We start from the raw sequence: 57,345 nt of genomic DNA, 5'->3' as shown, positions 1-57,345 counted from the left end.
GCGGGGATGCGGCGGCTCGGGGCTGAGGTCCTGGAGGGGGACAGTTTTAGCCATAACTGCCCACGAGCGATGTCCGAAATGTCGGGGCAGTTATGGCTAAAACTGTCCCCTGGTGACCCTCGTCGTCACGGTGCGCACCCGCGCGAACTCGGGTTCCGGCCGCATAGAGGGTCTTTATGGGGTGGATCGAGGATTGGTCTGGTTCTGCGGCGATCTGGGGGAATGCGGGGAAAACGTGACGTGGGTCTCGGTCTCAACCCGTGGATCGGGGTTGTGCGGTTCAGACCGGTGGATAGCATTCGCTCGCAAAGGTCTTGCGGTGTTTCGGTTTCCGCCGAGCACATCGATGTTTTCCCTGGTGCGCCACCAAAAGTGGCGGGCTCGACGCTGCCTGGAGGTTGCTCGTGGAGGAGTTCTCCCGCGAACGTTTGCCGATCCCCGATCCTCAGCCGCCTGCCGCCACCTCGCTCGACGCGCGCGATCAGAGTCCGGCCTTCCAGCCGCGGCAGCCGCTGCGCGCGCCGAAGGGGGCGCCGAACGTCGTGGTGGTGCTCATCGACGACATGGGGTTCGGGGCGCCGAGCGCGTTCGGCGGGCCCTGCCAGATGCCCACCGCCGAGCGGCTGGCCGACAACGGCCTGCGCTACAACCGCTTCCACGTCACCGCCATCTGCTCGCCGACCCGGCAGGCGCTGCTGACCGGCCGCAACCACCACTCCGTCGGCATGGGCGTGACCACCGAGATGGCCTCCGCCGCGCCCGGCTACTGCGGCATCCGCCCGCTCAGCGCTGCCACCATCGGCCAGATGCTGCAGGGCAACGGCTACAACACCGCGGCCTTCGGCAAGTGGCACCAGACCCCGGCGCGCGACGTCAGCGCGGCCGGCCCGTTCGACCGGTGGCCTACCGGCGAGGGCTTCGAGAAGTTCTATGGCTTCCTGTGCGCCGAGATGAACCACTGGTACCCGGTGCTGTTCGACGGCACGAAACCCGTTGAGCCCACCCGCAAACCCGAGGACGGCTACCACCTGTCCGAGGACCTGGTGGACAACGCCATTGACTGGGTGCGCGACCAGACCTCGCTCAAGCCCGACAACCCGTTCTTCGCCTACCTGCCCTTCGGCGCCACCCACGCGCCGTACCACGTGCCGCAGGCCTACCGCGAGAAGTACCGGGGCAAGTTCGACCACGGCTGGGACCGGCAGCGCGAGATCACCCTGGAGCGGCAGAAGGAGCTCGGCGTCGTCCCGCAGGACGCCGAACTGGCCCCGTGGTCCGAAGGCGTGCCGCACTGGGACGAGCTCTCCGCCGAGGAGCAGCGGGCCGCGGCCTCGCTGATGGAGCTCTACGCCGGGTTCGCCGAGCACACCGACGACCAGGTCGGACGCCTCGTCGACGCCCTCGACGAGCTGGGCGAGCTCGACAACACGATGTTCATCTACATCCTCGGTGACAACGGCGCCTCGGCCGAGGGCGGTCTGGGCGGCACGCTCAACGAGCACCGCTTCGCCAGCGGCATCCCCGACAGCGCCGAGTTCATCAACGCCCACGACGCCTCGCTCGGCGACGCCACCACGCACGCGCACTACCCGGTGGGCTGGGCGCTGGCGATGAACACGCCCTACCAGTGGACCAAGCAGGTCGCCTCGCACTTCGGCGGCATCCGCGACGGCATGATCGTGCACTGGCCCGCCGGCATCACCGAGCGCGGCGGGCTGCGCGACCAGTTCCACCACGTCATCGACATCGTGCCGACGATCCTGGAAGCCGCGGGACTGCCGCACCCGACCGAGGTCAACGGCGTCGCGCAGCAGCCCATCGAGGGCACCAGCATGGTCTACAGCTTCAACGACGCCGACGCGCCCGACCGGCACCGCGTGCAGTACTTCGAGATGGTCGGCAACCGCGGCATCTACCAGGACGGGTGGATGGCCGTGACCCGGCACGGCACGCCGTGGGTGATGGTCCAGGACGGCGTCCGGCGCTCCTTCGATGACGACAAGTGGGAGCTCTACAACACCAACGTCGACTGGACGCAGTCCCACGACCTCGCCGAGGAGCACCCGGAGAAGCTGCGCGAGCTGCAGCAGCTGTTCCTGGTCGAGGCCGCCAAGCACAACGTGCTGCCGCTGGACGACCGGATGACCGAGCGGGAGAACCCGCGCGAAGCCGGTCGCCTCGACCTGATGGGTGACCGCCGGTCGGTGACCTTCCACGCGGGGGCCAAGCGGCTCACCGAGGAGACCGCGCCCAACGTGAAGAACCGGTCGCACACCCTCACCGCGCTGGTCGAGGTTCCCGAGGGCGGTGCCGAAGGCGTGCTGGTCGCCCAGGGCGGTCACACCGGCGGGTGGTCGTTCTACTTCCACGACGGGAAGCCCTGCTACGCCTACAACTACTTCGGCACGGTCGTCCAGCACGTCCGGGCGCCAGAGGCGGTGACCGCGGGCGAGCACGAGGTCGGCCTGCGGTTCGACTACGACGGCGGCGGTGTCGGCAAGGGCGGCACGGCGACGTTGCGGATCGACGGCACCGAGGTCGCCTCGGGCCGGGTGGACGCGACGATCCCGTACTACTTCGCCTTCGACGAGACCTTCGACATCGGCGTGGACCGGGCCAGCCCGGTCACCGACGACTACCTGCCGGTCGACAACGCCTTCACCGGCGGGCTGCGGAGGCTGCGCGTGGACCTCGACGACGACCAGTGGTCCGATGTGGAGGCGGCGTCGGCGTTCCGCACCGCGCACGAGTAGGCCGTGCACGAGTAGGCGGGGTCCCGCCTGCCTGGTGTAATGCCGGGCAGGCGGGCCGCGCGGGGAGGTGAGGGATGGATCGGCGGGAGCTGGAGTACTTCCTGGCGATCGTCGAGCACGGCAGCTTCACCGCCGCCGCGCAGGCGATGCATGTGGCCCAGCCCTCCCTGTCGCACGCCATCCGCAACCTGGAGAAGGAGCTGGGCGGCAAGGTCTTCCACCGGCTGCCGCACGGCGTGTCGCTGACCCCGGCCGGGGACGCGCTGGTGGAGCCCGCCCGGCAGGTGATGCGCGACCTGAGTACCGCCACCGCCTCGGTCCGCGAGGTCCTGGGCCTGGCCAGCGGCCGGTTGGACGTGGTGGCGCAGACGACGCTGGCCGTCGACCCGCTCGCCGAGCTCATCGGCGACTTCCTGCGGGAGAACCCCCGGGTGGCGGTCAACGTCGCCGACCCGGAGCTGGGCACCGACGTGACCTCGGCGGTGCGGGCCGGTGAGTGCGAGCTCGGCGTGGTCGACTCCGAGCACCCGATCGGCGACCTGGAGTGCATGGTGCTGCGGGGGCGGGAGATCTTCGCGGTGCTGCCACCCGGGTCCGCACCCGGTCAGAAGCGGTTGAGCGTGCCGGAGCTGTCCACGCTGGACTGGATCGCGACGCCGCCGGGCACGGCGACGCGCGCGGTCATCGAGGACACGGTGGGAGCTCGGGGCGGTGAACCGACGTTCGCCGTGGAGACCGCGCACCAGGCGATGATCGTTCCCCTGGTGCTGGCCGGTGCGGGTGCCACGCTGCTGCCCCGGTCCATGGCCCGCGACGCCCGGGCTCGCGGTGCGGTCGTTCTCCCGCTGCGGCCCCGGGTCGTCCGCCGGGGAGTCCTGTTCTGGCGCCCGGGTCCGCTGTCCCCGGCGGCGGCGCAGTTCCTGGCGATGGCCGGGGCCATCGCCGAACTACCTCGGTGACCTGGGGAAACGAAGTTTTCATGAAAACTGTCCCCACCCGGGAACCGGGTCCTCCGGGGTGAGTCCTCCGGGGTGAGGGGGTTGGACAGTTTTCATGAAAACTGTCCCCGGTCTCCGAAGGGACGTTCCGGGGGAGGGTGAGGGGTTTTGCCTGGTGAGGGGGTTTTGGAGAGAGATCCCCACTTCGTGGGGAGGGAAGTTTTCATGAAAACTTCCCTCCCCACGAACGGGTCGGTCGTCAGTCCTGGTGGGCCTCGACGAAGGCGTAGACGTCGGCCTCGTCGACGCCCGGGAAGGTGTCGGCCGGGAGCGCGGCCAGGACGTGGGAGTGGGCCCGGGCCGACGGCCAGACCATGCCCTCCCAGCGGCTGGCGAGCTCGGCCGGCGGGCGCTGGCAGCACTCGCCGTTCGGGCAGCCCGACTTGGAGTGGTTGTTGGTGTCACGACCCCGGAACCAGCGCGACTCGGTGTAGGGCACGCCGAGGGTGATCGCGAAGTCCCGGCCGCGGCTCGGGTCGACGTGCCCGACGCACCAGTGCGTGGCGCCCGGCTTGTCGGTGTACTGGTAGTACGTCGAGTACCGGTCCGGTGAGGCGAAGACCTGCCGCCCGGCCCAGTACCGGCACATCCGCTGCCCCTCGATCGCGCCGGTCGGGTCGGTGGGGAAGACCAGCCCGTCGTTCTCGTAGGCCTTGTGGATGATGCCGGTCTCGTCGTTGCGGACGAAGTGGCAGACCAGGTCCAGGTACTGCGTGGCCAGGTTGGTGAACCGGTGCGCCGCCATCTCGTAGGACACCGAGAACACGTCGCGCAGGTCCTCCACCGCCAGGTCGCGCTCGGCCTTGGCGTCCTGCAGGAACGGCACCGCCGACTGCTCGGGCACCAGCACGGCCGCGGCGAAGTAGTTGGCCTCCACCCGCTGCCGCAGGAAGTCGGCGAAGTCGCGCGGCTGGCTGTGGCCCAGCGTCAGGTGGCCCAGCGTCTGCAGCAGGATCGTGCGCGGGCTGTGCATGCCCAGCGATTCCCTGCGCAGGAAGATCCGGCGGTTCTTCTGGTCGGTCACCGAGCGCACCGAGCGCGGCAGGTCGGTGACGAACTTCAGGCCGTAGCCCATGTGCGTGGCGATGGACTGGATGAGCCCCTCGGAGAGCGGCCCGCCGTGGTACCCGATGCGTTTGAGCAGGTCGCTGGCGGCCTTCTCGATCTCCGGGAAGTAGTTGTTGTGCTTGCGCATCATGCCGCGCAGCTCGGCGTTGGCCTTGCGGGCCTCCTCCGGCGTGGCGACCTTCTGGGTCTCGCGGCGCTTGAGCTCCTCGTAGAGGGCCAGCACGTGCTCCAGCGCCTCGGTGGGCAGCCGCTTGCCGACCTTCAGCGGCGGCAGCGACAGCCGCTGGTAGATCGGGTCGAGCTGGGCCTTCTCCACCGCGATCTCCAGCTCGGCGCGCCGGTTGGGGGCCTTCTTCGACAGCAGTTCGTCGACGGAGGTGCCCAGCGCGTCGGCCAGCGAGCGCAGCAGCGACAGCTTCGGCTCGCGGTGGCCGTTCTCCAGCAACGACAGCTGTGACGGCGCTCTCCCCACGCGGTCGCCGAGCTCCACGAGAGTCAGTCCGGCGGCTCGGCGCAAGTGCCTGAGGCGCTGACCAAACACCAGAAGGTCGTGTTCCGTAGAAAAACTACGGTCTTCTTCGCTCGCGAACTCCGTCATGGCGTTGATGCTAGCAGAAAAACTCGGAAATTTACCTCGAAAATCTGGCCCAGTTTCGCTTGCCGGGGCGCAGTATTGATTCCAGCAGGTCGCCAGCGATCCCGGAAGGGGAAAAAATCATGAGCATCCGCGAGCAGGCGAAGAAGGCCGCAGAGGAGCTGCAGCGCGAGTGGGACACCAACCCGCGCTGGAAGGGCATCGAGCGTACCTACGACGCCCAGACGGTCGTCCGTCTGCGCGGCTCGGTGCAGGAAGAGCACACCCTGGCCCGTCAGGGCTCGGAGCGGCTGTGGAAGCTGCTGCACGAGCTCGACTACGTCAACTCGCTGGGCGCGCTGACCGGTAACCAGGCGGTCCAGCAGGTCCGCGCCGGTCTCAAGGCCATCTACCTGTCCGGCTGGCAGGTCGCCGCCGACGCCAACCTGGCCGGCGAGACCTACCCGGACCAGTCGCTGTACCCGGCCAACTCGGTCCCGCAGGTCGTGCGCCGCATCAACAACGCCCTCAAGCGCGCCGACCAGATCAACTGGGCCGAGGCGCTGGACCCGGAGGGTGGCGCCGTCGAGGGTGAGGACACCCACTGGCTCGCCCCGATCGTCGCCGACGCCGAGGCCGGCTTCGGTGGCGTCCTCAACGCCTACGAGCTCATGCGCGGCATGATCGCCGCCGGCGCCGCGGGCGTGCACTGGGAGGACCAGCTGGCCTCCGAGAAGAAGTGCGGCCACCTGGGCGGCAAGGTCCTCATCCCCACCAGCCAGCACGTCAAGACGCTGAACTCCGCGCGTCTGGCCGCGGACGTCGCCGGCGTCCCGTCGCTGGTCATCGCCCGCACCGACGCCGAGGCCGCGACGCTGCTCACCAGCGACATCGACGAGCGCGACAAGCCGTTCATCACCGGTGAGCGCACCGCCGAGGGCTTTTACAAGGTCCGCAACGGCATCGAGCCCTGCATCGCCCGCGCCAAGGCCTACGCGCCGTACTCCGACCTCATCTGGATGGAGACCGGCACCCCGGACCTGGAGATGGCCCGCAAGTTCGCCGAGGCCGTCAAGTCCGAGTACCCGGACCAGATGCTGGCCTACAACTGCTCGCCGTCGTTCAACTGGAAGAAGAACCTGGACGACAGCACCATCGCCAAGTTCCAGCGCGAGCTCGGCCACATGGGCTTCAAGTTCCAGTTCATCACCCTGGCCGGCTTCCACGCCCTGAACTACAGCATGTTCGACCTGGCCAAGGGCTACGCCAGCGACGGCATGACCGCCTACGTCGAGCTGCAGGAGAAGGAGTTCGGCTCGGAGGACCGCGGCTACACCGCCACTCGCCACCAGCGCGAGGCCGGTACCGGTTACTTCGACACGATCAGCACTGCCATCAACCCGGACTCGTCGACCACCGCGCTGGCCGGTTCGACCGAGACCGCGCAGTTCCACTGATCGTGTGGTTGAAGGTGGCCGGCGCGCCTGCTGCGCCGGCCACCCCCTGAACGCACCAGCGGCCCTGTGGCGGGGTGTCGGAAAAATCGCAATGGTGCGAAAGCGGGAGGAGCCCAGGCGTCGGGTTCCTCCCGCTTTTTTCTTTATCTTGGTGGTTGCTGCTGGGGGTGCTGTCGGGGGTGGAATCTCTCGTGGTGCAGGGGGTTTCGTTTACTGACACTACTCTGTGGTCTCTTTGCTTGGCGGTGCCAGAAGCGGAACCTGAGCGGCTCTCTGGCTCCGGGATCCGAGGCTTATGTATGCCAATACACGACACGTCGGCTGTCCTCCCCAGAGAGCCGCTCAGAACCCGCGGCGGTGCCAGCGTCTGAGGTGGGGTACTGAGAAACCGGCTTCGCCGGTTGCCTGACGGGGGTTGGTCGGCCCTTGGCTTTGGGTGTTCGGGTTCCGTGAACGGTTCGGGGTTTTGTGGTTGTTCGGAGGTAGCGTTTGCGCATGATCTTTTCGGGGCGGGTGCCTGTGGTGGTGGCGCCTATGGCTGGTGGGCCCAGTACTCCTGAGCTGGTTGCTGCTGTGAGCGGGGCTGGGGGTGTGGGGTTTCTGGCCGGGGCTTTGCTGAGCCCGGACACGCTCACCGAGCAGATCGGGCGGGTTCGGGCGCTGACTTCTGAGCCTTTTGGGGTGAACCTGTTCGTGCCCAGTGAGCGTCGGGACGTTCCGCTTGACGAGTTCCGGGGACGGGTCGCCGAGGTTGCCGGGCGGTACGGGGTCGAGCCCGGTGTCGCTGACTGGGATGACGACTCCTACCCGGCGAAGGTGCGGGTGCTCGTGGAAGCGCGGGTGCCGGTGGTGTCGTTCACCTTCGGGTTGCCCGAGGCCGTCACCGTGGACGAGCTGCACTCCGCCGGGTCGACCGTCGTGATCACCGTGACCACCGCCGACGAGGCGCGGCAGGCCGCGCGAGTCGGGGCCGACGCCGTGTGCGTGCAGGGCATGGAAGCCGGTGGGCATCGCGGCGTGTTCCACGACGACCCCGCCCAGCCCGGCGGGGGACCCCTGATGGGACTGCTCGCGGCGATCCGGTCGGTGCGCGCCGCCGTCGACCTGCCGATCATCGCGGCCGGAGGACTCGTGCACGGGGCCGACGTGGCCGCCGTGCTCACCGCCGGAGCGGTCGCCGCCCAGCTCGGCACCGCGTTCCTCGTCTGCGACGAGGCCGGAACTCAGCCGGTGCAGTGGGCCGAGATGGCCGACGGGCAGCGGCAGACCGCGATCACCCGCGCCTTCAGCGGCCGCCCGGCGCGCGGACTGGTCAACCGCTTCATGACCGACAACCCCGACGCCCCGGCGGCATATCCGCAGGTCAACAACCTCACCAAGCCGATGCGCGGCGCCGCGGGCAAAGCCGGCGACGCCGAGTCGATCTCGATGTGGGCAGGCCAGAGCTACGCCCACGCCCGGCCGATGCCCGCCGCCGAGCTGGTCGCGGTGCTGCGCCGGGAAGCCCGGGAGGCGCTGCGCGGTGTGGCCGACCGGCTGTGACCTTCGCGGCCCGGAAATCCGTTGGGGCCGTTCGCCGAGGTCGGATACGTTGAGCCCATGAGCGCTGTGACGTCGGTGAACCTGGCAGTCGTGCGGACCGGGGAGTGGACCGGCCGCATCGGGAAGTCCGGCATCGACAAGCGCCCCGCCGACCACCCGGTGCGGTTCACCGAAACTGGTGTCGAGGGCGACGCCGTCTGCGACACCAAGCACCACGGCGCCTGGTACCAGGCCGCCTACGCCTTCGACACCGAAGAGCTCGCGCACTGGTCGGCCGAGCTCGGCACCGAGCTCGCGCCCGGCAACGCGGGCGAGAACCTCACGCTGACCGGCGCCGACAGCACCTCGGCGCTGGTGGGGGAGCGCTGGGCCATCGGCGACGCCGTGCTGCGGGTGACCGGACCGCGCCAGCCCTGCCGGGTCTTCGCCGGGTTCTGGGACGTTCCCGGGCTGGTCAAGCGGTTCACCGCGCACGGCCGCACCGGCGTCTACCTGGCCGTCGAGCAGCCCGGCGAGATCAGCGCGGGCGACGAGATCCGCGTGCTGTCCCGGCCCGACCACGGCGTCCAGGTCGCCGAGCTCTTCGCGCTCACCCTCCAGGGCCGCGCCGACCTCGCCGAGCACGTCGCCGGCTGCCTGCCGGACCTGCCGGAGAAGTGGCGCGCCACCGCCGCCGCCAGGATCGAGTCCGCGCGCCTCACCGCCTGACGCGCCCGGTCACCGGCAGTGATCGCGATGATCACTCGCACGCCCGGCCGGAATGCCCGTCCGGGTGTTGGCCGCGCCACGAGAACGCTGCCAGGTTGGTGCCATGGCGAGCGATTTGCAGCGGAAGAAGGTCTCCGTCGTGTTCACCGCGATGGACGTCAACGAGGACGGGTTCCTGGAGCGCGCCGACTTCGAGGCGCTGACCGACCGGTGGGAGCGGCTCCGCGGCGGTGACGGCGCGGACCTGCGCGAGATCATGATGCGCTGGTGGGAGGCGCTCAGCGCCACCGCCGACGCCGACCGCGACCGGCGGATCACCCAGGACGAGATGCTGGCCGCCGTCGCCGACCTGCAGGCGATGCTCGACCTGGTGGTGGCCACCGGCGAAGCGATGTTCGAGGCCGTCGACGAGGACGGCGACGGCCGGGTCGCCGAGCCCGAGTACGCCCGGATGATCGAGGCCTGGACCGGGCGCGGCGCCCCGAGCCGCGGCGAGTTCGGCCGCCTCGACCGCAACGGCGACGGCACCCTGTCGAAGTCCGAGTTCGTCACCCACTGGCTCGAGTTCTGGAGCGGCGACGACGAAGAAGCCCCGGGCAACCACCTCTTCGGCCTGATCTGACGCCCGGCTCCTCCGCGAGCCCGATCTCTCCCGGTTCGTGCGGCCGTTCCCTCCTCCGGTGCAGGTGGATGGGACGGCGTGAAGTGCGCAGAATCGATACTGTGACGCGGCACACCCTGTTGCGCGTGCGTTCCTTGTGGGAAAGATTGGGCTACAAACAGTTTGGCTTCCTAGTATTTGTAGGGGCCGGTTCGGCGGAGGTGCGGCGAGATGACGAGCGAGCTGGAGCACTTCATCGGGGGCAAGAGGGTGCCGGGAACCTCCGGCTCCTTCGGTGACGTGTTCGACCCCAACACGGGGCGGGTGCAGGCCAGGGTGCCGCTGGCCTCGGTCGACGAGGTCACGGCCGCGATCGACGACGCGGCCGAGGCGCAGCCGGCGTGGGCCGCGCAGAACCCGCAGAAGCGGGCTCGCGTGCTCATGAAGTTCCTGCAGCTGGTCAACGACGAGATGGAGGACCTGGCGCGACTGCTGTCCTCCGAGCACGGCAAGACCGTGCCCGACGCCAAGGGCGACATCCAGCGCGGCCTCGAGGTCGTCGAGTTCGCCATCGGCATCCCGCACCTGCTCAAGGGCGAGTTCAGCGACAGCGTCGGCACCGGCATCGACGTCTACTCGCTGCGCCAGCCGCTGGGCGTGGTCGCCGGCATCACCCCGTTCAACTTCCCGGCGATGATCCCGCTGTGGAAGGCCGCGCCCGCGATCGCCTGCGGCAACGCCTTCGTGCTCAAGCCCTCCGAGCGCGACCCCTCGGTGCCGCTGCGACTGGCCGAGCTGTTCATCGAAGCGGGCGGCCCGCCCGGCATCTTCAACGTCGTCAACGGCGACAAGACCGCCGTCGACGCGTTGCTGACCGAACCGCGCATCGAGGCCGTCGGCTTCGTCGGCTCCTCCGACATCGCCGAGTACATCTACTCCACGGCCGCCGCCCACGGGAAGCGCGCGCAGTGCTTCGGCGGCGCCAAGAACCACCTCATCGTCATGCCCGACGCCGACCTCGACCAGGCCGCCGATGCCCTCATCGGCGCCGGGTACGGCTCGGCGGGCGAGCGCTGCATGGCGATCTCGGTGGCCGTGCCGGTCGGCGAGGCCACCGCGAACGCGCTGGTGGACAAGCTCGTCGAGAAGATCGCCGGGCTCAAGGTCGGCACCAGCTTCGACGCCGACGCCGACTACGGGCCGCTGGTGACCCAGCAGGCCTGGCAGCGCGTCCACGACCTCATCGGCGCCGGTGTCGACGAGGGCGCGAAGCTCGTCGTCGACGGCCGCGACTTCGCGCTGGAGGGCCACGAGGACGGCTTCTTCATGGGCCCGACGCTGTTCGACGACGTCACCGCCGACATGCGGATCTACCGCGAGGAGATCTTCGGCCCGGTGCTGTCGGTGGTGCGCGCGGCCGACTACGAGGAAGCGCTGCGGCTGCCCAACGACAACGAGTACGGCAACGGCGTGGCGATCTTCACCCGCGACGGCGACGCCGCCCGCGAGTTCGTCAACCGGGTCAACACCGGCATGGTCGGCGTGAACGTGCCGATCCCGGTCCCGATCGCCTACCACACCTTCGGCGGCTGGAAGCGGTCCGGATTCGGCGACCTCAACCAGCACGGGCCCGACTCGATCCGCTTCTACACCAAGACCAAGACGGTCACCTCCCGCTGGCCCTCCGGACTCAAGGAAGGCGCCAGCTTCACCATCCCGACCATGCACTGATCGCGCGGGTGGGGGCCAGCCGATCCCGGTCCCCACCCCGCCGCGAGGAGGGAGCCGACGTGTCCGTCGCAGCAGTGGCCAGCTCGCCGTTCGAGCTCACCGTCGACCAGCGCGCCATCCGCGAGGCCGCGCTGGAGTTCGCCCACGACCAGCTCGCACCGCACGCCGTGGAGTGGGACCAGGACAAGCACTTCCCGGTCGAGACGCTGCGGGCAGCCGGAGAACTGGGCATCGGCGGCGTCTACGTCGACGAGGCCCACGGGGGCAGCGGCCTGACCAGGTTCGACTCGGTGCTCATCTTCGAAGCCCTGGCCAGCGGGGATCCCTCGATCGCCGCCTACATCTCGATCCACAACATGTGCGCCGGGATGATCGACCGGTTCGGCAGCGACGCCCAGCGGGCGCGCTGGCTGCCGGGGCTGTGCTCGATGGAACGCCTCGCCAGCTACTGCCTGACCGAACCCGGCGCCGGTTCCGACGCCGCCGCGCTGCAGACCCGCGCGGTCCGCGACGGCGACGACTACCTGCTCACCGGCGTCAAGCAGTTCATCTCCGGCGGCGGCAGCTCCGACGTCTACGTGGTGATGGCCCGCACCGGCGAACCCGGCCACAAGGGCATCTCCACCTTCGTCGTGGAGGCCGGGGCCGAGGGGCTGTCGTTCGGCGCCAACGAGAAGAAGATGGGCTGGAACGCCCAGCCGACCAGGCAGGTGATCTTCGACGGCGTCCGGGTGCCCGCCGACCAGCGGCTCGGCGAGGAGGGCATCGGGTTCCGCATCGCGATGGCCGGGCTCGACGGCGGACGGCTCAGCGTCGGCGCCTGCTCGCTCGGCGGCGCGCAGGCTGCTCTGGACAAGTCGCTGGGCTACGTCCGCGAGCGCAGCGCCTTCGGCGCCAAGCTCAGCGAGTTCGAGGCGTTGCAGTTCAAGCTCGCCGACATGGCCACCGAGCTGGAGGCCGCGCGGCTGCTGCTGTGGCGGGCCGCGTGGGCGCTGGACACCAAGGACCCGTCGGCCACGCGGTTGTGCGCGATGGCCAAGCGGCTGGCCACCGACGTCGGGTTCACCGTGGCCAACGAGGCGCTTCAGATCCACGGGGGATACGGATACCTTGCCGAGTACGGCCTGGAGAAGATCGTCCGCGACCTGCGGGTGCATCAGATCCTGGAAGGCACCAACGAAATCATGCGGCTGATCATCTCCCGCGGTCTGCTGGCGGCCTGACCGCCACCGCGGGGGCAGCACCTCGCACAACGATGGAGTTTCCGATGACGGAGTCCGAGATCCTGGTCGCCGAGAACGGCTCGCTCGGGCGGATCACGCTCAACCGCCCGAAGGCCCTCAACTCGCTGACCCTCGGCATGGTCCGCGAGATGACCGAGGCGGTCGAGCGGTGGCGCGACGCCGGGCACATCCGGGCGATCCTGATCGACGGCGCCGGCGAGCGCGGCCTGTGCGCCGGTGGCGACGTGCGCGCCCTGCACGACGCGGCCAAGGCCGGGGACGAGTCGCTGCCCTCGGCGTTCTGGACCGAGGAGTACCGGCTCAACTCGGCGCTGGCCAACTACCCCAAGCCGGTCGTGGGGATCATGGACGGCATCTGCATGGGCGGCGGGGTCGGCATCACCGCGCACGGCTCGCACCGGGTGGTCACCGAGCGCTCCAAGGTCGGGATGCCCGAGACCGGCATCGGCTTCATCCCCGACGTCGGCGGCACCTACCTGATGTCGCGCGCCCCCGGTGAGCTGGGCACGCACCTGGCGCTGACCGGTAGCGCGGTCGGCGGCGCGGACGCGCTGTACTGCGACCTGGCCGACCACTACGTCGACAGCGCCCGGCTTCCGGAACTCGTCGAGGCGCTGAGCAGCGGCGACGTCGACGAGGTGCTGGCCCGCTTCGCCGCCGAGGTGCCCGAGCCGCCGCTGGCCGAGCACCGCGCGTGGATCGACCAGGCCTACGCCGGTGACGACGTCGAGGCGATCCTGGCCCGGTTGACCGAGCGGCCGGAGCAGGCCGCCCAGGACGCCGCGAAGACCATCGGGACCAAGTCCCCGACGGCGCTGAAGGTGACCCTGCGGGCGCTGCGCAGCGACTACACCTCGCTGGAGCAGGCGCTCACCCAGGAGTACCGGCTGGCGATGGCGTGCGTGCGCATCGGCGACTTCGTCGAGGGCGTGCGCGCCACCCTGGTGGACAAGGACCGCAACCCGCAGTGGTCGCCCACCAGCCTGTCCGAAGTGGACGAATCGCGGGTGCAGAAGTTCTTCGAACCGGCAGCCGACGAGCCGACGATCTTCGGCTGAGCAGCGGGTGCCGGGGCCTTGGCGGTAGCTCGAGCAGAAGGGTAGTGACAATGGCTGTCATCGGATTCATCGGACTCGGTCACATGGGCGGTCCGATGTCGGCGAACCTCGTCAAGGCCGGGCACACCGTGCGCGGCTTCGACCTCGTGCCGGCCGCGCTGGCCTCCGCCGCGGACAGCGGCGTGACCACGGTGTCGTCCATCGCCGAGGCGGTGGACGGCGCGGACGCGGTCATCACCATGCTGCCCAGCGGCAAGCACCTGCTGGACGCCTACGACGAGGTGCTGCCGAACGCGGCCTCCGGCGCGCTGCTGATCGACTCCTCCACGGTGGACGTCGCCGACGCGCGCACCGCGCACGACCGGGCGCAGCAGGCCGGGTTCGGCAGCATCGACGCCCCCGTCTCCGGCGGCACGGCCGGGGCCGAGGCGGGGACGCTGACGTTCATGGTCGGCGGTTCCGAAGCCGACTTCCAGCTGGCCGAGAGCGTGCTGGAGCCGATGGCGCGCAAGGTCATCCACTGCGGCGGTCCCGGCAACGGGCAGGTCACCAAGATGTGCAACAACCTCATCCTGGGCGCCTCGATGATCGCCGTCGGCGAGGCGTTCGTGCTGGGCGAGCGGCTGGGCCTGTCGCACGAGGCGCTCTACGACGTCGCCTCGGTCTCCACCGGCCAGTGCTGGGCGCTGACCACCAACTGCCCGGTGCCCGATCTGGTGGAGACCAGCCGCGCCAACCACGACTACGAACCCGGCTTCGCCGCGGCCCTGATGCTCAAGGACCTCAACCTGGCCGTCTCGGCGGCCGAGCAGTCCGGCACCGACACGGCCCTCGGCCGCCTGGCCACCGACCTCTACCGCCGGTTCAACGAGGAGGGCGGGGGCGGTCAGGACTTCGGCGCCATCATCAAGTCCATCCGCGAACACTCCGGGAGCTGACACCGCACAGGGCTCGGCCGGGTGACGTCGTCGCCCGGCCGAGCCCTGTGCGGCGGGTGCCGCGGTCACCCGCCGGGGGTGCGCGCAGCGGTGTGGCCTCGCGCGTACGCTGCGCGTTGTGTTGGAGTCGCTGGTCGAGTGGTACGACGGTGTCGAGCTGTGGTTGGTGCAGCTCGTCTACCCGCTGCAGGTCGCCCTGGTCCTTGCAGTCCTGGTGCCGTTGTGCTGGGGGGTGGCGCGAGTCGTCGACCGCGCGGTGGACGGCATCAGTGCCCGTTTCACCCGTGCGCGTGACGCCGAACCGCCGATCGAACGCGGCGACGGGGAGATGACCGGGCGGAGGGGAAGAGCTGCGTGAGCTCGCGGAAGCGCATTACGTCGGCGTTGGTCGGGCTGGTCGCCCTGGTCGTGCTGGGGTGGTTCGGCAAGGACGTCGTCGCCGACTCGCCGACCAGCACCGAGGTGCCGGGTGCCAGCCAGTCGGGGCTGCAGGTCCAGCAGCTGTCGAAGCTCCCGCCGGAGGCGGGCAAGACCTACCAGCTCATCGTCAAGGGCGGACCGTTCCCGTACCCGGGCAAGGACGGCTCGACGTTCGGCAACCGCGAGGGTGAGCTGCCCAAGCAGAAGTCCGGGTACTACAAGGAGTACACCGTGCCGACCCCCGGATCGAAGGACCGCGGGGCGCGCAGGCTGGTCACCGGCAGCCAAGAAGAGGTGTACTACACCGGTGATCATTACGAGTCGTTCGTGGTTGTGGATACGACGGGTTGAGTGTCATGTTCGGGACGAAACGGGCCAGCAGGTTGCGGAAGGAGCAGCCGGTGAGTGACCAGCCGACCGCCGACGTCACGACGCGCGAGGCCGTCGCCGCCGCGGAGGAGCGGGGCGCGACCGCCCACGTCCTCGACGGCGTCGACCTGACCAGCAAGCGCACCACGCTCGACGGGATCGCCGCCGTCCTGGACTTCCCGGAGTGGGCGGGTCGCAACCTGGACTCGCTGTTCGACTGCCTGACCGACCTGTCCTGGCTGCCCGAGGGCGAGCACGTGCTGATCTGGTCGGGCTTCCAGGACCTGGCCGATCACGACCCGAAGGCCTTCAACGGCATCAACTCGGTGCTGCGCGACGCGGCCGAGCGCCCCATGTGCGGACGCCGCTTCACCGCGGTCCTGACCCGATCTTGATCAGCCGCTGATAATGGTGAATACCGATGGCCGGTGGAGATTCCACCGGCCATCGGTCGTTCTCGGGGTCACTTCAGGGCGTCGGGGACCCAGCTGGGCTTGCGCTTCTCGGCGAAGGCGGTGATGCCCTCCTGGCCCTCCTCGCCCGCGAAGTGCTTCGCCGAGAGCTCTAGCATCTCCGCGAAGTCCTCGGACATCGACGCCGGGCGCTGGGCGGTGAGCATGGCCTTGGTGGCGGCCAGCGCGTTCGGGCCGCCGAGGGCGAGCATGTCGGTGTAGCGCTTGACCTCCTCGTCCAGCCGCTCGGCCGGGACTGCGGAGTTGAGCAGGCCGATCTGCGCGGCGCGCGCGCCGTCGAAGGTCTCGCCGGTGAGGAACAGCTCGTGCGCCTGGCGCGCGTCGAGGCGGGGCAGGACGGTCACCGAGATCACCGCCGGGACCACGCCGATGCGGACCTCGGTGAAGGCGAACGTGGCGGTCTCGGCGGCCACCGCGATGTCGCAGGCGGCGACCAGGCCCACCCCGCCGGCGCGGGCCGGGCCCGCCAGCTTGGCCACGACCGGCGTCGGGCTGGTCCAGATCTGCTCCAGCAGCGCGGGGAACTCGTTGACGCCCTGCTGGTCGGAGTCCGCCGAGCGGGACTCCTTGAGGTCCATGCCCGCGCAGAACACCTTGCCGGTGTGGGCCAGGACGATCACGCGCACCGCGTCGTCGTCCATCGCGGCGTCCAGGTGCGCCTTGAGCTCGCGGCGGAGCTGGGCTGACAGGGCGTTGCGGTTGTGCGGCGAGTCCAGGGTGATCGTTCCGACCCCGTCGGCCACCTCGAAGTGCACGAGCTCATCCATGCCGGAGACGTTAACCAGCCCAACACCTTCGGCGCCACACCCGTTCTGCGACCTGGGGTGCGGTTTGCGGGGAGGGGCAGTGGGACAGTTTTAGCCATAATCACCCATGATCAATGTCCTTTTTGTCCGGACAATTATGGCTAAAACTGTCCCACTGCCGAGCACCTTCGGAGCCCCGGGGAGACCTCGGGGGTGTGGGGTCAGGTGGGTGGGTAGCGGGTGGTCCAGGTGGGTGGGCGGGGGCCGAATTCCTGGACCGCGTCTTGGGCGAGTTGGGCTATGACGTCGTGGAGTTCGAGTTCGGCGGTCCAGCGCTGGGGGATCGCCGCCGCGCCCGCGGTGGCGGCGGTGAGGGTGCCCGCGATGGCGGTGGTGGCGGCGCTGTTGCCGGAGTGGTTGGCCGCGATCGGGAGGGCGCGGTCGAAGTCGCCGTCGGCGACCAGGGTCGCGTGCAGGCCGATCGCGAGGGCCTCGGCGGCCGTGCCCGCCGTGCCGAGCTCGCGCTCCAGCTCCTCCGGGGTGAGCCGGCCGCCGGTCGCGAGGTCGCGGGCGGCGGTGAGGCGGCGGGTGACCTCCTCGTGCCCGGTGTGCGGGGCCAGCTCGGCGAGAACGCCGGTGACCGCGTCGGCGAGCGCCTCGCCGACCAGCAGCCGCGACACCAGGAACCCCAGCGTGCCCGCGCTCAGCAGCGCCGTCGGATGCCCGTGGGTGAGGGCGGCGCTGCGCATGCCCAGCGCGAACACCTCCGACGGGTCGTCCGACCACAGCGCCGCCGGGACCGCGCGCAGGATCGCGCTGCTGCCCGACGAGTCGCTGACCGGCTGCTCCGGCGTGCCCATCGGCTGCTGCCCCTTGGCGAAGGCGATCAGCGTGCGCATCATGGTCCGCCCCGGGTTGCGGGTCTGGAACAGCGCCCGCTGCTGCACCAGCCAGCCGTCGGGTTCCGGTGCGGCGCGCAGGAACTCGCCCGCGGCGCGCGGCCAGCTCAGGTGCTGGGTGTGCAGCCAGCGCTGGTACGCGTGCTGCAAGTGCCGGATCGGGTCGTCGGTGAGGCCGTCGCGGCGCGCGACGTTGGCGCGCAGCACGCCCTCGATCGAGAACAGCAGCAGCTGGGTGTCGCTGCCGACCCGGCCCGACGGGTGCCCGGCGGGGACGTAGTCGGTGAGCCCGTCGGCGCCGTGCCGCGCGCGGATCTCGTCCCACGGGGCGGAGGCGATCGGCATCCCCATCGCCTCGCCGATCGCGCAGCCGAGCACCGCGCCCAGGAACCGGTCCCGCGAGGCTGCCAGCCTCGGCACCCCGCTCAGCCCCGTCCGGTAGTCCGATGTGGACGGAGCGGTGGCGGCGCCTGCGGAGTCGTCGGCGGGGTAGCGGCCCTCCCAGTCGGCGGATTCGTCGGGCTCCGGCCCGAACTCGGTGATCGCGTCCCGCCCGATCCGTTCGATCGCCTCGACGATCGGCAGCCGCTCGCGCAGCTCGGCCGGGATCGCGGTGGGGCCGTGCAGCGCGCCGAGCAGCTGCCCGCACAGCATTGCCGCGCTCGCCGGGTCCCCGTCGTGCTCGGCGGCCGCGGCCACCGCCGCGCCGAAGTCGTCCTCGCAGGCCAGCGACACCCGCGCGGCCACCGCCAGCACGCCCAGCCCGCTGCGGGAGCGACCCAGGTGCGCCGCGCCCGGCCGGACGCCCGCAGGGCTGAGCAGGCCCAGCCGCAGCGCCTCGCCGAGCGCCGTGCGACCCGACTGCCATCCCGAGATGCCTTGCCGCAGCGAGGTTTCCAGGTCGTGTCCGCGCAGCAGCCACAGCGTCGCGGCGCCGAGCACGCTCGCCGGGTTGTGCCCGTGCGGATGCCCGTGGGTGAGCGCGGCCAGATCGCCGCCGAGCGCGAACACCGCGCCCGGATCGCCCGACCACAGCGCGGCCAGCGCCCCCAGGGGCACGGCCGTGGCCGAATCGGCGTGGTTGATCGGGTGCTGCCTGCTGCCCTGCGGGTGCCCGGCGACGACCTTCGCCACCGAGGTCAGCAGCGTCGGCTCGTCGCTGGCCCGATCGCGCAGGCCGGGCTCGGTCACCAGCGAACCGCTGGGCCGGGGCGCGTCGCCGCCGCAGTCCCGCCACGGCACTCCGCGCGTGTGCAGCCAGCGGCGCAGCGCCGACTGGACGGCCGCGGTCGGCTCGCCGGAACCGGTGGAGCGCAGCTGGGTGTGCGCGCGGATCAGCCCTTCCAGCGCGAACAGCAGCGCGCCGGTGCGCTGACCCACGCGGCCGAGCGCGGCGAACTCGCCGACCGCACCGCCCAGCAGCAGGCCGAGCACGCGGGCCGAGGCACCGGGCAGACCGCCGTCGCGGCCGGCGAGACCGGTGTCCGCTGACCCCGCCTCCGGCGAGAGGCGGTGCTGGAGCTCGGCTGCCCACAGCGGGCGGGACGCGGGGTGGCCGTCCCAACGGCGCCAGACCGCCAGCAACCGGCGCTCCACCGGGTCGCGCCGGCAGGCGGCCAGCAGCGCGCGTTCGTCCGAGTCCAGCCCGCGTAAGTCCACTGAGGATTACCCGGCGTGCTGCGCCGCGGGTTCGGGCGTCTCGACGGGTTCCGGCCGCTCGACGGGTTCCGGGGCCTCGACCTCGGACGTGTCCGCCTCGGCCAGCAACCGCTCCAGGAGCTCTCTCAGCTCCAGCTGTTCGAGCCACTCCGGCGGGAGCTCGCCTGCTCCGCGCGCGGTGCCCATCAGGGCGCCGCAGATCGCCGCGGTCGCCGCGCTGTTGCCCGCGTGGGTGGCCGCCAGCGACACCGCGTCGGACACCGAGTTCGGGTGCGACAGCGCCGCCGCCACCGCGATGGCCAGCGCCTCCGGCGCGTGCCAGCCCAGTCCCAGCGACTCCAGCACCGTCGGCGACACCGGGCCGCTGGTGGCGATCTCCACCGCCGCCCGCAGACCGCGAGCGGTGTTCTCGGCGCCCTCCATCCGGTCCAGCTCGGCGAGCACGGCCTGCGCGGAGTCGATCAGCGTCCGGCCGCCGTCGAGCCCGCTGACCAAGCCCGCCAGCGCCGCCGCGGGCAGGTAGCCGTCCGGGTGGCCGTGGGTGAGCACGCCGATGCGGGCGCCGAGCTCGACGGCCTCGGCCGGGTCGGCGGACTGGAAGCCGACGACCGCGCCGCGCGCCGCGGCGGCGGCGTTGCGGGCGTCGTTGGGCGGGTTTCCGGGAGTGGGGTTCTCGGCGCGGTCGCCCCAGCGGGCCATCGCGGTCAGCGTCGCCTCGTCCGGGAACCGCTGCGCGCACAGCACGTCGGACTCGGCGAGCTTGCCGCGGCCGTCCGGGGTGGGCCGGCCGCCCTGGGTGCGCACCCAGTCCCGCAGCGAAGCCCGCACCAGCGACGGCTTGTCCGGGTTCTCGCCGGTCAGCCCGGACAGCACGAACGCGGTCTGCTGCGCGTAGACCGTGCCGGTGCCGCGGCGGCCGAACAGCTCCGCGTACTCCCGCACGCCGTCGGGGTTCTCGCGCAGCGTGGTGAGCAGGTCGCTGAACATCCACGGCGCGCCGAGCGCGTCGCCGACGGCGGTGCCCAGCACGCATCCGGTGATCCGCTCGTGGCGGCTGGGCCGGACCTGCTCCTCCTCGGCGAGCTCGGTCTCGTCGTCGGGGGTCTCCTCCTCGGCGGCGGCCTCGCCGACGAGCTGCGCGGCGCGCTCCTCGCCGAAGGCCTCCGCCAGCAGCTTGTGCAGGCCCTGGCTGAGCTCGGAGTTGGCGCCGCCCTCGTCGTTGTCGCGAAACTTCCGCCACGCCAGCAGCAACCGCAGTTCCTCGTCGGAGAGCCCGTCGTCGTCGGAGTCCTTCTCGGCGGCGGGCTCCTGGGGCGCTTCCGCAGCGGGCGCTTCCGCAGCGGGTGCTTCGGCGACCGCCGCTTCCTCGACGGCGGGTGCCTCGGCCGGGACCTCCTCGGCGACCACCGGTTCCGGGGTCTCCTCGGCCGCGTCCTCCGGCCGCTCCTCGGGAACCGGGTAGCGCGCCGCCCACAGCTTCCCGGACGACGGCTTCGGGCCGAACTCCAGATCGGCGTCGGCGGCCAGGAACTCCAGGGTCTCCCGCAGCTCCAGCTTCTCCTGCCAGTGCGGCGGGATCGCGGTCGCGGTGTGGGCGGCGCCCATGATGCCGCCGCAGATGGCCGCGGTGGAGTCGCTGGCGCCGGAGTGGTTGGCGGCCAGCACCAGCGCGTCCGGGAACGACTCCGGGTGGGTCAGCGCCGCGCACACCGCGATCGCCAGCACCTGGGCTCCCGAGTGCGCAGTGCCGAAGGCCGCCTCGATCTGCTCCGGCGTCGGCGTGCCGGTGGCGGCGAGCTCGACGGCCTTGCGCAGCGCGGTGATCGTCTCCTCGTGACCGTCCCACTCGGACAGCGCGATGAGCGCGCGATCCACCGCCTGCGGCAGCGAGCGGTTGGCCAGCAGCTGGTGCACCAGCAGCGCGAGCGCGCCCGCGGGCAGGTAGGCGCTGGCGTGGCCGTGGGTGAGCAGCGCGGTCCGCACGCCGGTGCGGAAGGCCTCGCCCGGGTCGTCGGACCACAGCGCGGCCGGGGCCGAGCGGGTCACCGCGCCCCAGTCGGCGGCGTCGTTCGGCGGCTTGTCCAGCGAGCCCTGCTCGTGACCGCCGGCGAATCCGCGCAGAGCCTGCATGGTCGTCATGCCGCGGACCCGGCGGTCGAACAGCTCGCGCTGGTCGATCAGCCAGCCGTCGGGCTGCTCGCCGCTGCCGCCGGCCTCGGCCCACTCGATGCCCTGGGTGTGCAGCCAGCGCTGGTAGGCCTGCTGCACGTGCACGGCCGGATCGGCCGAGCCGTGCAGCCTGCGGGCGGTGGAGGCGCGGATGAGGCCCTCGGTGGTGAAGGCGGTCAGCTGCGTCTCGTCGCTGATCGACCCGGCGGGCCGGTGGCCGTCGACGTAGTCGATGAGCCCGGAATCGCCGTACTTGGCGCGGATCTCGGCCAGCGAGTCGGCCTCGATCGGGAAGCCGAGCGCGTCGCCGGCGGCGGTGCCCAGCAACATCCCCAGGATGCGCTGGGTGCGCAGGTCCTCCGGCGAGGTCGGCGGGGCGGGCGCGGCCGATTCCGGCGGCGACACCACGGAGGCGACCTCCGGCGCGGCCACGACCGGCTCGGGCGACTCCTGCGGGGCCGCCTCGGCGGTCTCGGCCTCCGGGGTCTGGCTCGGGGTCTCGTCGCCGGACGTGTCGGCAGCGTCGGGGGCGGGTGCCTCCGCGCGCGGCAGGGAGGCGGCGAAGTCCAGGTCGGAGACGTCTCCGGCGGCCGGGTAGCGCTTGGCCCACGCGTCGCCGGTGGGCGGGGTGCCGCGGAACTCCAGCAGACCGTCCTTGGCCAGGGATTCCACGACCTCGCGCTGCCGCAGGTCGCGCAGCCACACGCCGGGCAGCGCGGCGGCGCCGTGCCGGGCGCCGACGATGTTGCCGCAGATCGCGGCGGTCGAGTCGCTGTCGCCGGAGTGGTTGATCGCGATCATCAGCGCGTCGGCGATGGTGTCGGTGCTCAGCGCCGCGCACACCGCGATGGCCAGCGCCTCGTGCCCGGACCAGCCGCTGCCGAGGACGTCCTTGACCTGCTCCGGCGTGGGCTTGCCCTTCGCGGCGAGGTCGACGGCGGCCTGCAGCGCGCGCTCGGTGTCCTCGTGGCTGCGGTAGGACGTGAGCAGCTCGCGCGCCTGCGCCAGCGCGGACTCCAGGGATTCCTCCCGCAGCAGCCGGTGCACCAGCACCGCCAGCACACCGGCGGGCAGGTAGGCGTTGGGCTGGGAGTGGGTCAGCGCGGCGGTGGCGGCGGCGAGCTCGAAGACCGAGCGCGCGTCGTCCGACCACAGCGCGACCGGGGCGGCGCGGACCACGCCGCCGCAGTCGTCGGAGTCGTTGATGGGCCGCTCGAACGTGCCGGGCGCCCCGACCGAGGCGAACTCGCGGAGCGCGCTGATGGAGCTGCTGTTGGGGGAGCGGACCGCGAACAGGTCGGACTGCTCGACCAGCCAGCCGTTGGCCTTGGGGTGCTTGGCGGCGAACGGGCCGGCCGAGCGCATCCACGCGTAGCCCTGGGTGTGCAGCCACCGCTGGTAGGCCAGCTGCACCGCGGGCAGCGGACCGGCGGAGTCGCCGCTGCGGGCCAGGCTGTGCGCGCGGATCAGGCCTTCCAGCGTGAACAGGGTCAGCTGGGTGTCGTCGGTGAACTCGCCGGGGTGCTCGGCGTTGCGGTCGTACTCGGTGACCCCGTCGTCGCCGAAGCGGCTGCGGATCTGGTCGATCGGGTAGAACTCGACCGGCGCGCCCAGCGCGTCGCCGATCGCCCCGGCCAGCATCGATCCCAGGAACCGGCGGCCGAACTCGGTCTCGGCCGGGTCGGCGGGAGCGGCGGAGCCGGCAGGCGTGGTGGGAACGGCGGGGGTGGCGGGGCCGACCGGCACGGCCGGGGCCGGGGTCGGCGGCGCCGGGGGCACGGCGGCCCCGGCGGGTGGCGACATCGGCGTGCCGGCGGGCGGGGAGACCGGAGGCCCCGGGGGCACCGGCGCGCCCGGCGCGACCGGGGTGCCGGCGGGTGGGGACATCGGCACGCCGGCGGGTTTCGGCGGCACCGAGGCGGCGATCCGGACCAGGTCCTCGCCGGGCATCCGGGCCTTGACCGGGCTCGTCGGGTTGATCTGCAGGTCGACCCCGGCGAGCGGGTTCGCGGCCAGCTGCCTGCCGGTCATGCGCTGCCAGGTCGTCCAGTTCGGCGGCAGGAAGCCGTCGGAGGTGAACACCTGGAGCTGGCGGCGCCCCGACTCGTGCTCCATCGTGAACAGCCCGCTGCCCTGCGGCTGGGCGAACAGGATCAGTTCGGAGTCGAGCATCGCGGCCAGCAGCGCCTGGCCCTGGGCGTACCCGGTGGTGGTCAGCTGCAGTGCGCGCTCGACGTCGTTGGTCGGCGCGGGAAGGCGCAGCGCGACCGGGGACGGGCGGTAGTTCGGGTTGGGGGAGAAGTCGTCGGTGATCTCACCCTGCTCGTCGACGCGGTAGCCGCCGATGAACCCCCACGGCGGCACCTCCGCGTTCGGGTCGGTGAAGATCGGGTCGACCACGTACAGCCAGGTGTTGGGCTGCTTCTTGGCCTGTTCCCGCATAGCCGGTGTGATGACCGGTCGACTCGGCTGCTGCGTGTTCATCTCGCCCTGTTGTCCCTGACTCCCTGTCCAGCCTTGCATTGATCGCCCCCACAGCGACGGTCACTCGAACGCGCGGGCCTGACGGGTGAACGATGCACGGTGAGCTGCCGGTACCCCGTCCAGACGCCGTCCTGCACTCTCTCATGACCTCATGGGATGAATCGTAGTCTTTGAGAGAACAACTCTGCGTGAAAACTCAGCGGCGCGGGGTCCGGTGGATCACACGGCGGCTGGGGCGGGAAGGGTTCACCTGGCGGGACCGGAGCGCTCAATCGGACAGCGCGGCGGCCATCAGGCAGCCCAGGCACGGCATGCCCGCGGGCCCTTCCAGCGCCTCGGCCTGGCCGGGCGCGATGCTGAAACCGCAGTAGGCGCGCAAGGTTTCGGGAAGCGGGCCGCCGCTGGGCACGGGGAAGAAGTGGCAGGACTTGTCCTGCTCGCTGCGCGCGAACTCAGGGCGGACCCGCGCGATCAGGTGCGGGATCGAGCTCATCGGGCACTGACCCCCTGCGCGCGCAACCCTGGCATCAACGGCACAGATCACATCATGCCGATCGCGTTGTGAGCGCGAACCCACTTGGCGACTTCTCGCCAATGCGTTGCGCGCGAGACGAATCGTGCTCCCGCTCAGGTCAGAGCGGGTACGGGAGCCTCGACCGAGGCCAGGTCGTAGCGGTGCAGCACCAGATCGGCGACACCCGCGTCGTCGGCCATCGGCGCGGCGAGCAGCGGCGCGCCGGCGTGCGCCGAGGCGAGCTCGACGATGCGGTCCGGCAGCAGTCCCGGCGCCAGGAACCAGGAACCGACGGCGAACCGGCGCGCACCCCTGGCGCGCAGCAGCTCGATCGCCGCCGGAACGTCCGGTGCGGCGGCGGCCGCGAACGTCGCCACCGTGCCCGCCCACGAGGTGCGGGACTGCCAGCGGGCGGCCACGTCGGCCACGAGCCGGTTGGCCGGGGCGTGCGAGGAACCCGCTCCCGCCAGGAGCACGCCCAGCTCCGGGTCGTCCGGATCGGCGCCGGTGGCCAGCAGGCGCCGCCACGCGGCGGCGTCCAGGCGCGGGTCCGGGCCGAGCACGTCACCGATGCGCACCCGCAGGTCCGGGTGGCGCTGCTGCGCCTCGGCCACGGCCGCGGGCACGTCGACGCGCGCGTGGAAGGCGTGGCCGAGCAGCAGCGGCACGACCACGGCCTCCCGGTGCCCGTCGGCGCGCACGGCGTCGAGGACGTCGCCCAGCAGCGGCTGGGAGAGGTCCAGGAACGCCGCGCGCACGTCCAGCTCCGGCCGCAGCGCGCGCACCACGCCCAGCAGCCGGTGGACCGTCTCGGCGGAGCGAGGGTCCCGGCTGCCGTGCGCGACGGCGACCAGCGGCGCGGAGGTCATCGCGACGCTTCGGCGAACGGAGCCAGCGGAACGCCGATCAGACCGGCGGCCAGCGTGGTGCCGTCGGCGGGGTCGATCACCAGGAACGACCCGTTGCGGCGGCTGGCGGAGTAGTCGTCGACCGGCAGCTGCTCCGCGGTGCGCAGCTGCACCCGGCCGATCTCGTTGAGCTGCAGCGAATCCGGCGCGGCCACGCTGGTCAGCTGCTGCTCGTCGAAGCGCGCCGACAGCTCGGTCACCATCGCCTGCACCGTGCGCGCACCGTGCTTGACCAGCACCTTCTGGCCCGGGTTCAGGGCCTTCTCGGCCAGCCAGCAGACCGTGGCGTCGAGCTCGTCGGTCAGCGCCGGCGCGGTGTCGGCCGCGGCGATGAGGTCACCGCGCGAGATGTCGACGTCGTCGTCCAGCAGCAGCGTCACCGAGTGACCGGCCGCGGCTTCCGCGCGCTCGCCGTCGGCGGTGTCCACCTTGGACACCTTGGTGCGCACCCCGGCGGGCAGCACGACGACGTCGTCACCGGCCCGCACCACACCGGCGGCGACCTGACCGGCGTAGCCGCGGTAGTCGGGGTGCTCGGCGGTGCGCGGGCGGATCACGTACTGCACCGGCATCCGGAACGGCGCGTCGTGCGGGTCCGGCGCGACCGGCACGCTCTCCAGGTGCTCCAGCAGCGACGGGCCGGAGTACCACGGCGTGTTCTCCGAGCGCTCCACCACGTTGTCGCCCAGCAGCGCCGACACCGGGATGGTCACCACGGCGTCGTCGGCGTAGCCCAGCGCCTTGGCGTGCGCGGCGAACTCCTCGGCGATGCGGGTGAAGGTCGCCTCGTCGAAGTCCACCATGTCGATCTTGTTGACCGCGAGCACCAGCTGCGGCACGCCCAGCAGCGCCAGCACCGCCGCGTGCCGCCGGGTCTGCTCGACGACGCCGTTGCGCGCGTCGACCAGCAGCACCGCCAGCTGCGCGGTGGAGGCGCCGGTCACGGTGTTGCGGGTGTACTGCACGTGGCCGGGGGTGTCGGCGAGCACGAAGGTGCGCTTCGGCGTGGCGAAGTAGCGGTAGGCGACGTCGATGGTGATGCCCTGCTCGCGCTCCGCGCGCAGGCCGTCGACCAGCAGCGACAGGTCCGGCGTGGCCAGGCCGCGGTCCGCGCTGGCGCGGTGCACCGCGTCCAGCTGGTCGGCCAGCACCGACTTGGTGTCGTGCAGCAGCCGACCCACCAGCGTGGACTTGCCGTCGTCGACGGAGCCCGCGGTGGCCAGGCGCAGCAGGTCGGTGTGCACCGGCAGCGTCACCTCGGTGCCGCTGTCCGGAGCGGTGCGGGTCGTGGTCTCGGTCATTGTCTGCGAACCCATTCCTGGTGGCGTGGAGGGGAAAACGGTGCGGGACGGATCAGAAGTAGCCTTCGCGCTTGCGGTCTTCCATCGCCGCTTCTGAGATCCGGTCGTCCGCGCGGGTGGCGCCGCGCTCGGTGAGGCGGCTGGCGGCGACCTCGGCGATGACGTCGTCGACCGTGTAGGCCTCGGACTCGACCGCACCGGTGCAGGAGCCGTCGCCGACCGTGCGGTAGCGCACCGTCTTGGACTCCGGCACCTCGCCCTCGCGGGGACCGCCCCACGGGCCGGAGGTCAGCCACATGCCGTCGCGCTGGTAGACCTCGCGCTTGTGCGCGTAGTAGATCTCCGGCAGCTCGATCTTCTCCCGCTGGATGTAGCGCCAGATGTCGAGCTCGGTCCAGTTCGACAGTGGGAACACGCGCACGTGCTCACCCGGGCGGTGCCTGCCGTTGTAGAGGTTCCACAGCTCGGGGCGCTGCCGGCGCGGGTCCCACTGGCCGAAGGCGTTGCGCAGGCTGAAGATGCGCTCCTTGGCGCGGGCGCGCTCCTCGTCCCGGCGGCCACCGCCGAAGACCGCGTCGAACTTGTTGTCGCTGATGGCGTCCAGCAGCGGCTGGGTCTGCAGCGGGTTGCGGGTGCCGTCGGCGCGCTCGGCGAGCCGGCCGTCGTCGAGGTAGTCCTGCACCTTGGCCACGACCAGGCGCAGCTGGTGCTTCTCGACGAGGTCGTCCCGGAAGTCCAGCACCTCCGGGAAGTTGTGCCCGGTGTCGACGTGCAGCAGCGAGAACGGCACCGGGGCGGGCCAGAACGCCTTGATCGCCAGGTGCACCAGCACCGTGGAGTCCTTGCCCCCGGAGAACAGGATCACCGGCCGGTCGAACTCACCGGCCACCTCGCGGAAGATGTGGATCGCCTCGGACTCCAGCGCGGCCAGGTTGTCCACCTGCGGCGGCGCGGACACCTCGGTGTCTGCTGTGGTCATTTCCCCTCCGTCGTCTCCCGGACACCCGCACCCGGGGTCGCAAAGTCGTTCTCGTGCGGCTGAGAGCTCAGCCGTGCAAACCGCATTCGGTCTTGGAGCTGCCCGCCCAGCGCCCGCTGCGCGGGTCCGCGCCGGGCAGCGGCTTGGCGGTGCAGGGCTGGCACCCGATGGACGGGTACCCCGCCGGGACGAGCGGGTTGACCAGCACGCCGTTGTCGTCGATGTAGCGCTGCATGTCCTCGTCGGACCAGGCCGCCAGCGGGTTGACCTTCACCAGCCCGTTGCGGTCGTCCCAGGTCAGCACCGGGGTGTTGGCCCGCGTCGGGGCCTCCACCCGACGCACACCGGTCACCCAGGCCTCGTAGCGGGCCAGCGTGTTGCGCAGCGGCACGACCTTGCGCAGGAAGCAGCAGCGCTGCGCGTCGCGCTCGTAGAGCCGGGGGCCCTCGGACGCGTCCTGCTCGGCGACGGTCTGCTCCGGCAGCGCGTTGACCATCTTCACGTCGTAGACCTGCTCGACCGCGTCGCGCGTGCCGATGGTCTCGGCGAAGTGGTAGCCGGTCTCCAGGAACAGGATCTCCACGCCGGGCATGGCCTTGGCGGCCAGGTCGACCAGCACCGCGTCCTGCATGTTGGAGGCCACGATCAGCCTGCCGACGCCGAAGTTCTCGGCGGCCCAGCGCAAGGCCTCCTCGGCGGTCGCCTCGGCCAGTTCCGGCGCGGCCGACTCGACCAGGGCCTTGAGCTCCTCGTCGCTGCGCCGCGATCCGATGTTCGTGGTGGTGGTTTCGGCGGTCATCAGTCTCCGTTCCCTCCCAGCGCCAGTCCGACCATCCGGACGGTGAACACCCGCAGGCAAGCGTGGCACTTCCAGGCCCCGGCGGGTTCTTCCTCCGGGGTGAGGTCCTCGTCACCGCAGTACGGGCAGTACTGCGGCACCGCCCGCTCGCTCACTTGAGGTCGTCTTCCTCGGCGCGCGCCACCCACTGGGCGAACCGCTCGCCGTCCTCGCGCTGGTCCAGGTAGTTGCGGACCAGCCGCTCCACGTACGGGCCGACCTCGGCGGAGGTGACCTTGTGGCCGCGGATCTTGCGCCCGAACCCGGCGTCGACGGTCAGCCCGCCGCCCAGGTGCACCTGGAAGCCCTCGACCTGGTTGCCGTCGCCGTCCGGGACCATCTGGCCCTTCAGGCCGATGTCGGCGACCTGGGTGCGGGCGCAGGCGTTCGGGCAGCCGTTGAGGTTGATCGTCACCGGGTCGGTGACCCCGGCCTGCACGTCGGCGAGCCGCTGCTCCAGGTCGGCGACCAGGTCGATGGCGCGCTGCTTGGTCTCGACGATCGCGAGCTTGCAGAACTCGATGCCGGTGCAGGCCATCACGCCGCGCCGCCACGGCGACGGGTCGGCGTGCAGGCCCAGCTTCGCCAGGTCCGCGGTCAGGCTGTCCACATCGGACTTCGCGACGTCGAGGACCAGCAGGTTCTGCTCGACGGTGGTGCGCACCCGCTTCGAGCCGACCCGCTCGGCGGCCTTGGCGACCTCCATCAGCGTCGAACCGCTGACCCGGCCGGCCGCGGACTTCACGCCCACGTAGTAGTTGCCGTCGACCTGCTCGTGCACGCCCAGGTGGTCGCGGTGGCCCGAGGGGGCCTCCGGCGCCGGGCCGTCGATCAGCTTGCGGCCGAGGTACTCGTCCTCCAGCACCTGGCGGAACTTCTCGGCGCCCCAGTCGGCGATGAGGAACTTGATGCGCGCGCGGTGCCGCAGCCGGCGGTAGCCGTAGTCGCGGAAGATCTGCACGACCCCGTGCCAGACGTCGGCGACCTCCTCCTGCGGGACCCAGGCGCCCAGCCGCACCGCCAGCTTCGGGTTGGTCGACAGACCGCCGCCGACCCACAGGTCGTAGCCCGGGCCGTGCTCCGGGTGCACCACGCCGACCAGCGAGATGTCGTTGATCTCCGGAACCGTGTCCCAGCGCGGCGAACCGGAGATGGCGCTCTTGAACTTGCGCGGCAGGTTCGACAGCGACTTGTCGCCGATGAAGCGCTCGGTGATCTCGGCGATCGCCGGGGTGCCGTCGATGATCTCGTCGGCGGCGATGCCGGCCACCGGCGAACCCAGCACCACGCGTGGGCAGTCGCCGCACGCCTCGGTGGTCGACAGGCCGACGCTCTCCAGCTTCTGCCAGATCGTCGGCACGTCCTCGACCCGCACCCAGTGCAGCTGGACGTTCTGCCGGTCGGTGATGTCGGCGGTGTCGCGCGCGTAGGTCTGCGAGACCTCGCCGATCACCCGCAGCTGCTCGGTGGTCAGCGCACCGCCGTCGATGCGCACCCGCATCATGAAGTAGCGGTCGTCGAGCTCCTCGGGCTCGATCGTGCCGGTCCGCGCACCCGGGATGCCCGGCGCGCGCTGCGTGTACAGGCCCCACCAGCGGAAGCGGCCCCGCAGGTCACCCGGGTCGATGGAGTCGAAACCCCGGTGGGCGTAGATGTTCTCGATCCGCTGACGCACGTTGAGCGGATTGTCGTCCTTCTTGGAGCGCTCGTTGGCGTTGAGCGGTTCGCGGTAACCGAGCGCCCACTGGCCCTCGCCGCGACCCTTGCGCTTGCGGGCTGGACGAGCAGGCGATTCCGTCGGGGGAACCATGTCCGCGACCTCCGGGACTTTCAGGCGCGAAACCCCCGCGTGGCAGCAGCACCGTCGGCGTGACGGCTCTCACTCCTCGGAGGCCCGGCGCCGACTGAACAAGATGAAAAAGACGGCGGGGGATCAGGCCGTGCCGAGGCACAGCGCGCTGGCCACCCGCCGCAGGTCAACGTACCGGCGGGCGACCAGGAGAAGCTTCAGCACAGTCGCACCCACGTCGCGCAGCCTGCCACGCGAGAACCGGCGGATCCAACCCGATCCGCATGGTGGGACAGTGGGGGTGTGCCTGCTCAACCCCCCACCGGAGAACCCGCTCCGGCCGACGGGAGCCTGCCCGGATCGGCCCTGACCGGGCTGGGTTCGCGCCCCTTCGGCGTCTACGTCCACGTGCCCTTCTGCGCCACCCGCTGCGGGTACTGCGACTTCAACACCTACACCGCCGATGAGCTGGGCTCTTCGGCGAGCTTCGGCAGCTGGCTGGACGGTCTGCGGGCCGAGCTGGAACTGGCCGCGAAGGTCCTCTCCGCAGGTCCCGCGCCCGCCGCCGACACGGTCTTCGTCGGCGGCGGAACGCCCTCGCTGCTCGGGGCCGAGCGGCTGGGCGCGGTCGTCGATGCGATTCGCGACACACTGGGCCTGGCGGCCGGGGCCGAGGTCACCACCGAGTCCAACCCGGAGTCCACCTCCCCGGAGTTCTTCGAACGGATTCGAAACTCCGGTTTCACGCGCGTGTCCCTCGGCATGCAATCGGCCGCCGAGCACGTCCTGAAGGTCCTCGAGCGCACCCACACGCCGGGGCGCGCCGTGGCCGCCGCCCGTGAGGCCCGCGCGGCCGGGTTCGAGCACGTCAACCTCGACCTCATCTACGGCACACCCGGGGAACGCGAGCAGGACCTGAAATCCTCCCTCGACGCCGTGCTGGAGGCGGGCGTGGACCACGTCTCCGCGTACTCGCTGATCGTCGAGGACGGCACCGCGATGGCCCGCAAGGTCCGCCGCGGCGAGCTGCCGATGCCCGACGAGGACGTCCTCGCCGACCGCTACGAGCTCATCGACGCCAAGCTCGCCGAGGCCGGTCTGCACTGGTACGAGGTCTCCAACTGGGCCCGCGACACCGACGCCGAGTGCCGGCACAACCTCGGCTACTGGCAGGGCGGCGACTGGTGGGGCGCGGGTCCCGGCGCGCACAGCCACGTCGGCGGCGTCCGCTGGTGGAACGTCAAGCACCCGGCCCGCTACACCGCCGCCCTCGCCGAGGGGAACTCCCCGGCGCAGGCCCGCGAACTGCTCACCGCCGAGGACCAGCGCATCGAGCGCGTCATGCTCGAACTCCGGGTCCGTGGCGGCCTGGCCGTCGACGCCCTCGACGACGACGGCCGCCGCGCCGCCGACCGCGCCGCCGCCGACGGCCTGCTGCAACCCGAGGCCCTCGCCGGAGGCCGCTGCGTCCTCACCGACCGCGGCCGCCTCCTCGCCGACGCCGTCATCACCGACCTCCTGAGCTGACATCGTCCGGTATCACGCGGTATCATCTGGTCATGGCGATGACACTGCGGTTGACGGACGAGGAAGCCGAGGCGCTGCGTCAGGCGGCTGAGGACGAGCACCGGTCGATGCAGGACGTCGCACGGCAGGCGATTCGCGAGTACACGGCTCGGCGTGAGGTTTCGTTCGCGGAGGCCGTCGACTTCGTGGTGCGACGCGACGCCGAGCTCATCGAGCGGTTGGGCCGGTAGGTGACCAGGTTCCCCTCGCTCGATGATCTGGTCCTGGCCGCGACTCGCGCCCTGGAGCATCAACCCGAGGTTCGGGATTGGGGTCTGCTGCAGGGCGCTCTCGCGCGTGCGCAGGCGACCGTCTTCGGCAAGGACGCGTACCCGTCGATGCACGACAAGGCCGCGGCGTTGATGCACTCGCTCGTCCGGCATCACGCGCTGGTCGATGGCAACGAGCGGCTCGGCTGGGTGGGAACGTTCGGTTTCTACTGGATCAACGGCGTTCTCCTGACCGCGCCCACCGTGGACGACGGCGAGAAGTTCGTCGTGGCCATCGCTTCCGGCGAGCTCGATGTTCCGGACATCGCGGTGACCTTGCGCGCCTGGACCACTCCTCGTCTGGCGCAGTAGCCGATCGGCGCTCCTGAGCTGAGAGCTGCGGCTCTCGGAACTGGAGGACGAACACCGTAAACTCGAAGGGGGTGCCCGGGGCGCCAAGCTCCGGGTGCGCGGATTCGCGCGGTTCCGTCCGCTCGCGAAATCCGCTGGGCAGGCTGTTGAGGAGGTGGCGCGGGTTGAACGCCGATGAACGCCGGTTCGAGGTCTTGCGGGCAATCGTGGCCGACTTCGTGTCGTCCAAGGAACCCGTTGGTTCCAAGGCGTTGGTCGACCGCCACAACCTCGGTGTGTCCAGCGCCACGGTGCGCAACGACATGGCCGCGCTGGAAGAAGAGGGCTTCATCGTCCAGCCGCACACCAGCGCCGGTCGCATCCCCACCGACAAGGGCTACCGGTTGTTCGTCGACCGGCTGCACGAGGTCAAGCCGCTGACCGGCCCCGAACGCCGGGCCATCCGCAACTTCCTGGACGGCGCGCTCGACCTCGACGACGTGATGCGCCGCAGCGTGCGGCTGCTCGCGCAGCTCACCCAGCAGGTCGCGGTCGTGCAGTACCCCACCCTGACCCGGTCCACCGTCCGGCACGTCGAGGTGGTCACCATCACCCCGGCGCGGCTGATGCTGGTGCTCATCACCAACACCGGCCGCGTCGACCAGCGCATGGTCGACCTCGGCGACGTGATCACCGACGACGACGTGGCCCGGCTGCGCACCGTGCTCAACTCGGCGATGGCCGAGAAGCGGCTCGCCGACGCCTCGGCCGCCGTGGCCGAACTGCCCGACCAGGCCCCGCCCGAACTGCGCGACGCGCTGGTCCGGGTGTGCAGCGTGCTCATCGAGTCGCTGGTGGAACACCCGGAGGAGCGGATGGTGCTGGGCGGCACCCCGAACCTCACCCGCAACGTCGCCGACTTCCCGAACTCGCTGCGCCAGGTGCTCGAAGCCCTGGAGGAGCAGGTGGTGGTGCTGAAGCTGCTCGCCGCCGCCCGCGATTCCAGTACGGTGCGGGTCAGCATCGGGGCCGAGAACGAGGCCCTGGAGATGCAGACGACCTCGGTGATCTCCACCGGATACGGTTCGGACGGCATGGTCCTGGGCGGCCTGGGCGTCGTCGGCCCGACCCGCATGGACTACCCGGGAACGATGGCGGCGGTCCGTGCCGTGGCCGCGTACGTGGGTGACATCCTGGAAGGCCGGTGAGGTGGCACCGGCCGTGAACGGCGTCCACTCGACTTGAATCCAGCAGAGGAAGTACGGAGAAGGTGGCCAGGGACTACTACGCGACCCTCGGGGTTCCCCAGGACGCGACACCGGAGCAGATCAAGCGGGCGTACCGCAAGCTCGCCCGGGAACTGCACCCCGACGTCAACCCGGACGATGCGGCGCAGGAGCGCTTCGCGGAGGTGACCACCGCCTACGAGGTGCTCTCCGACCCGAAGAAGCGCCAGGTCGTCGACCTCGGCGGGGACCCGCTGGGCAACGGCGGAGGCGCCGGTGGCGGCATGGGCGGCGACCCGTTCGCCGGCTTCGGCGGCCTCGGCGACATCATGGACGCCTTCTTCGGCGGCGGGGGAGGCGGCGGAGGCCGCGGCCCGCGCAGCCGCGTCCAGCCGGGCTCCGACGCGCTGCTGCGCCTGGAGCTGACGCTGGAGGAGTGCGCCAGCGGCGTGAACCGCGACATCACCGTGGACACCGCGGTGCTCTGCGACGTCTGCGACGGCGGCGGCTCGAAGGCCGGCAGCGCGCCCTCGACCTGCGACACCTGCGGTGGTCGCGGCGAGGTGCAGTCGGTGCAGCGGTCCTTCCTGGGCCAGGTCATGACCTCCCGCCCCTGCCCGGTCTGCCGCGGCTTCGGCGAGGTCATCACCGACCCCTGCCAGCAGTGCTCCGGCGACGGCCGGGTCCGCGCGCGGCGCACCATCACCGTCAAGATCCCGGCCGGTGTCGGCGACGGCATGCGCGTCCGGCTCGCCGGCGAGGGCGAGGTTGGTCCGGGCGGCGGCCCGGCGGGCGACCTGTTCGTCGAGGTCGAGGAGCAGCCGCACGAGCGGTTCACCCGCGACGGCGCCGACCTGCACTGCAACGTCGAGCTGCCGATGACGGCGGCCGCGCTGGGCACGGTGCTGCTGCTGGAGACGTTGGACGGCTCGCGCGAGGAGGTCGTGGTCGAGCCCGGCACGCAGCCCGGCACCGAGCACGTGATCACCGGGCGCGGTCTGCCGAAGCTGCGCTCCAACGGCAAGGTCAGCGGGCACGGCGACCTGCACATCCACCTCGACGTCGTGGTGCCGACCAACCTCGACGACACCCAGGTGGAGATGCTGCGCGACCTGGCCAAGCTGCGCGGCGAGGAGCAGCCCGAGCCGACCGTGACCGCCAACGGCAACGGCAGGCAGGGCCTGTTCTCCCGGTTCCGCTCCTTCGGGCACCGCTGATCCCGTGTCGCTGCCGGTCTTCACCGTGGAACGGCTGCCCGCCGTCGGCCCGGCCACCCTGGACGGCCCGGAGGGCAAGCACGCGGCCACCGTGCGCCGCCTGCGCGTCGGCGAGGAGCTGCTGCTCTCCGACGCGCAGGGCGGCATGGCGCGCTGCGTCGTGGAGTCCGCCGAGCGCGACGCGCTGGGCCTGACGGTGTCGCAGACCTGGCACGAGCCGCTGCCCGAGCTGCGGGTGCGCGTGGTCCAGGCGCTGGTCAAGGGCGATCGCGGCGAGCTCGCGGTCGAACTGGCCACCGAGGCCGGCGTCGACGGGGTCGTGCCGTGGCGCGCGGCCCGCTGCGTCGCCAAGTGGGACGACGGCCCGCGCGGCGCGAAGGCCCTGGCCCGCTGGCGCAGCACTGCTGCGGCCGCCGCCAAGCAGGCCCGGCGGGCGTGGACGCCGGAGGTCGCCGAGCCGGTCGGCACCAAGCACCTGGCCCGGCTCGTCGCCGAGGCCGACGCGACCCTGGTGCTGCACGAGTCGGCGACCCGGCAGCTCACCGACGTCGAGCTGCCGGCGTCCGGCGAGCTGCTGCTGGTGGTGGGTCCCGAGGGCGGCATCACCGACGACGAGCTCGCCGCGCTGAGCGAGGCGGGAGCCCAGGTCACCCGCCTGGGGCACACGGTGCTGCGCGCGTCCACGGCCGGGGCGGTGGCGCTCGGCGCTCTGGGGGCGCTGACGACCCGCTGGGCTTGACGCTCAGCTCACCAAGATCACAAAGCCGGTGCGATGCGTAGCGCGATCGGTTGATGCGGCGTTACGCTCGGTGGTGACACTCGCCGGACTCCTCCCCCCTTGGTCCGGCGAGCGCTGCGCCGCAAGTGGAGCCCCTCCCCCCCAGCCCCGGTTGCGGCGCAGCACCCACAACCCTCCCGTTCCCGGCGTCCGCGAAGTTTTCATGAAAACTTCCCCCACCACCCACCAAAACGCCTCTGACCAGGGATTTCGAGTGGTACCCGAGAGGTCACCTCTCGTAGGGGGAGGGAAGTTTTCATGAAAACTGCGCCGACCCCCGCACGGGACACCCGGATGTCGAGGTGTGGTGGGTGGGGACGTTTTCATGAGAACTTCCCCAGGGGAATCGAACATCCACTTCGGATAATCTGCGGGCATGAGCGAGGAGACGGAGCTGTTCCTGCGCATCATCGCGCGGGAGATCCCGGCCGACATCGTGCGGGAGAACGAGCGGGTCATCGCGATCCGCGACATCAACCCGCAGGCGCCGACGCACGTGCTGGTCATCCCCAAGAAGCGGTACCGCAACGCCGCCGAGCTCGCGGCCGCCGACCCGGCGCTGCTGGGCGAGCTGATCAGCACCGCCCACGAGATCGCCGAGGCCGAGGGAATCGACGAGTCCGGTTATCGGTTGTTGTTCAACACCAACGCCGACGCTGGCCAGACCATCTTCCACGTGCACCTGCACCTGCTCGGCGGTGAATGGCTCGGCGGCATGACCGGCGGTCCGCTCAAGGGCTGACCGGGACGTTCCGGGGGAGCAGGTCGGCAACTCGGTTGCTCCCTTGGACTACCATCGAGGCCAGGGAGAACTGACCGAACGACCCGCGCGCTACGCGCAGAAGGTAGGCCCGAACTACGTGGCCGGTTTCGCAGCGGGTGGCGCCGCCGCCCAGTCCGGTGAGCAGTCGCAGACCGCAACCGCTCAGTCCAAGGTGAACGTCCCCGACGACGTCGTGCTGACGCTGGTGGGGAGCCGGGACGAGAACCTGCGGGTGATCGAGGACCTGCTCGCCGCCGACGTCCATGTCCGGGGCAACGAGGTGACGCTCTCGGGGGAACCTGCGGAGGTCGCGTTCGCCGAGCGGGTGTTCGCCGAGCTCATCAGCCTCATCGGCAAGGGCGGCCAGCTCAAGCCCGACGTCGTCCGCCGCAGCGTGGGGATGCTCGCCGCCGACGACCAGGAGTCGCCCGCGGACGTGCTCAGCCTGGACATCGTGTCGCGGCGCGGGCGCACCATCCGCCCCAAGACGCTCAACCAGAAGCGCTACGTCGACGCCATCGACCACCACACCGTGGTGTTCGGCATCGGCCCGGCGGGCACCGGCAAGACCTACCTGGCGATGGCCAAGGCCGTGCAGGCGCTGCAGGCCAAGCAGGTCAACCGGATCATCCTGACCCGCCCGGCCGTCGAAGCCGGTGAGCGGCTGGGCTTCCTGCCCGGCACCCTCCACGAGAAGATCGACCCGTACCTGCGGCCGCTCTACGACGCGCTGCACGACATGGTCGACCCGGAGTCGGTGCCGCGGCTGACCCAGGCGGGCACGATCGAGATCGCGCCCCTGGCCTACATGCGCGGCCGGACCCTGAACGATTCCTTCATCATCCTCGACGAGGCGCAGAACACCACGCCCGAGCAGATGAAGATGTTCCTGACCCGGCTGGGCTTCGGGTCGAAGATCGTGGTCACCGGCGACGTCACGCAGATCGACCTGCCGGGCGGCCAGCGCAGCGGGCTGAAGATGGTGCAGGAGATCCTCGGGGACGTCGAGGACGTGCACTTCTCCCAGCTCGACAGCCACGACGTGGTGCGGCACCGCCTGGTGACCGACATCGTCAACGCCTACGACCGCTGGCACGCGCTCCACGACGACGACCAGCACGACGGACGACGCAACGGCCAGCGACGAGGACGAGCATGACCATCGAGATCGCCAACGAATCCGGCGTCGCGGTACCCGAGGAGACGATCGTCTCGGTGGCCCGCTTCGCCCTCGACAAGATGAGCGTCAGCCAGCTCGCCGAGCTGTCCATCGTGCTGGTGGACCTCGACGTGATGGCCGACCTGCACGAGCGGTGGATGGACCTGCCCGGTCCCACCGACGTGATGTCGTTCCCGATGGACGAGTACGACTCGGCCCGCCGCCCCGACTCCGCCGGCTCCGGTCCCGCGCTGCTCGGCGACATCGTGCTGTGCCCGGCGTTCGCCCGGGACCAGGCGAAGAAGGCCGGTCACAGCACGCTCGACGAGCTGCACCTGCTGACCGTGCACGGCGTCCTGCACCTGCTCGGCTACGACCACGCCGAGCCGGAGGAGGAGCGCGAGATGTTCGGCCTGCAGAACCGCATCCTGGCCGAGTACCGCGAGGCGCGGGACGAAGCCGAGCGGGCGAAGACGCAGCGCAGCATGGACGACAAGGTCCTGGGCGCGGTCGGTCTGGACGACGAGCCGGGCTCCGGCCCGGCCCCGGCGAACTAGGGGAGTGGCGTTGGCCGGTTCCACCGCGTTCCTGGTGCTCGCGGTGCTGCTGGTGCTGGCGGCCGGGGTGTTCGCCGCCTCCGAGGCGGCCATCACCGTGGCCTCGCAGGCACGCGCCGAAGACCTGGCCCGCCAGGGCCGCACCGGCGCCAAGCAGCTCGTCGCGCTCCTCGGCGACCGGCCGCGGCACGTCAACCTGCTGCTCCTGCTCCGGCTCGGCTGCGAGATGGGCGCGACCGTGCTGGTCACGGTGGTCGCGCTGCGCGTCGCCGAGTCGGAGACGTGGGCGCTGGTCATCGCCGTGCTGATCATGCTGGTCGCCTCGTACGTGCTGGTCGGCGTCGGTCCGCGCACGCTCGGCAGGCAGCACCCCTACGGCATCGGGCTGAAGATCGCCGCGCCGGTGCGGGTGCTGGCCCGGGTGCTCAACCCGCTGACCCGGCTGCTGATCCTGATCGGCAACATGATCACGCCCGGCAAGGGCTTCCGCGAAGGCCCGTTCTCCACCGAGGTCGAGCTGCGCGAGCTGGTCGACCTGGCCGGTGAGCGCGGCGTGGTCGCCGCCGGCGAGCGGGAGATGATCCACTCGGTCTTCGAGCTCGGCGACACCCTCGCGCGCGAGGTGATGGTGCCGCGCACCGAGATCATCTGGATCGAGCAGACCAAGTCGGCCAAGCAGGCGCTGGCGCTGTGCCTGCGGTCGGGCTTCTCCCGGATCCCGGTGATCGGCGACAGCGTCGACGACATCGTCGGCCTGGTCACGCTCAAGGACCTCACCCGGCTGGTGCTGGAGACCACCGACGCCGCCGGGCCCGCCGTGTCCGACCTGATGCGCCCGGCGAGCTTCGTGCCCGACACCAAGCGGCTCGACGAGCTGCTGCGCGAGATGCAGATCTCGCGGGCGCACCTGGCCATCGCGGTCGACGAGTACGGCGGGACGGCCGGGCTGCTGACCATCGAGGACATCGTGGAGGAGATCGTCGGGGAGATCACCGACGAGTCCGACCGCGAGGAGCACCGCCCGGTCGAGCACCTGGAGGACGGGACCGTGCGGGTCAGCTCCCGGCTGCCGGTCGAGGCCCTGGGGGAGCTGTTCGACGTCGAGCTCGACGACTCCGACGTGGAGACCGTGGGCGGGTTGCTGGCGCAGCGGCTCGGCCGGGTTCCGCTGCCGGGCGCCGAGGCCGAGATCGCCGGGCTGCGGCTGCGCGCCGAGGGCGGCAAGGACCACCGGGGACGGATCCGCATCAACGCGCTGCTGGTCCGCCGGGTGAACAACGATCAAGCACCGTTGCGCGGTGCCGAGCAGGAGGGAAGCAACAGCCGTGGCTGAGCACGTCGAGAAGGCGGCACCGCAGGAGCTCGACCCGGAGGACGCCAAGATCGTCACGCTCGCGCGTTCCTCCCGCGCCCGCAACGGCGCCGCCGAGGGCGCGGCGGTCCGCGACACCGACGGCCGCACCTACGCGGCCACCACGGTCGCCCTGCCGTCGTTGCAGATCACGGCCCTGCAGGCCGCGGTCGCCGCCGCGGTCTCCAGCGGCGCCGAGGGTCTGGAGGCCGCCGCCGTCGTCACCGACGCGGACGCCCTGGACCACGCCTCCATCGCCGCCGCCCACGACCTCACCAAGAACATCCCGGTCATCCGCGCCAACGCCCGAGGCGAAGCCCAAGGCATCATCTCGGACTGACCCGACTCCCACCCGCGGGTCGAATACCGCAGGTTTTGTCGGGTCAAATACCGCAGGATTCGACCGGTCAAAAACTGCGGTATTCGACCCGACGAAAACCGCGGTTTTTGACCGGGGTGGGGTGGAGGAGCGGGTGGTGAGCAGGGGAGGAGCCGGGGGCGTCACAATGGGGCGGTGACCTCTGAAGATGCCCACCGTTCCGGATTCGCCTGCTTCGTGGGCCGGCCCAACGCCGGCAAGTCGACGCTGACGAATCGCCTGGTCGGAACGAAGGTGGCGATCACCTCCAGCAAGCCCCAGACCACCCGGCACGCGATCCGCGGCATCGTGCACCGCCCGGACGCCCAGCTGATCATCGTCGACACCCCCGGTCTGCACCGGCCGCGCACGCTGCTCGGCCGCAGGCTCAACGACCTGGTCTACGAGACCTGGTCGGAGGTCGACGTCGTCGGTTTCTGCGTGCCCGCCGACGAGAAGGTCGGCCCCGGCGACCGGTTCATCGCCGAGCAGCTCAAGAAGGTCGCCCGCCGCACGCCGGTGGTCGGCATCGTCACCAAGACCGACCTGGTGCCCAAGCAGCAGGTCGCCGAGCAGCTGCTGGCGCTGCAGGAGGTGATGGACTTCGCCGAGCTCATCCCGGTCTCGGCCAAGGACTCCTTCCAGGTCGACGAGCTCTCCGACGTGCTGGTCTCGCAGCTGCCCGAGGGCCCGCAGCTCTACCCGGACGGCGAGCTGACCGACGAGCCGGAGTCGACGCTGATCGCCGAGCTGATCCGCGAGGCGGCGCTGGAGGGCGTGCGCGACGAGCTGCCGCACTCGCTGGCGGTCACCGTCGAGGAGATGACCACGCGCGAGGGCCGCGACGACCTCATCGACGTGCACGCGCTGATCTACGTGGAGCGCTCCAGCCAGAAGGCCATCGTGATCGGCCGGGGCGGGGAACGCCTGCGCACGGTGGGTTCGCAGGCGCGCAGGCAGATCCAGGCGCTGCTGGGCAGCAAGATCTACCTGGACCTGCACGTCAAGATCGCCAAGGACTGGCAGCGGGACCCGCGGCAGCTGCGCAAGCTGGGGTTCTGATCACTTTTCCCCCGCAGGTTTCGCGGAACCGCCTCCGCGCGGTGTGCGTCTGAGCTACGTTTCCGAACGGCCTCGCAGCGGGCCTTTCCGATTCGTGGCGAAAACCCTGTGACAAAAGGAATCCTGTCGTGAACTACCCCTACGGCGGCCCGCCGTCCGGTCCGCAGCAGCCCTACGGCGGCCCGCCTTCGGGCCCGCAGCCGCAGCAGCCCTTCGGCCCTCCGTCGGGGCCGCAGCCCCAGCAGCCGTACCCGCCGCAGCAGGGTTACCCGGGCCAGTACCCGCCGGCGCCCTACGGGGCTCCGGGCGCGCACCCGGCCGGTCAGCTGGCCGAGTGGGGCACGCGCGTGCTGGGCTACCTGATCGACGGCGGCGCTCCGCTGGTGGTGTTCTTCATCCTGTACATGATCTCCGGTGCGGTGATGGGTGGTGTTCTGGCCAGCACCGGCGGCGATGAGGACGCCGCGATGACCACCTTGATCGTGTTCGGCATCGTGATGGGGCTCTTCTACCTCGCGCTGCTGGTGTTCACGATCTGGAACACCTGCTATCGGCGCGGCACCACCGGTCAGACGATCGGCCAGAAGGTCGCCAAGATCAAGACGGTGTCGGAGGCCACCGGGCAGCCGATCGGCTTCGGCAACGCGTTCCTCCGCCAGATCTGCCACGTCGTGGACTCGGCGATCTGCGGTCTGCCCATCGGCTGGCTGTCGCCGCTGTGGGACGAGAAGAAGCAGACCTGGGCGGACAAGATCATGAAGACCGTCGTGGTCGCGGCCCCCGACGTGCCGCAGGCTCCGCAGGCGCCGAGCGCCTTCCAGCCGCCGCAGCAGGGCTACGGACAGCCGCCGCAGCAGTGGTGAGCTCGACCCGGATCGATGCCGTCGCGGGACGTCCCGCGACGGCATCGTCGCTTCTCCACCGGATGCGGCTGCCTGCCGCGACGGTGCTCGTCGGCTGCGCGGGCGCCGGGCTGGTGCTCGCCGCCGACCCGGCCTCGGACGGCGGTCTCCCGCTGCCGCCGTGCCCGATCAAGCTCCTGACCGGCCTCGACTGCCCGGGCTGCGGCGGCACGCGGATGCTGTTCAGCCTGCTGCACGCCGACCTGCCCGCCGCGTGGCACTACAACGCCCTGGCCGTCCTGCTGCTGCCGCTGCTGGCCTGGGCGTGGATCGTGTGGGTCGCCGGCCGGTTCGGAGCCGCGCTGCCGACCTGGACGCGGTGGCGCTGGACGCCGCAGGTCCTGCTGGCCGTCACCATCGGCTGGGTCGTGCTCCGCAACGCCGTCCCCGCGCTGCGCGTCTAGGGATGTAGCACCGGCCCGTCACGCCGAAGTGCGAAAATGGACCGGTGAGCCTCTACCGGGATACCGCGGTCGTGCTGCGGGTGCAGAAGCTGGGTGAGGCGGACCGGATCATCACGCTGCTGACCCGCCGCTACGGCAAGGTGCGCGGCGTCGCGAAGGGCGTGCGCCGCACGACCTCGCGCTTCGGTGCGCGGGTCGAGCCGTTCTGCCACGTCGACGTGCAGCTCTACACCGGCCGCACGCTCGACGTCATCACCCAGGTGCAGACCGTCGACGCCTTCGGCGTGCAGATCGTCGAGGACTACCAGCGCTACACCGCCGCCTGCGCGGTGCTGGAGACGGTCGACCGGCTGGCCGCCGAGGAGGGCGAGCCGGTGCTGCGCCTGTACCTGCTGGCCGTCGGCGCGCTGCGCGCCCTGTCCGGCCGGGACCGCGACTCCTCCCAGGTGCTCGACGCGTTCCTGCTGCGCGCCATGTCCTTCGCCGGGTGGGCGCCCGCGCTGACCGAGTGCGCCCGCTGCGGCCAGGCCGGGCCGCACGCCGCGTTCAACGTCCAGGCCGGTGGCGCGGTGTGCGCGACCTGCCGTCCCGCCGGGTCGGTCCGGCCGTCGTCGTCGACGTTGCCGCTGATGGAGGCGTTGCTGCACGGTGACTGGGACGCCGCCGAGGCCGCCGCGAACCCGGTCCGCCGGGAGGCCAGCGGTCTCATCGCCGCGCACCTGCAGTGGTACATGGAGCGGCAGTTGCGGTCGTTGCCGTTGGTGGAGCGGACGGTGCCGGAGCTGATCCGCGAGCGGGCCGCGGAAGCGGCGCTGGTCGGAGCGGCCGAAGCCGAGACCGGACGGCCGCTGAACGGGTGAATTCGCTCGACGGGGACAATGGGCGGGCACGTCGAGCACGCCGAAGGAGAACCTGGATATGTTGCGACGCCGCGGGCGAGGCAAGGACGACCCGACGGTCCGGGCCCCTGAGCCGCACGCCTCGGGCGCCGAGCCGCCCGCGCTGCCGGCGGAGTTCGTGCCCAACCACGTCGCGGTCGTCATGGACGGCAACGGTCGCTGGGCCAACGAGCGCGGCCTGCCGCGCATCGAGGGCCACAAGCGCGGCGAGGCCGTGGTGCTGGAGCTGGCCAAGGGTGCCATCGAGCTCGGCGTGAAGTGGCTGTCGCTGTACGCGTTCTCCACCGAGAACTGGAAGCGCAGCCCCGAAGAGGTCCGCTTCCTGATGGGCTTCAACCGGGACGTGATCGCGCGCCGCGTCGACGAGCTCGACGAGATGGGCGTGCGGGTCCGCTGGGCGGGGCGCAAGCCGAAGCTGTGGCGCAGCGTCGTCAACACGCTGCAGGCGGCCGAGGAGCGCACCGCGGGCAACGAAGTGCTCAACCTGACCATGTGCGTGAACTACGGTGGGCGCGCGGAGGTCGGCGACGCCGCGCGGGAGATCGCGCGACTGGCGGCCGCCGGGAAGATCAACCCGGACCGGGTGGACGAGCGGACGATCGCCAAGTACACCTACCAGCCGGAGATGCCGGACGTGGACCTGTTCATCCGCCCGTCGGGGGAGCAGCGGACGTCGAACTTCCTGCTCTGGCAGTCGGCCTACGCCGAGATGGTCTTCCAGGACACGCTGTTCCCCGACGTCGATCGCACGCACTTCTGGCAGGCGTGCGAGCAGTACGCGCGCCGGGACCGCCGCTTCGGCGGCGCAATCGATCGGTCGGCGACAGCCACGTCGGCCCAGGAGGGCTAGTTGATGACCCAAGAGGCCGCAACCACCGCGCGGTTGATGACCGCGGCCAAAGAAGCGCTGGAGAACTACCACGACGTGCACGTCGACGACGACGGCGCGCTGACGTTCCGGCACTCCGAGGTGCCCTGCGCGGTTCAGGCGATGCAGCTGGCCGAGGGCCTGACGGTGCTGAGCCTGACCTGCGTGGTCGCGTGGGACCTGCCCGCGGAGGACGAGCTGGCCCAGTCGGTCGCCGAGCGCGCGGGCCAGGGCCTGTTCGGCACGCTGGGCGTGGTGCGCACCGAGCGCGGGATGGACGTGACCCTGCGCTACGCGTTCCCGGCCGAGGGCATGGAGCCGTCGCCGCTGGGCACGCTGCTGATGCTGGTCGTGGCCACGGCCTCCCAGCTGCGCTCGGAACTGCTCGCCGAGTCCGAGGGCACCGTCTGAGCCTCACCAGGTGACGGTTTTAGCCATAATCACCCATGATCGAAGTCCGTTTTGCCCGGACAATTATGGCTAAAACTGTCCGCACAGCACTCCCACGGGTGACTCGCCGGTGTGTCGGGAGCGCGACTGACCTGGGGCTTCGTCACATCGGCGGTCGCGGCCCCGCGGATCGGCCCGGGCCACTGGCACGATTGCCCGCGTGACCGAGATCGCCGATCCGCAGCGGACGCCCGAGCCGCCCGGGCCGCGCCGAGCGCGTCGTCCCGTCATCACCTCGCTGGAGGTGATGTGCGGGCTGCTGGTGCTGGCCGTGATCTTCCAACCGCAGCTGACCGCGGTGCTCGACGTCCCCGCGCTGCGGACCGGCTCCACCGTGTTCGTCGCGGTGTGCGTGCAGGCCATGCCGTTCCTGGTGCTCGGGGTCCTGGTCAGCGGTCTCATCGCGGCGTTCGTGCCACCCCGGGTGCTGCGCCGCGTCCTGCCCGCGAACCGGGGAGCGGCGGTGCCGGTGGCCGGGCTGGCCGGTGTCGCGCTGCCCGGCTGCGAGTGCGCGTCGGTGCCGGTAGCGCGGCGGCTGATGCAGCAGGGCGTCACCCCCGCCGCGGCGCTGGCGTTCCTGCTGGCCGCGCCCGCGGTGAACCCGGTGGTGCTGGTGTCCACGGCGGTGGCCTTCCCGGCCGACCCGTGGATGGTGCCCGCGCGCTTCCTCGGCTCGCTGCTGACCGCCTGCGTGATGGGCTGGCTGTGGGCGAGGCTGGGACGGGCCGAGTGGCTCGCCGAGCGCGCGCTGCGCCGCACCGAGGCCCACCACGGCGAGGGCGGCCGGTGGTCGGTGTTCGCCGAGTCCGCCCGGCACGACCTCGTCGAGGCCGGCGGTTTCCTGGTCCTGGGCGGGCTGACCTCGGCGGTGTTCAACGTGCTGGTGCCCGCCGAGTGGCTGGAGACGCTGGGCGGGCAGCTGCTGCTCGGCGTGCTGGTCATGGCGGTGCTGGCGGTCGTGCTGGCGCTGTGCAGCGAGGCGGACGCGTTCGTGGTGGCCTCCATGCCGGGGCTGCCGCTGCTGCCGAAGCTGGTGTTCCTGGTGGTCGGACCGGCCGTCGACCTCAAGCTGATCGCGCTGCAGTCCGGGGCCTTCGGCCGCCGCTTCGCCGCGCGGTTCGCCCCGGCGACGTTCCTGGTCGCGATCGGATGCGCGTGCGCGGTGGGCGCCGCGCTGCTCGGAGGTGCCTGATGCGGCGGGAGACCCAGAACATCCTGCTGGTGCTGCTCGGCGGCGCGCTGCTGAAGATCGCGCTCACCGGCGACTACCTGCGCTACGTCAAGCCCTCGCTGCACCCGTGGCTGATCGCCGCCGGGGTGGTGATGATCGCGCTCGCCGGTGTCGCCATCGCCCGCGACGTCCGCGCCGGGCACGCCGTGGCCGGGCACGAGCACGGCACCCGCAGCCCGTGGATGCTGCTGCTGCCGGTCTTCGCGATCTTCCTGATCGCCCCGCCCGCCCTGGGCTCGGACTCGGTGACCCGCGACCGGGCGGCGGCCGCGCCGGCCGAACCGGCCCAGGCGCGCTTCCCACCGCTGCCACCGGGGGAGGCGCCGATGCTGAGCATGTCGGAGTTCCTGACCCGCGCGGTCTGGGACGGCACAGGTGAGCTCGGCCGGCGCACCGTCCGGTTGCAGGGCTTCGTCGTGCACCCCACGCCGCAGACCACCCAGCTGGCCCGGATGCGGATCAGCTGCTGCGCGGCCGACGCCACCCCGGTCAAGATCGACCTGGCGAGTCCGCGAGCCGAGGCGTTCCCGGCCGACACCTGGATCGAGGTCACCGGACGACTCCGCCCGGGCACGGCCACCGAGGCCGACGACTACGTCCCGACCGTGGACCCGGTGTCGATCAGGCGGATCCCGGCCCCACCGGACAGCTACGAGTACTAGCCGCCGAACTCCGTCAGAGGCCCTTGGCGGTGCACTCCGGGCAGGTTCCCACGATCTCCACGGTGTGGCTGACGTCGGAGAAGCCGTGCTCGGAGCCGATGCGCTCGGCCCAGTTCTCCACCGGCGGGTCGGCGACCTCGACGGTGCGACCGCAGTGCCTGCACAGCAGGTGATGGTGGTGGTGGCTGGAGCAGCGGCGGTAGACCGCCTCGCCCGAGGGCGTGCGCAGCACGTCGACCTCACCGGCGTCGGCGAGGGTCTGCAGCGTGCGGTAGACGGTCGTCAGACCGATCCCCTCGCCCTGCCGCCGCAGCTCCTCGTGCAGCTCCTGGGCCGAGCGGAAGTCGTTGACCTGGTCGAGCAGCTGCGACACCGCAGCGCGTTGCTTGGTGGCCCGCAGTCCCGGGACTCCCTGGCCGGTGGTCACGCTGTCTCCGTCTCCTGTCCGCCGTTGCTCGCCTCGCCCGCGCGTTCGCGGGAGATCTCCTCGGCGTGGGCCGCCGCGTCCACCACGATATGCGCCAGGTGCTCGTCGACCAGTCGGTACATGACCTCCCGGCCGTGCCGCTCGCCGTAGACCACGCCCGCCGACTTCAGCACCCGCAGGTGCTGGCTGATCAGCGGCTGCGCCACTCCCAGCGCGTCGACCAGCTCGTGCACGCACCGCTCCGAGGTGCGCAGCTGCAGCACGATCGCGATCCGCACCGGGGCGGCCAGCGCGCGCAGCAGCTCGCCGGCGTCGTGCAGGACCCGCTGGTCGCGCACCGGAACCGGTCGCACCTCGCGGTCCGGCGAGTGGACGTGGTCCTCCGGCCGGTCCGGGCGCGGAGCCGCGCTCTGGTCGGGGGCCACGCCATGAGGTTCCACGGCCCCCATCCTACGGGTAGTAGGGAAGCGCCCCGATCGGTCGATGCCAGTGCGATCACCTGCTGCGAGCGGCCGGTGCCGCAGCGCTCATGGCCCGGCTCGAATGCGGCGGTCGCAGCATCGGTACGCTGGGAAACTCCAGCTCTCGAGGCTGGTTCGACCAGTTGCCAGTGACACATCCGGAGTGAACGTGCCCGCCGACCAGATCGACACGATCGTCAGTCTCTGCAAACGCCGCGGATTCGTGTTCCCGTCCGGCGAGATCTACGGCGGTACCCGGTCGGCCTGGGACTACGGACCGTTGGGCGTGGAGCTCAAGGACAACATCAAGCGCCAGTGGTGGAAGCACATGGTGCAGGGCCGCGACGACGTCGTCGGCCTGGACTCCTCGGTGATCCTGCCGCGCCCGGTCTGGGAGGCCTCCGGCCACGTCGGCGCGTTCAACGACCCGCTGGTGGAGTGCACCTCCTGCCACCGCCGCTTCCGCGCCGACCAGCTCGCCGAGGAGTACTCGGAGCGCACCGGCAAGGAGGTCACCGAGGACGACCTGTCGGACGTCCCGTGCCCGAACTGCGGCAACCGCGGCCAGTACACCGAGCCGCGCGAGTTCAACATGATGCTCAAGACCTTCCTGGGGCCGGTGGAGTCCGAGGAGGGCCTGCACTACCTGCGGCCCGAGACCGCGCAGGGCATCTTCATCAACTTCGCCAACGTGATGACCACCGCGCGCAAGAAGCCGCCGTTCGGTATCGGCCAGATCGGCAAGAGCTTCCGCAACGAGATCACGCCCGGCAACTTCATCTTCCGGACCCGCGAGTTCGAGCAGATGGAGATGGAGTTCTTCGTCGAGCCCGGCGAGGACGAGCAGTGGCACCAGTACTGGATCGACCAGCGGATGAGCTGGTACACGGGCTTGGGCATCAAGGCCGACAACCTGCGCGAGTACGAGCACCCGCAGGACAAGCTGTCGCACTACTCGAAGCGGACCGTCGACATCGAGTACCGGTTCCGCTTCGGCGGTCAGGAGTGGGGCGAGCTGGAGGGCATCGCCAACCGCACCGACTTCGACCTGACCACGCACTCCAACCACTCGGGCGTGGACCTGACCTACTTCGACCAGGCCAGCAACTCCCGCTACCGCCCGTACGTGATCGAGCCGGCGGCGGGCGTGGGCCGTCCGATGATGGCGTTCCTGATCGACGCCTACACCGAGGACGAGGCCCCCAACGCCAAGGGCGGCGTGGACAAGCGCGTGGTGCTCAAGCTGGACCGCAGGCTCGCCCCGGTCAAGGCTGCGGTGCTGCCGCTGTCGCGCAACGCCGACCTGTCGCCGAAGGCCCGCGACGTGGCGGCGATGCTGCGCCGCAACTGGAACGTCGACTTCGACGACGCCGGTGCCATCGGCCGCCGCTACCGGCGTCAGGACGAGATCGGCACGCCGTTCTGCGTCACGATCGACTTCGACACCCTCTCCGACCAGGCCGTCACGGTGCGCGAGCGGGACACGATGAGCCAAAAGCGGGTGGCCGTGGACAAGCTGGAGGAGTACCTCGGCGCACGCCTGATCGGCTGCTGATCACGATGCGCAACACCGGATCGCCGGGCCCGTCGCAGGACGGGCCCGGCCCGGTCGCGGCCGGACGCGGATCTGCGAGGATGCCCGGGTGAGCGCACATCATCCCGCCCACCGGTCGCGCACCGGACGCATCGTCTCGCGCGCCCTGATCGGCACGCTGCTGGTGGTGGTCCTGGTGATCGGCGGTACCGCCCTCCGCGTGTGGCAGGTCGCCCGCGCCGACGACCGGCAGCCGGTGGACATCGTGGTGGTGCTGGGTGCCGCGCAGTACCACGGCAAGCCGTCGGACATCCTCGAAGCCCGGCTGAAGCAGGCCCTGGACCTCTACGAGGACGGGCTGACCGACTACATCGTCACCGTCGGCGGCCGCAAGGCCGGCGACACCTACACCGAGGCGCAGGCGAGCAAGACCTGGCTGGTGGAGAACGGCGTCCCGCGCGACAAGATCGTCGACGTCGACGTCGGCAGCGACACCCTCGGCAGCATGCAGGCCGTCACCGACCTGGCCGCGCAGCGCCGCTGGGACACCGCCCTGATCGTCAGCGATCCGTGGCACTCGCTGCGCGCGCGGACCATGGCCACCGACATGGGCCTGGAGTCGTGGGCGTCCCCGGCCCGCTCCGGACCGGTGGTGCAGACCCGCGAGATCCAGATGAAGTACATCGTCCGCGAGACGGGCGCCCTGCTCTACTACCGCCTCACCCACGCACCCGCCGAGCTCAACGGCGACGGCCTCGGATAGTTCGATTTCTGCGGTCCTTTCGCTCGGCGGTGCCGGGAGGTTTCCCGTTCGTCGGGGTTTGTGACGGGTTTTGTCATCCGGGGGCTTTAGCCTCGGAGCGATGAGCTCCGTGAACCTGGCCGGGTACGGCGAGCACGACCTCCAGCGGTGGCATCCCGAGGCGCCGAAGGAGGCCGCGTCGGCGCACCCGGACGACCGGACGCCCTTCGCGCGCGACCGGGCCCGGGTGCTGCACTCCGCGGCGCTGCGCCGGCTCGCGGGCAAGACGCAGGTCATGGGCCCGAACGAGGGGGACGTGCCGCGCACGCGGTTGACGCACTCGCTGGAGGTCGCGCAGATCGGCCGGGGCATCGCCACCGCGCTGGGCGCCGACGCCGACCTGGTCGACACGGCGGGCCTGGCCCACGACATCGGGCACCCGCCGTTCGGGCACAACGGGGAGAAGGCCCTCGACGAGCTCGCGGCCGGCTGCGGCGGCTTCGAGGGCAACGCCCAGACGCTGCGGATCCTCACCCGGCTCGAACCGAAGGTCACCGACGACGGCGAGATCGGGCGCGGCCTGAACCTCACCCGCGCCTGCCTGGACGCGGCGACGAAGTACCCGTGGCCGAAGCGCCTGGGGGAGGCGAAGTTCGGTGTCTACGGCGACGACCTGGAGGTTTTCGAGTGGCTGCGCGAGGGCGCGCCGGAAGGCCGCCGCTGCCTGGAGGCGCAGATCATGGACTGGGCCGACGACGTGGCCTACTCGGTGCACGACGTCGAGGACGCGGTGATCTCCGGCCGGATCTCGCTGCGCGCGCTGACCGATCCGCAGGAGCGCGCGCAGATCGCCAAGCTGGCCGACGAGCGCTTCCTGCGCAGCGGGGAGACCGCGCTGCTGGAGGCGGCGGCCGAGGACCTGGTGCGCTGGCCGGTGGTGGCCGCGGTCCTCGATCACGACGGGACGCTGTCCGCGCAGGTCGCGCTCAAGCGGCTGACCAGCGAACTCGTCGGTCGTTTCGTGGCCGCGGCGGTGTCGGGCACGGTGGCCCGGTTCGGGCCGGGGCTGACGCGCTACCGCGCCGATCTGGTGCTGCCGGAGAAGGCGGTCGCCGAGGTGACGGTGCTCAAGGCGATGGCGGTGCGCTACGTGCTGCACGACGGCGCGCGCAAGCGCAAGCAGGCCCGGCAGCGGGAGCTGCTCGCCGAGCTCGTCGAGGCGCTGGCCGCCGGTGCCCCGGCGTCACTGGATCCGATGCTGCGGGATGCCTGGATGCGAGCTTCGGACGATTCGTCCCGGTATCGGGTGGTTCTGGACCAGGTGGCGTCGCTGACGGATGCGCAGGCCGTGACCTGGCATGAACAGCATGTACACAACGTGTCCAAACCACTGTGACGTTAATCCGAATGGGGGTGAATGGATCTCGAATCGTCGGGGACAATCCTTACCCAGAGTGGCGACCGGCGGTTCCGTCGGCAGCTCTGTGCCCTGATCCCCGTACCGCGCGGCACCCCGAGCCGAGCGGCGGCGGCCCGGCGTTCCCCCGACGCCGGACCGCGAGGAGACCCCGAATGCGCAACCGGCACTACATCCAGAAGCTCGTCGTGGGCGGCGAGCCGTACGTCAACGCCGACAACCTGGCCGACTGGATCAAGGACCTCCGCTGGCAGGACCCCGCCGGCCAGCGGGCGGCCGAGTACATCGCCCAGGAACTCCGCCTCATGGGCCTGAGCGACATCGAGGAGTCCCTCCGCTGACGCGGAACGGGAAATCCGGCTAGAAACCGGCGGCGTTCGCAGGCCGGTCCGGCCTCCGCGCTCTGGCAGACTCGGGATCAAGCCCGAGCCTCCTCGACGCGGAACGGAGCCCTGCGGACGTGACTCACCTCGACTTCGCCCTGGCCCTGCACGAGCGCCTGGCTCCGCCGCCGACCAAGACCTTCTGCTGGTCGCCGTACTCGGTGAGCAGCGCGCTCGGGCTCGCCGCCACCGCCACCGGCGGCCGCACCAGGCAGGAGCTGGTCACCGCGCTGCGCGACGAACCGGCGGCCCTGCTGGAGCTGCTCGGCGCGTCCGCGCAGCTCACCGCGGCCTCCGGGGAGCAGCCGGTGCTGGCCGTGGCCAACACCCTCTGGGCGCACGCCGAGCTGCCCATCGAGGACTCCTACCGGCTGGCGCTGGGCGACTGGCCGGGCAGCGCGGTGCGCAACGCCCCGTTCCGGGACGACCCGGAGGCCGCCCGCAAGCTCATCAACGCCGACGTCGCCGAGACCACCCGCGACCTCATCCCCGAGCTGCTGCCCAGCGGCTCGGTGCACCCGCAGACCGTCGCGGCCCTGGTCAACGCGCTGTACCTGAAGGTCTCCTGGAAGGAGGCCTTCGAGCAGGCCAAGACCACCCAGCGCCCGTTCCACGCGCCCGACGGCGACCGCGAGGTGCCGACCATGACGGCCTCGCGGACCCTCGGCCACGCCGCCGCCGACGGGTGGCAGGCCGTCGGGATCCCGGCTGCCGGGGGAGTGGAGGCGATCGCGCTGCTGCCCGACGCCGACCTGGCCACCGCGGAAGCGCAGCTCGACGCCGCGCGGCTGTCCGGCCTGCTCGGGGCGATGGAGCAGCGCAAGGTCGAACTCCTGCTGCCGCGCTTCAAGGTCAGCGGCGGCGCCGAGCTCACCGAACCCCTCGGTGCGCTGGGCGTGCACGACCTGTTCACCCCCGCCGCCGACTTCACCCCGCTCACCGACCGGTCGCTGCGGGTCTCGGAGGTCCTGCACGAGGCGGTCCTCGACGTCGACGAAGCGGGCCTGGAAGGCGCGGCGGCGACGGCGATGATGATGCGGTTGACCGCTGTCGTCCGCGAACCCGACCCGATCCGCGTCGAGTTCGACCGCCCGTTCCTGTTCCTGGTCCGCCACCGCGACAGCGGCGCGCTCTACTTCCTGGCCCGCATCACCGACCCGAGCTGATCCGGGCCGGCGCTGTCACGCTTCGCGATCCCGTCTCGTCACTCCGGTGACGAACCCCGAGAGCCGGGGTGACGAGGAGGGAGCGAGCAGATGCCGCGCATTCCGGCAGTGCCCACCAGCGAAGCGAACCTGCTGACCAGGCTCACCTACAAGTTCTCCCGGCGCCGCTACGGCGCGGTGCTGGACCCGCTGACGGTGGTCGCCCACCACCCGGGACTGCTCATGGCCGTCGGCGTGTCGGAGATGGCGGTGGAGAAGGCCGCGACCTCGCTGCCCGCGAACCTGCGCGACCTGGCGATCTACAAGGTGTCCACCAAGATCGGCTGCTCGTGGTGCGTCGACTTCGGCGTGATGCTGCAGCGCAACGAGGGCCTCGACGTCGAACGGCTCAAGCACATCGACGACTACCGCGACTCGGAGGCCTACTCCGAGCTGGAGAAGCTCGTCCTCGCCTACGCCGACGCCATGACCGAGCAGCCCATGCAAGTCACCGACGAGCAGGTCGCCGAACTCGACCGGCGCCTCGGCCACAAGGGCATGGTCGAGCTGACCCACATGATCTCCGTGGAGAACCAGCGCACCCGCTTCAACCACGCCCTCGGCCTCACCGCCCAGGGATTCACCAGCGGAGAAGCCTGCAAGGTCCCGATGCCGTAGGGCTTCGGTCGCGTTGCTCGGCACCTCTAGAACTCGACGTGGGTGAGCTTGTCGGGGTTGACGATGTCGAAGAGCTCGGCCGTTCGGCCGTCGCGGACGGCCAGCGAGAACACCCGGGGCCCGGCGTCGGGCGTGCCCGGTAACAGCAGCCCCAAGTCCCCGTTGACCAGCACCGGGCGGCCCGAGGTGACCAGTTCGGTGCCGTACTTCTCGATGAGCCCGACGGCGAACCGCGCGACCTTCTCGGCACCGTGGACGGGACGTCGCGCGGTGCGGGCCTTGCCGCCGCTGTCGCCGTAGACGGCGGCGGCCGGGTGCAGCAGCCGGGTGAGGGCGGGCAGGTCCGCGGCCGCCACCGCGGTCAGGAACTCCTCCAGCACCCGCTGCTGCTCCGGCAGCGGCACCCGCTCCGGCGGGGCCGCGTCGGCCATAGCCCGGCGCGCCCGCGAGGCGTGCTGGCGCGCGGTCGGCGCGCTGCAGCCCAGCACCTCGGCGATCTCGGCGAAGGGCACCTCGAAACCGTCGTGCAGCACCAGCGCGAGTCGCTGGTCCGGCGGCAGCTCGTGCAGCACCCGCATCGCCGCCATCCGCAGGTCGTCCTGCCCGGCCACGATGTCGCCCGGATCCGAATCCACCGCGCTCACCAGCGGTTCCGGCAGCCACGGCCCGACGTAGCTCTCCCGTCGCACCGCCGCCGAGCGCATCCGGTCCAGGCACAACCGGCTCACCACGGTGGTCAGCCAGGCGCCGAGGTCGCGGATCTCGGCCGGGTCGGTGTCGGCGAGTCGCAGCCACGCGTCCTGCACCGCGTCCTCGGCGTCGGTGATCCGCCCGGTCAACCGGTAGCCCAGCCCGATCAGGCGGTTGCGGTGCCGGTCGAACTCGGTGGCGAGGGTGCTGGTGTCCGGATTCACGCGAAGGATTCTGCCGCACGGGGCGGCCACCCGGTCGTGATCGAACGCCTTGGCCCTAGACTGGGTGACGTGGCAGGCAGGATCCGGGAGAGCGACATCGCCGAGGTGCGCGATCGCAACCGGATCGACGACGTCGTCGGCGAGTACGTCGCGCTGCGCCACGCCGGTGGTGGCGCGCAGAAGGGCCTGTGCCCGTTCCACGACGAGAAGACGCCGTCGTTCAACGTGCGCCCCAGCCACGGCACCTTCCACTGCTTCGGCTGCGGCGAGGGCGGCGACGTCATCGCCTTCATCATGAAGATCGAGCACCTCGGCTTCGTGGAGTCGGTGGAGCGGCTGGCCGACAGGGTCGGCCTCCAGCTCCAGTACGAGGGCGGCGCGCCCGGCCCCAAGCGCGACCGGGGCAGCCGGTCCCGCATGGTCGAGGCCCACCGCATCGCCGCCGAGTTCTACGCCGAGCAGCTGCGCTCGCCGGAGGCCCAGCCGGCCCGCGAGTACCTGACCACGCGCGGTTTCGACGAGGCCGCCGCCCAGCGCTTCGGCTGCGGGTTCGCGCCCAGCGGCTGGGACAAGCTCACGAAGCTGTTGCTGTCCAAGGGTTTCGAGGTCGAAGAGCTCATCAAGTGCGGGCTCTCCCGCGAAGGCCGGCGCGGCCCGATGGACCGGTTCCACCGCAGGCTGCTGTGGCCGCTGAAGGATCTCGGCGGTGACGTGGTCGGTTTCGGCGCGCGGCGGATCTTCGACGACGACCCGATCGAGGCCAAGTACGTCAACACCTCCGCCACCCCGATCTTCAACAAGTCGCAGGTGCTGTTCGGCATCGACCTGGCCAAGCGGGAGATCGCCAAGCGCCGCCAGGCGGTGGTCGTCGAGGGCTACACCGACGTGATGGCCATGCACCTGGCGGGCGTGCCCACCGCGGTCGCCTCCTGCGGAACCGCGTTCGGCGACGAGCACATCTCGGTGCTGCGGCGGCTGATGATGGACGACGACGCCTTCCGCGGCGAGGTCATCTTCACCTTCGACGGCGACGAGGCGGGGCAGAAGGCCGCGATGAAGGCCTTCGAGGGCGAGCAGCAGTTCGCCGGCCAGACCTACGTGGCGATCACCCCGAACAACATGGACCCGTGCGAGCTGCGCGAGTCGCAGGGCGACGCCGCGGTGCGCGATCTGGTGGCCCGCCGCAGGCCGCTGTTCGAGTTCGCGATCCGCAGCCTGCTCACCGACTACGACCTGGATTCGGTGGACGGCCGCGTCGCCGCGCTCAAGCGCACCGTGCCGCTGGTCGCCCAGATCAAGGACCCCGCCAGCCGCGACGGCTACGCGGCCAAGCTCGCCTGGTGGGCGGGCTGGAACGACGAGAACCAGGTGGTCAAGCGGGTCCGGGAGAGCTCCGGCGCCCCGGTCCGCAAGCAGCGCCGCCCGCGTCGCGACGACAACCAGCAGTCGCTGGGCATGGAGATGGAGCTGCCGCCGAAGCCGCCGCGGCACGATCCGCGCTGGCTGCAGCGGGAGGCGATCAAGGCGGCCCTGCAGGTCCCGGCGCTGGCCGGTCCGCTCTACGACTCGCTGCCCGCCGAGGCCTTCACCGAGCCCGCCTACGCCGAGCTGCAGAAGGCGCTGCTGGCCGCCGGGGGCACGGCGTCGGGCCTGAGCGGTGCCGCGCTGGTCGACGCGGTCTCGCAGCAGTGCGAGAGCCAGATCGGTGCGCGGCTGTGCACCCAGCTGGCGGTCGAGGTCCTGGAGTGGACCACCGAGGACGACCCGCGCTACGTGGAAGCGATCATCGCCCGGTTGCAGGAACGCCTGGTCAGCAGGCAGATCGCGGACATCAAGTCCAAGGTGCAGCGGATGTCGCCGCTGGAGGACGCCGAGGAGTACAACGCCCTGTTCGGCGACATGGTCGCCTTGGAGGGCTATCGCAAGGCACTGCTCGAGCAGGCGATGGGAACCACGCTGTGATCAAGAGGCTGCTGGCGAAGTTAGGTGGAACCGCCGAGGTCCCGGAGGACTTCCCGGGCAGCCTCGACGCCGACGAGCAGGTCCTGTCCGTCGCTCCGTGCGCGGAGGGTTCGGTGGTGGCCACCCACCTCGGCCTGTGGCTGCCGGAGGGACGGCGGGTCGGCTGGCACCTGGTCAGCAAGGCCACCTGGGGCGGCGACGTCCTCACCCTGACCGAGGCCGAGGAGGCCAGGCGGATCGACGGCGCGGTGTTCCTGCGCGACCTGGCGCCGCGCCGGCTCGCGCTGAGCGGTGAGTCGCGGCTGCCGGACGTGGTCCACGAGCGCGTCACGCGCTCGATCCGCACTCGCCACCACCGGGAGCTGCCGGGCGGCGGTGCGTGGTTCATCCAGCGCAAGGTCCCGGGCCGCAACGGCATCGAGCTGCAGGTCCGCCCCGATCCGGGCACCGACGAGAAGGCGCTCGACCGGCTGGTGGGCGCGCTGGTGGAGCGGTTGCGCGAGTCCCGCGACTTGCCGGCCTGAGTCGTTCCACCTCGAAACATCCTCGACGGCACCGCGCGGTCCGTATACAGTACGAGCGTACTGCTATCGGAGGTGGCGGCATGTGGGATCCGGGCAAGTACCTGTCCTTCAGCGATCAGCGCGATCGCCCGGCTTTCGACCTGATCGCCAGAGTGCGCGCCGACAGCCCGCGCCGCGTCGTCGATCTCGGCTGCGGGGCGGGGAACCTGACCGCGCTGCTCACCGGCCGCTGGCCGCGCGCCGAGCTGGAGGCCCTGGACTCCTCGGAGGAGATGGTCGCCGCGGCCCGCGAGCGCGGCGTGCCCGCGCAGATCGAGGACGTCCGCGACTGGAAGCCGCAGCCCGACACCGACGTGGTGCTGTGCAACGCGGTCCTGCAGTGGGTGCCCGACCACGTCGAGCTGCTGCACCGCTGGCTGCCGGAGCTGCCCGGCGGCGCCTGGTTCGCCTTCCAGGTGCCCGGCAACTACAACGCCCCCTCGCACGCGCTGATCCGGGAACTGGCGTCCGAACCGCGCTGGCGCGGCAAGCTCGACGGCGTGCTCAGGCACGACGACGTGGTGCGCGGCCCGCTGGAGTACGCCGACGAGCTCGCCGACCCGGACCTGGAGGTCGACGCCTGGGAGACGACGTACGTGCACCCGCTGCGCGGCGACAACCCGGTGCTGGAGTGGGTGACCGGAACCGCGCTGCGCCCGGTCCGCGCGGCATTGGACGACGAGGAGTGGACCGAGTTCCGGACCGAGTTGTCGAATCGCCTTTCGGACGCCTATCCGCAACGCCCCGACGGAGTCACCTGGTTCCCGTTCCGCCGCGTCTTCGTCGTCGCGCACCGCTCCTGACCTGCGCGAACCCGTCCGTTGGAGCTAATGTGGGGGGTGCCGTGAAAGGCCTTTCGGGCATCCGCTAAAGTAGTTCCCGTCAG

57 protein-coding genes (1 of these 57 cut by a window edge) are annotated in these 57,345 nt (G+C 71.2%); 42 read left to right on the top strand and 15 right to left on the bottom strand.

The features are described from left to right. From BM424_RS21595 to BM424_RS21585, 3 genes are all read left to right on the top strand, one after another. A protein-coding gene (locus BM424_RS21595) for a MerR family transcriptional regulator (protein WP_093421062.1) crosses the window boundary here: on the top strand, positions 1–26 show its 3' end. Its footprint begins 403 nt before the window's first position; the window shows 26 of its 429 coding nt (coding positions 404–429); the start codon falls outside the window, past its left edge; it ends in the stop codon at positions 24–26. A 378-nt stretch (positions 27–404) separates the two neighbouring features. Beyond that, positions 405–2,753, top strand: a complete 2,349-nt coding sequence (locus tag BM424_RS21590) for an arylsulfatase (protein ID WP_245776028.1) — start codon at positions 405–407, stop codon at positions 2,751–2,753. A gap of 74 nt (positions 2,754–2,827) precedes the next feature. After that, entirely contained in the window at positions 2,828–3,712 is an 885-nt protein-coding gene (locus tag BM424_RS21585; RefSeq protein ID WP_093421058.1) for a LysR family transcriptional regulator, read from the top strand. Between the two features lie 238 nt (positions 3,713–3,950). On the opposite strand, the gene BM424_RS21580 is transcribed toward BM424_RS21585, so the two are convergent. Further along, positions 3,951–5,417, bottom strand: a complete 1,467-nt coding sequence (locus BM424_RS21580; protein ID WP_093421056.1) for a helix-turn-helix transcriptional regulator — start codon at positions 5,415–5,417, stop codon at positions 3,951–3,953. Between the two features lie 119 nt (positions 5,418–5,536). On the opposite strand from BM424_RS21580, the gene aceA reads away from it, so the two are divergent. From aceA to BM424_RS21525, 11 genes are all read left to right on the top strand, one after another. Then, complete coding sequence (aceA, locus tag BM424_RS21575) at positions 5,537–6,850, top strand: isocitrate lyase (protein ID WP_093421053.1); 1,314 nt, start codon at positions 5,537–5,539, stop codon at positions 6,848–6,850. Positions 6,851–7,345: 495 nt separating this feature from the next. Next, complete coding sequence (locus BM424_RS21570) at positions 7,346–8,392, top strand: NAD(P)H-dependent flavin oxidoreductase (protein ID WP_093421051.1); 1,047 nt, start codon at positions 7,346–7,348, stop codon at positions 8,390–8,392. A gap of 57 nt (positions 8,393–8,449) precedes the next feature. Continuing rightward, positions 8,450–9,100 carry an MOSC domain-containing protein gene (locus BM424_RS21565; RefSeq protein WP_093421362.1) on the top strand — a complete coding sequence of 217 codons (651 nt, stop codon included), beginning with the start codon at positions 8,450–8,452 and terminating at the stop codon, positions 9,098–9,100. A gap of 103 nt (positions 9,101–9,203) precedes the next feature. Next, positions 9,204–9,722, top strand: a complete 519-nt coding sequence (locus tag BM424_RS21560) for an EF-hand domain-containing protein (RefSeq protein WP_093421048.1) — start codon at positions 9,204–9,206, stop codon at positions 9,720–9,722. A gap of 210 nt (positions 9,723–9,932) precedes the next feature. Next, complete coding sequence (locus tag BM424_RS21555; protein ID WP_093421046.1) at positions 9,933–11,432, top strand: CoA-acylating methylmalonate-semialdehyde dehydrogenase; 1,500 nt, start codon at positions 9,933–9,935, stop codon at positions 11,430–11,432. A gap of 59 nt (positions 11,433–11,491) precedes the next feature. Beyond that, positions 11,492–12,655, top strand: a complete 1,164-nt coding sequence (locus BM424_RS21550; protein ID WP_093421043.1) for an acyl-CoA dehydrogenase family protein — start codon at positions 11,492–11,494, stop codon at positions 12,653–12,655. Between the two features lie 44 nt (positions 12,656–12,699). Then, positions 12,700–13,734, top strand: a complete 1,035-nt coding sequence (locus BM424_RS21545; RefSeq protein ID WP_093421041.1) for an enoyl-CoA hydratase/isomerase family protein — start codon at positions 12,700–12,702, stop codon at positions 13,732–13,734. A 50-nt stretch (positions 13,735–13,784) separates the two neighbouring features. Continuing rightward, complete coding sequence (gene mmsB, locus BM424_RS21540; RefSeq protein WP_093421038.1) at positions 13,785–14,672, top strand: 3-hydroxyisobutyrate dehydrogenase; 888 nt, start codon at positions 13,785–13,787, stop codon at positions 14,670–14,672. Positions 14,673–14,790: 118 nt separating this feature from the next. Next, positions 14,791–15,030, top strand: coding sequence for a hypothetical protein (locus tag BM424_RS21535; RefSeq protein ID WP_093421035.1), 240 nt, complete (start codon positions 14,791–14,793; stop codon positions 15,028–15,030). After that, on the top strand, positions 15,027–15,443 hold the full coding sequence (locus tag BM424_RS21530; RefSeq protein ID WP_093421033.1) for a guanyl-specific ribonuclease: 417 nt from the start codon (positions 15,027–15,029) through the stop codon (positions 15,441–15,443). Before BM424_RS21535 ends, BM424_RS21530 begins: the two co-directional genes overlap by 4 nt. Before the next feature lie 50 nt (positions 15,444–15,493). Next, complete coding sequence (locus tag BM424_RS21525; RefSeq protein ID WP_425442043.1) at positions 15,494–15,856, top strand: barstar family protein; 363 nt, start codon at positions 15,494–15,496, stop codon at positions 15,854–15,856. Between the two features lie 68 nt (positions 15,857–15,924). On the opposite strand, the gene BM424_RS21520 is transcribed toward BM424_RS21525, so the two are convergent. From BM424_RS21520 to BM424_RS29830, 11 genes are all read right to left on the bottom strand, one after another. Further along, the gene (locus BM424_RS21520) at positions 15,925–16,701 is read right to left on the bottom strand and encodes an enoyl-CoA hydratase family protein (protein ID WP_093421028.1); all 777 of its coding nucleotides are present in this window, start codon (positions 16,699–16,701) and stop codon (positions 15,925–15,927) included. A gap of 200 nt (positions 16,702–16,901) precedes the next feature. After that, a complete protein-coding gene (locus BM424_RS21515; protein ID WP_093421025.1) occupies positions 16,902–19,238 on the bottom strand; it encodes an ADP-ribosylglycohydrolase family protein in 2,337 nt (778 codons plus the stop codon). 6 nt (positions 19,239–19,244) lie between these two features. Further along, positions 19,245–23,849: a type VII secretion system-associated protein gene (locus BM424_RS21510; protein ID WP_245776027.1), complete on the bottom strand. Its 4,605-nt coding sequence runs from the start codon at positions 23,847–23,849 to the stop codon at positions 19,245–19,247. Between the two features lie 310 nt (positions 23,850–24,159). Then, positions 24,160–24,384 carry a hypothetical protein gene (locus tag BM424_RS21505; RefSeq protein ID WP_093421019.1) on the bottom strand — a complete coding sequence of 75 codons (225 nt, stop codon included), beginning with the start codon at positions 24,382–24,384 and terminating at the stop codon, positions 24,160–24,162. A gap of 134 nt (positions 24,385–24,518) precedes the next feature. Continuing rightward, positions 24,519–25,274 (bottom strand): sirohydrochlorin chelatase, encoded by a 756-nt coding sequence (locus tag BM424_RS21500; RefSeq protein WP_093421017.1) that lies wholly within the window; start codon positions 25,272–25,274, stop codon positions 24,519–24,521. Then, on the bottom strand, positions 25,271–26,614 hold the full coding sequence (locus tag BM424_RS21495; protein WP_245776026.1) for a sulfate adenylyltransferase subunit 1: 1,344 nt from the start codon (positions 26,612–26,614) through the stop codon (positions 25,271–25,273). The genes BM424_RS21500 and BM424_RS21495 overlap by 4 nt, the downstream gene beginning before the upstream one ends. Positions 26,615–26,666: 52 nt before the next feature. Beyond that, the gene (cysD, locus tag BM424_RS21490) at positions 26,667–27,593 is read right to left on the bottom strand and encodes a sulfate adenylyltransferase subunit CysD (protein ID WP_093421014.1); all 927 of its coding nucleotides are present in this window, start codon (positions 27,591–27,593) and stop codon (positions 26,667–26,669) included. Between the two features lie 67 nt (positions 27,594–27,660). Next, positions 27,661–28,392, bottom strand: a complete 732-nt coding sequence (locus BM424_RS21485; RefSeq protein WP_093421012.1) for a phosphoadenylyl-sulfate reductase — start codon at positions 28,390–28,392, stop codon at positions 27,661–27,663. Further along, the gene (locus BM424_RS21480) at positions 28,392–28,547 is read right to left on the bottom strand and encodes an Insertion element protein (protein ID WP_093421009.1); all 156 of its coding nucleotides are present in this window, start codon (positions 28,545–28,547) and stop codon (positions 28,392–28,394) included. The genes BM424_RS21485 and BM424_RS21480 overlap by 1 nt, the downstream gene beginning before the upstream one ends. After that, positions 28,544–30,241 (bottom strand): nitrite/sulfite reductase, encoded by a 1,698-nt coding sequence (locus BM424_RS21475; RefSeq protein ID WP_093421007.1) that lies wholly within the window; start codon positions 30,239–30,241, stop codon positions 28,544–28,546. The genes BM424_RS21480 and BM424_RS21475 overlap by 4 nt, the downstream gene beginning before the upstream one ends. Before the next feature lie 123 nt (positions 30,242–30,364). Further along, positions 30,365–30,457: a putative leader peptide gene (locus tag BM424_RS29830; RefSeq protein ID WP_342742642.1), complete on the bottom strand. Its 93-nt coding sequence runs from the start codon at positions 30,455–30,457 to the stop codon at positions 30,365–30,367. A gap of 66 nt (positions 30,458–30,523) precedes the next feature. Between BM424_RS29830 and hemW the strand changes: the two genes are divergently transcribed. From hemW to BM424_RS21380, 19 genes are all read left to right on the top strand, one after another. Beyond that, a complete protein-coding gene (hemW, locus tag BM424_RS21470; protein ID WP_093421004.1) occupies positions 30,524–31,747 on the top strand; it encodes a radical SAM family heme chaperone HemW in 1,224 nt (407 codons plus the stop codon). 32 nt (positions 31,748–31,779) lie between these two features. Further along, positions 31,780–31,977 carry a ribbon-helix-helix protein, CopG family gene (locus BM424_RS21465; protein ID WP_093421002.1) on the top strand — a complete coding sequence of 66 codons (198 nt, stop codon included), beginning with the start codon at positions 31,780–31,782 and terminating at the stop codon, positions 31,975–31,977. Further along, a complete protein-coding gene (locus tag BM424_RS21460) occupies positions 31,978–32,367 on the top strand; it encodes a type II toxin-antitoxin system death-on-curing family toxin (protein WP_093421000.1) in 390 nt (129 codons plus the stop codon). 164 nt (positions 32,368–32,531) lie between these two features. Beyond that, on the top strand, positions 32,532–33,554 hold the full coding sequence (gene hrcA, locus BM424_RS21455; RefSeq protein WP_093420998.1) for a heat-inducible transcriptional repressor HrcA: 1,023 nt from the start codon (positions 32,532–32,534) through the stop codon (positions 33,552–33,554). 62 nt (positions 33,555–33,616) lie between these two features. After that, positions 33,617–34,789, top strand: coding sequence for a molecular chaperone DnaJ (gene dnaJ, locus BM424_RS21450; protein ID WP_093420995.1), 1,173 nt, complete (start codon positions 33,617–33,619; stop codon positions 34,787–34,789). A gap of 4 nt (positions 34,790–34,793) precedes the next feature. Then, positions 34,794–35,528, top strand: a complete 735-nt coding sequence (locus tag BM424_RS21445) for a 16S rRNA (uracil(1498)-N(3))-methyltransferase (protein WP_093420992.1) — start codon at positions 34,794–34,796, stop codon at positions 35,526–35,528. 415 nt (positions 35,529–35,943) lie between these two features. Next, positions 35,944–36,309, top strand: a complete 366-nt coding sequence (locus BM424_RS21440; RefSeq protein ID WP_093420988.1) for a histidine triad nucleotide-binding protein — start codon at positions 35,944–35,946, stop codon at positions 36,307–36,309. Between the two features lie 118 nt (positions 36,310–36,427). Next, positions 36,428–37,489, top strand: coding sequence for a PhoH family protein (locus tag BM424_RS21435; RefSeq protein WP_093421356.1), 1,062 nt, complete (start codon positions 36,428–36,430; stop codon positions 37,487–37,489). Beyond that, positions 37,486–38,046 (top strand): rRNA maturation RNase YbeY, encoded by a 561-nt coding sequence (gene ybeY, locus BM424_RS21430; protein WP_093420986.1) that lies wholly within the window; start codon positions 37,486–37,488, stop codon positions 38,044–38,046. Before BM424_RS21435 ends, ybeY begins: the two co-directional genes overlap by 4 nt. A 10-nt stretch (positions 38,047–38,056) precedes the next feature. Beyond that, the gene (locus tag BM424_RS21425; protein WP_093420983.1) at positions 38,057–39,379 is read left to right on the top strand and encodes a hemolysin family protein; all 1,323 of its coding nucleotides are present in this window, start codon (positions 38,057–38,059) and stop codon (positions 39,377–39,379) included. Next, on the top strand, positions 39,372–39,737 hold the full coding sequence (locus BM424_RS21420) for a cytidine deaminase (protein WP_093420982.1): 366 nt from the start codon (positions 39,372–39,374) through the stop codon (positions 39,735–39,737). Before BM424_RS21425 ends, BM424_RS21420 begins: the two co-directional genes overlap by 8 nt. Before the next feature lie 174 nt (positions 39,738–39,911). Further along, positions 39,912–40,817, top strand: a complete 906-nt coding sequence (era, locus tag BM424_RS21415) for a GTPase Era (RefSeq protein WP_093420979.1) — start codon at positions 39,912–39,914, stop codon at positions 40,815–40,817. Positions 40,818–40,945: 128 nt separating this feature from the next. Next, on the top strand, positions 40,946–41,680 hold the full coding sequence (locus BM424_RS21410; RefSeq protein ID WP_093420977.1) for an RDD family protein: 735 nt from the start codon (positions 40,946–40,948) through the stop codon (positions 41,678–41,680). Between the two features lie 62 nt (positions 41,681–41,742). Then, the gene (locus tag BM424_RS21405) at positions 41,743–42,123 is read left to right on the top strand and encodes a DUF2752 domain-containing protein (RefSeq protein ID WP_093420974.1); all 381 of its coding nucleotides are present in this window, start codon (positions 41,743–41,745) and stop codon (positions 42,121–42,123) included. Positions 42,124–42,167: 44 nt separating this feature from the next. Beyond that, entirely contained in the window at positions 42,168–42,983 is an 816-nt protein-coding gene (gene recO / locus BM424_RS21400; protein WP_093420972.1) for a DNA repair protein RecO, read from the top strand. Between the two features lie 58 nt (positions 42,984–43,041). Continuing rightward, positions 43,042–43,872, top strand: a complete 831-nt coding sequence (locus tag BM424_RS21395) for an isoprenyl transferase (RefSeq protein WP_093420969.1) — start codon at positions 43,042–43,044, stop codon at positions 43,870–43,872. Positions 43,873–43,875: 3 nt separating this feature from the next. Continuing rightward, positions 43,876–44,301, top strand: a complete 426-nt coding sequence (locus BM424_RS21390; protein WP_093420967.1) for a hypothetical protein — start codon at positions 43,876–43,878, stop codon at positions 44,299–44,301. A gap of 199 nt (positions 44,302–44,500) precedes the next feature. Then, positions 44,501–45,532, top strand: coding sequence for a permease (locus BM424_RS21385; RefSeq protein WP_425442042.1), 1,032 nt, complete (start codon positions 44,501–44,503; stop codon positions 45,530–45,532). Beyond that, positions 45,532–46,233: a TIGR03943 family putative permease subunit gene (locus tag BM424_RS21380; RefSeq protein WP_093420964.1), complete on the top strand. Its 702-nt coding sequence runs from the start codon at positions 45,532–45,534 to the stop codon at positions 46,231–46,233. Before BM424_RS21385 ends, BM424_RS21380 begins: the two co-directional genes overlap by 1 nt. Positions 46,234–46,246: 13 nt before the next feature. Here the strand turns inward: BM424_RS21380 and BM424_RS21375 are convergent, their stop codons facing one another. After that, positions 46,247–46,660, bottom strand: a complete 414-nt coding sequence (locus tag BM424_RS21375) for a Fur family transcriptional regulator (RefSeq protein ID WP_093420962.1) — start codon at positions 46,658–46,660, stop codon at positions 46,247–46,249. Next, entirely contained in the window at positions 46,657–47,109 is a 453-nt protein-coding gene (locus BM424_RS21370) for an ArsR/SmtB family transcription factor (protein ID WP_093420959.1), read from the bottom strand. The genes BM424_RS21375 and BM424_RS21370 overlap by 4 nt, the downstream gene beginning before the upstream one ends. Positions 47,110–47,290: 181 nt before the next feature. On the opposite strand from BM424_RS21370, the gene BM424_RS21365 reads away from it, so the two are divergent. From BM424_RS21365 to BM424_RS21340, 6 genes are all read left to right on the top strand, one after another. Then, positions 47,291–48,676: a glycine--tRNA ligase gene (locus tag BM424_RS21365; RefSeq protein ID WP_093421350.1), complete on the top strand. Its 1,386-nt coding sequence runs from the start codon at positions 47,291–47,293 to the stop codon at positions 48,674–48,676. 88 nt (positions 48,677–48,764) lie between these two features. Beyond that, positions 48,765–49,418, top strand: coding sequence for a YdcF family protein (locus BM424_RS21360; RefSeq protein ID WP_245776025.1), 654 nt, complete (start codon positions 48,765–48,767; stop codon positions 49,416–49,418). 100 nt (positions 49,419–49,518) lie between these two features. Continuing rightward, positions 49,519–50,793 carry a deoxyguanosinetriphosphate triphosphohydrolase gene (locus tag BM424_RS21355; RefSeq protein WP_093420956.1) on the top strand — a complete coding sequence of 425 codons (1,275 nt, stop codon included), beginning with the start codon at positions 49,519–49,521 and terminating at the stop codon, positions 50,791–50,793. A gap of 176 nt (positions 50,794–50,969) precedes the next feature. Next, positions 50,970–51,155, top strand: a complete 186-nt coding sequence (locus tag BM424_RS21350; protein WP_093420954.1) for a hypothetical protein — start codon at positions 50,970–50,972, stop codon at positions 51,153–51,155. A 119-nt stretch (positions 51,156–51,274) separates the two neighbouring features. Beyond that, the gene (locus tag BM424_RS21345) at positions 51,275–52,363 is read left to right on the top strand and encodes a serpin family protein (protein WP_093420951.1); all 1,089 of its coding nucleotides are present in this window, start codon (positions 51,275–51,277) and stop codon (positions 52,361–52,363) included. 90 nt (positions 52,364–52,453) lie between these two features. Then, complete coding sequence (locus tag BM424_RS21340; RefSeq protein ID WP_093420949.1) at positions 52,454–53,020, top strand: carboxymuconolactone decarboxylase family protein; 567 nt, start codon at positions 52,454–52,456, stop codon at positions 53,018–53,020. Positions 53,021–53,046: 26 nt separating this feature from the next. On the opposite strand, the gene BM424_RS21335 is transcribed toward BM424_RS21340, so the two are convergent. After that, the gene (locus BM424_RS21335; RefSeq protein ID WP_093420946.1) at positions 53,047–53,934 is read right to left on the bottom strand and encodes a sigma-70 family RNA polymerase sigma factor; all 888 of its coding nucleotides are present in this window, start codon (positions 53,932–53,934) and stop codon (positions 53,047–53,049) included. A gap of 69 nt (positions 53,935–54,003) precedes the next feature. On the opposite strand from BM424_RS21335, the gene dnaG reads away from it, so the two are divergent. From dnaG to BM424_RS21320, 3 genes are all read left to right on the top strand, one after another. Beyond that, positions 54,004–55,896 (top strand): DNA primase, encoded by a 1,893-nt coding sequence (dnaG, locus tag BM424_RS21330; RefSeq protein WP_093420943.1) that lies wholly within the window; start codon positions 54,004–54,006, stop codon positions 55,894–55,896. Next, a complete protein-coding gene (locus BM424_RS21325) occupies positions 55,893–56,420 on the top strand; it encodes a hypothetical protein (protein WP_342742641.1) in 528 nt (175 codons plus the stop codon). Before dnaG ends, BM424_RS21325 begins: the two co-directional genes overlap by 4 nt. A gap of 80 nt (positions 56,421–56,500) precedes the next feature. Further along, positions 56,501–57,262 carry a trans-aconitate 2-methyltransferase gene (locus BM424_RS21320; protein WP_093420941.1) on the top strand — a complete coding sequence of 254 codons (762 nt, stop codon included), beginning with the start codon at positions 56,501–56,503 and terminating at the stop codon, positions 57,260–57,262. Positions 57,263–57,345: the final 83 nt, after the last annotated feature.

The organism is Saccharopolyspora flava (assembly GCF_900116135.1).
Taxonomy (GTDB): Bacteria; Actinomycetota; Actinomycetes; order Mycobacteriales; family Pseudonocardiaceae; genus Saccharopolyspora; species Saccharopolyspora flava.
This window is presented reverse-complemented; position numbering and strand designations above follow the sequence as displayed.

Bases quoted from the DNA above. Each gene is read 5' to 3' on its own strand.
- BM424_RS21585 (WP_093421058.1), top strand. From the start codon at position 2,828: ATGGATCGGCGGGAGCTGGAGTACTTCCTGGCGATCGTCGAGCACGGC.
- BM424_RS21580 (WP_093421056.1), bottom strand. From the start codon at position 5,417: ATGACGGAGTTCGCGAGCGAAGAAGACCGTAGTTTTTCTACGGAACAC.
- aceA (WP_093421053.1), top strand. From the start codon at position 5,537: ATGAGCATCCGCGAGCAGGCGAAGAAGGCCGCAGAGGAGCTGCAGCGC.
- BM424_RS21570 (WP_093421051.1), top strand. From the start codon at position 7,346: ATGATCTTTTCGGGGCGGGTGCCTGTGGTGGTGGCGCCTATGGCTGGT.
- BM424_RS21565 (WP_093421362.1), top strand. From the start codon at position 8,450: ATGAGCGCTGTGACGTCGGTGAACCTGGCAGTCGTGCGGACCGGGGAG.
- BM424_RS21560 (WP_093421048.1), top strand. From the start codon at position 9,204: ATGGCGAGCGATTTGCAGCGGAAGAAGGTCTCCGTCGTGTTCACCGCG.
- BM424_RS21555 (WP_093421046.1), top strand. From the start codon at position 9,933: ATGACGAGCGAGCTGGAGCACTTCATCGGGGGCAAGAGGGTGCCGGGA.
- BM424_RS21545 (WP_093421041.1), top strand. From the start codon at position 12,700: ATGACGGAGTCCGAGATCCTGGTCGCCGAGAACGGCTCGCTCGGGCGG.
- mmsB (WP_093421038.1), top strand. From the start codon at position 13,785: ATGGCTGTCATCGGATTCATCGGACTCGGTCACATGGGCGGTCCGATG.
- BM424_RS21520 (WP_093421028.1), bottom strand. From the start codon at position 16,701: ATGGATGAGCTCGTGCACTTCGAGGTGGCCGACGGGGTCGGAACGATC.
- BM424_RS21510 (WP_245776027.1), bottom strand. From the start codon at position 23,849: ATGCGGGAACAGGCCAAGAAGCAGCCCAACACCTGGCTGTACGTGGTC.
- BM424_RS21505 (WP_093421019.1), bottom strand. From the start codon at position 24,384: ATGAGCTCGATCCCGCACCTGATCGCGCGGGTCCGCCCTGAGTTCGCG.
- BM424_RS21500 (WP_093421017.1), bottom strand. From the start codon at position 25,274: ATGACCTCCGCGCCGCTGGTCGCCGTCGCGCACGGCAGCCGGGACCCT.
- BM424_RS21495 (WP_245776026.1), bottom strand. From the start codon at position 26,614: ATGACCGAGACCACGACCCGCACCGCTCCGGACAGCGGCACCGAGGTG.
- cysD (WP_093421014.1), bottom strand. From the start codon at position 27,593: ATGACCACAGCAGACACCGAGGTGTCCGCGCCGCCGCAGGTGGACAAC.
- BM424_RS21485 (WP_093421012.1), bottom strand. From the start codon at position 28,392: ATGACCGCCGAAACCACCACCACGAACATCGGATCGCGGCGCAGCGAC.
- BM424_RS21475 (WP_093421007.1), bottom strand. From the start codon at position 30,241: ATGGTTCCCCCGACGGAATCGCCTGCTCGTCCAGCCCGCAAGCGCAAG.
- BM424_RS21465 (WP_093421002.1), top strand. From the start codon at position 31,780: ATGGCGATGACACTGCGGTTGACGGACGAGGAAGCCGAGGCGCTGCGT.
- BM424_RS21440 (WP_093420988.1), top strand. From the start codon at position 35,944: ATGAGCGAGGAGACGGAGCTGTTCCTGCGCATCATCGCGCGGGAGATC.
- ybeY (WP_093420986.1), top strand. From the start codon at position 37,486: ATGACCATCGAGATCGCCAACGAATCCGGCGTCGCGGTACCCGAGGAG.
- BM424_RS21405 (WP_093420974.1), top strand. From the start codon at position 41,743: ATGCGGCTGCCTGCCGCGACGGTGCTCGTCGGCTGCGCGGGCGCCGGG.
- BM424_RS21395 (WP_093420969.1), top strand. From the start codon at position 43,042: ATGTTGCGACGCCGCGGGCGAGGCAAGGACGACCCGACGGTCCGGGCC.
- BM424_RS21390 (WP_093420967.1), top strand. From the start codon at position 43,876: ATGACCCAAGAGGCCGCAACCACCGCGCGGTTGATGACCGCGGCCAAA.
- BM424_RS21380 (WP_093420964.1), top strand. From the start codon at position 45,532: ATGCGGCGGGAGACCCAGAACATCCTGCTGGTGCTGCTCGGCGGCGCG.
- BM424_RS21370 (WP_093420959.1), bottom strand. From the start codon at position 47,109: ATGGGGGCCGTGGAACCTCATGGCGTGGCCCCCGACCAGAGCGCGGCT.
- BM424_RS21355 (WP_093420956.1), top strand. From the start codon at position 49,519: ATGAGCTCCGTGAACCTGGCCGGGTACGGCGAGCACGACCTCCAGCGG.
- BM424_RS21350 (WP_093420954.1), top strand. From the start codon at position 50,970: ATGCGCAACCGGCACTACATCCAGAAGCTCGTCGTGGGCGGCGAGCCG.
- BM424_RS21340 (WP_093420949.1), top strand. From the start codon at position 52,454: ATGCCGCGCATTCCGGCAGTGCCCACCAGCGAAGCGAACCTGCTGACC.
- BM424_RS21320 (WP_093420941.1), top strand. From the start codon at position 56,501: ATGTGGGATCCGGGCAAGTACCTGTCCTTCAGCGATCAGCGCGATCGC.